Annotated in this window: 57 protein-coding genes (2 of these 57 cut by a window edge); 33 read left to right on the forward strand and 24 right to left on the reverse strand. The window is 69.2% G+C overall.

Translation table 11 applies throughout. The features are described 5' to 3' along the window. Nucleotides 1–23 carry the end of an aminoglycoside phosphotransferase family protein gene (locus tag GPX89_RS03860; protein ID WP_157355148.1) on the forward strand. It extends 919 nt beyond the left edge of the window, so the window shows 23 of its 942 coding nt (coding positions 920–942); its start codon lies beyond the left edge, outside the window; its stop codon occupies nt 21–23. Between the two features lie 94 nt (nt 24–117). On the opposite strand, the gene GPX89_RS03865 is transcribed toward GPX89_RS03860, so the two are convergent. Then, nucleotides 118–978, reverse strand: coding sequence for a LysR family transcriptional regulator (locus GPX89_RS03865; RefSeq protein WP_328601645.1), 861 nt, complete (start codon nt 976–978; stop codon nt 118–120). Between the two features lie 113 nt (nt 979–1091). Between GPX89_RS03865 and GPX89_RS03870 the strand changes: the two genes are divergently transcribed. The 8 genes from GPX89_RS03870 (at nt 1092) to GPX89_RS03905 (ending at nt 8917) form a co-directional block, all read left to right on the forward strand. Continuing rightward, entirely contained in the window at nt 1092–2387 is a 1296-nt protein-coding gene (locus tag GPX89_RS03870) for an NAD(P)/FAD-dependent oxidoreductase (protein ID WP_157355152.1), read from the forward strand. A gap of 92 nt (nt 2388–2479) precedes the next feature. Then, nucleotides 2480–3097: a PadR family transcriptional regulator gene (locus GPX89_RS03875; RefSeq protein ID WP_157355154.1), complete on the forward strand. Its 618-nt coding sequence runs from the start codon at nt 2480–2482 to the stop codon at nt 3095–3097. Between the two features lie 56 nt (nt 3098–3153). Then, the gene (locus GPX89_RS03880; RefSeq protein ID WP_328601481.1) at nt 3154–4176 is read left to right on the forward strand and encodes an ABC transporter ATP-binding protein; all 1023 of its coding nucleotides are present in this window, start codon (nt 3154–3156) and stop codon (nt 4174–4176) included. Next, nucleotides 4173–4934: an ABC transporter permease gene (locus GPX89_RS03885; protein ID WP_157355158.1), complete on the forward strand. Its 762-nt coding sequence runs from the start codon at nt 4173–4175 to the stop codon at nt 4932–4934. The genes GPX89_RS03880 and GPX89_RS03885 overlap by 4 nt, the downstream gene beginning before the upstream one ends. A gap of 62 nt (nt 4935–4996) precedes the next feature. Further along, nucleotides 4997–5686, forward strand: coding sequence for an SDR family NAD(P)-dependent oxidoreductase (locus tag GPX89_RS03890; protein ID WP_157355160.1), 690 nt, complete (start codon nt 4997–4999; stop codon nt 5684–5686). 64 nt (nt 5687–5750) lie between these two features. Further along, nucleotides 5751–6812, forward strand: coding sequence for an S-adenosylmethionine:tRNA ribosyltransferase-isomerase (locus GPX89_RS03895; RefSeq protein ID WP_157355162.1), 1062 nt, complete (start codon nt 5751–5753; stop codon nt 6810–6812). Nucleotides 6813–7123: 311 nt separating this feature from the next. After that, nucleotides 7124–7972, forward strand: coding sequence for a GNAT family N-acetyltransferase (locus GPX89_RS03900; protein WP_157355164.1), 849 nt, complete (start codon nt 7124–7126; stop codon nt 7970–7972). Between the two features lie 6 nt (nt 7973–7978). Further along, nucleotides 7979–8917 carry a lysophospholipid acyltransferase family protein gene (locus GPX89_RS03905; protein ID WP_235946652.1) on the forward strand — a complete coding sequence of 313 codons (939 nt, stop codon included), beginning with the start codon at nt 7979–7981 and terminating at the stop codon, nt 8915–8917. Nucleotides 8918–9103: 186 nt separating this feature from the next. Here the strand turns inward: GPX89_RS03905 and GPX89_RS03910 are convergent, their stop codons facing one another. Both GPX89_RS03910 and GPX89_RS03915 read right to left on the reverse strand, forming a co-directional pair. Then, the gene (locus GPX89_RS03910; RefSeq protein WP_157355166.1) at nt 9104–10630 is read right to left on the reverse strand and encodes a multicopper oxidase family protein; all 1527 of its coding nucleotides are present in this window, start codon (nt 10628–10630) and stop codon (nt 9104–9106) included. A gap of 48 nt (nt 10631–10678) precedes the next feature. Further along, nucleotides 10679–11086, reverse strand: a complete 408-nt coding sequence (locus GPX89_RS03915; protein ID WP_157355168.1) for a DUF6153 family protein — start codon at nt 11084–11086, stop codon at nt 10679–10681. Between the two features lie 141 nt (nt 11087–11227). Between GPX89_RS03915 and GPX89_RS03920 the strand changes: the two genes are divergently transcribed. The 4 genes from GPX89_RS03920 (at nt 11228) to GPX89_RS03935 (ending at nt 14258) form a co-directional block, all read left to right on the forward strand. Next, on the forward strand, nt 11228–11806 hold the full coding sequence (locus GPX89_RS03920; RefSeq protein WP_157355170.1) for an RBBP9/YdeN family alpha/beta hydrolase: 579 nt from the start codon (nt 11228–11230) through the stop codon (nt 11804–11806). 72 nt (nt 11807–11878) lie between these two features. Next, a complete protein-coding gene (locus GPX89_RS03925; RefSeq protein WP_157355172.1) occupies nt 11879–12505 on the forward strand; it encodes a VOC family protein in 627 nt (208 codons plus the stop codon). A 161-nt stretch (nt 12506–12666) separates the two neighbouring features. Then, nucleotides 12667–13656 (forward strand): hypothetical protein, encoded by a 990-nt coding sequence (locus GPX89_RS03930; RefSeq protein ID WP_157355174.1) that lies wholly within the window; start codon nt 12667–12669, stop codon nt 13654–13656. Beyond that, nucleotides 13653–14258: a class F sortase gene (locus GPX89_RS03935; protein ID WP_328601482.1), complete on the forward strand. Its 606-nt coding sequence runs from the start codon at nt 13653–13655 to the stop codon at nt 14256–14258. Before GPX89_RS03930 ends, GPX89_RS03935 begins: the two co-directional genes overlap by 4 nt. 79 nt (nt 14259–14337) lie before the next feature. Here the strand turns inward: GPX89_RS03935 and GPX89_RS03940 are convergent, their stop codons facing one another. Further along, a complete protein-coding gene (locus GPX89_RS03940) occupies nt 14338–15828 on the reverse strand; it encodes a helix-turn-helix domain-containing protein (RefSeq protein ID WP_157355176.1) in 1491 nt (496 codons plus the stop codon). Between the two features lie 187 nt (nt 15829–16015). On the opposite strand from GPX89_RS03940, the gene GPX89_RS03945 reads away from it, so the two are divergent. From GPX89_RS03945 to GPX89_RS03955, 3 genes are read left to right on the forward strand one after another with little or no spacing between them, the layout of a single operon-like run. Beyond that, nucleotides 16016–16825, forward strand: coding sequence for an FAD binding domain-containing protein (locus GPX89_RS03945; RefSeq protein WP_157355178.1), 810 nt, complete (start codon nt 16016–16018; stop codon nt 16823–16825). Further along, entirely contained in the window at nt 16816–19656 is a 2841-nt protein-coding gene (locus GPX89_RS03950; protein WP_157355180.1) for a molybdopterin-dependent oxidoreductase, read from the forward strand. Before GPX89_RS03945 ends, GPX89_RS03950 begins: the two co-directional genes overlap by 10 nt. 54 nt (nt 19657–19710) lie before the next feature. Next, nucleotides 19711–20790: an XdhC family protein gene (locus GPX89_RS03955; protein WP_157355182.1), complete on the forward strand. Its 1080-nt coding sequence runs from the start codon at nt 19711–19713 to the stop codon at nt 20788–20790. A gap of 62 nt (nt 20791–20852) precedes the next feature. Here GPX89_RS03955 and GPX89_RS03960 read toward each other — a convergent pair whose 3' ends face one another. Then, nucleotides 20853–21230, reverse strand: coding sequence for a hypothetical protein (locus tag GPX89_RS03960; protein ID WP_157355184.1), 378 nt, complete (start codon nt 21228–21230; stop codon nt 20853–20855). A 65-nt stretch (nt 21231–21295) separates the two neighbouring features. Next, nucleotides 21296–21565, reverse strand: coding sequence for a hypothetical protein (locus tag GPX89_RS03965; protein ID WP_157355186.1), 270 nt, complete (start codon nt 21563–21565; stop codon nt 21296–21298). A gap of 312 nt (nt 21566–21877) precedes the next feature. Between GPX89_RS03965 and GPX89_RS03970 the strand changes: the two genes are divergently transcribed. The 4 genes from GPX89_RS03970 (at nt 21878) to GPX89_RS03985 (ending at nt 26119) form a co-directional block, all read left to right on the forward strand. Next, nucleotides 21878–23098 carry a cysteine desulfurase family protein gene (locus GPX89_RS03970; RefSeq protein ID WP_157355188.1) on the forward strand — a complete coding sequence of 407 codons (1221 nt, stop codon included), beginning with the start codon at nt 21878–21880 and terminating at the stop codon, nt 23096–23098. After that, the gene (gene mnmA, locus GPX89_RS03975; protein WP_157355190.1) at nt 23099–24220 is read left to right on the forward strand and encodes a tRNA 2-thiouridine(34) synthase MnmA; all 1122 of its coding nucleotides are present in this window, start codon (nt 23099–23101) and stop codon (nt 24218–24220) included. After that, a complete protein-coding gene (locus GPX89_RS03980; RefSeq protein ID WP_157355192.1) occupies nt 24217–24711 on the forward strand; it encodes a hypothetical protein in 495 nt (164 codons plus the stop codon). The genes mnmA and GPX89_RS03980 overlap by 4 nt, the downstream gene beginning before the upstream one ends. A gap of 364 nt (nt 24712–25075) precedes the next feature. Next, entirely contained in the window at nt 25076–26119 is a 1044-nt protein-coding gene (locus GPX89_RS03985; RefSeq protein ID WP_157355194.1) for a methionine synthase, read from the forward strand. Nucleotides 26120–26156: 37 nt separating this feature from the next. On the opposite strand, the gene GPX89_RS03990 is transcribed toward GPX89_RS03985, so the two are convergent. Further along, complete coding sequence (locus GPX89_RS03990; protein ID WP_157355196.1) at nt 26157–26711, reverse strand: TetR/AcrR family transcriptional regulator; 555 nt, start codon at nt 26709–26711, stop codon at nt 26157–26159. A 121-nt stretch (nt 26712–26832) separates the two neighbouring features. Between GPX89_RS03990 and GPX89_RS03995 the strand changes: the two genes are divergently transcribed. Then, on the forward strand, nt 26833–27678 hold the full coding sequence (locus tag GPX89_RS03995) for an SAM-dependent methyltransferase (RefSeq protein WP_157355198.1): 846 nt from the start codon (nt 26833–26835) through the stop codon (nt 27676–27678). 15 nt (nt 27679–27693) lie between these two features. Here the strand turns inward: GPX89_RS03995 and GPX89_RS04000 are convergent, their stop codons facing one another. The 3 genes from GPX89_RS04000 to GPX89_RS04010 all read right to left on the reverse strand — a co-directional run bounded on the left by GPX89_RS04000 (nt 27694) and on the right by GPX89_RS04010 (nt 29947). Continuing rightward, the gene (locus tag GPX89_RS04000) at nt 27694–28107 is read right to left on the reverse strand and encodes a hypothetical protein (RefSeq protein WP_157355200.1); all 414 of its coding nucleotides are present in this window, start codon (nt 28105–28107) and stop codon (nt 27694–27696) included. A gap of 51 nt (nt 28108–28158) precedes the next feature. Next, the gene (locus tag GPX89_RS04005; RefSeq protein WP_407939316.1) at nt 28159–29400 is read right to left on the reverse strand and encodes an AAA family ATPase; all 1242 of its coding nucleotides are present in this window, start codon (nt 29398–29400) and stop codon (nt 28159–28161) included. A 127-nt stretch (nt 29401–29527) separates the two neighbouring features. Beyond that, nucleotides 29528–29947: a PPOX class F420-dependent oxidoreductase gene (locus tag GPX89_RS04010; RefSeq protein WP_157355204.1), complete on the reverse strand. Its 420-nt coding sequence runs from the start codon at nt 29945–29947 to the stop codon at nt 29528–29530. Nucleotides 29948–30079: 132 nt separating this feature from the next. Between GPX89_RS04010 and ligA the strand changes: the two genes are divergently transcribed. Next, nucleotides 30080–32158: an NAD-dependent DNA ligase LigA gene (gene ligA, locus GPX89_RS04015; RefSeq protein WP_407939317.1), complete on the forward strand. Its 2079-nt coding sequence runs from the start codon at nt 30080–30082 to the stop codon at nt 32156–32158. 152 nt (nt 32159–32310) lie between these two features. Next, entirely contained in the window at nt 32311–32826 is a 516-nt protein-coding gene (locus tag GPX89_RS04020) for a GNAT family N-acetyltransferase (RefSeq protein ID WP_157355205.1), read from the forward strand. 133 nt (nt 32827–32959) lie between these two features. Here the strand turns inward: GPX89_RS04020 and GPX89_RS04025 are convergent, their stop codons facing one another. The 3 genes from GPX89_RS04025 to GPX89_RS04035 all read right to left on the reverse strand — a co-directional run bounded on the left by GPX89_RS04025 (nt 32960) and on the right by GPX89_RS04035 (nt 34857). Beyond that, nucleotides 32960–33484, reverse strand: a complete 525-nt coding sequence (locus tag GPX89_RS04025; RefSeq protein ID WP_157355206.1) for a hypothetical protein — start codon at nt 33482–33484, stop codon at nt 32960–32962. Between the two features lie 24 nt (nt 33485–33508). Next, entirely contained in the window at nt 33509–33973 is a 465-nt protein-coding gene (locus GPX89_RS04030; RefSeq protein ID WP_157355207.1) for a hypothetical protein, read from the reverse strand. Nucleotides 33974–34206: 233 nt separating this feature from the next. Next, nucleotides 34207–34857 carry an ACT domain-containing protein gene (locus GPX89_RS04035; RefSeq protein ID WP_328601484.1) on the reverse strand — a complete coding sequence of 217 codons (651 nt, stop codon included), beginning with the start codon at nt 34855–34857 and terminating at the stop codon, nt 34207–34209. Nucleotides 34858–35100: 243 nt separating this feature from the next. On the opposite strand from GPX89_RS04035, the gene gatC reads away from it, so the two are divergent. From gatC to GPX89_RS04050, 3 genes are all read left to right on the forward strand, one after another. Next, entirely contained in the window at nt 35101–35400 is a 300-nt protein-coding gene (gene gatC, locus GPX89_RS04040) for an Asp-tRNA(Asn)/Glu-tRNA(Gln) amidotransferase subunit GatC (RefSeq protein WP_033087118.1), read from the forward strand. Then, complete coding sequence (gatA, locus tag GPX89_RS04045) at nt 35397–36866, forward strand: Asp-tRNA(Asn)/Glu-tRNA(Gln) amidotransferase subunit GatA (RefSeq protein WP_157355208.1); 1470 nt, start codon at nt 35397–35399, stop codon at nt 36864–36866. The genes gatC and gatA overlap by 4 nt, the downstream gene beginning before the upstream one ends. Before the next feature lie 262 nt (nt 36867–37128). After that, nucleotides 37129–39084 (forward strand): ADP-ribosylglycohydrolase family protein, encoded by a 1956-nt coding sequence (locus tag GPX89_RS04050; RefSeq protein ID WP_407939318.1) that lies wholly within the window; start codon nt 37129–37131, stop codon nt 39082–39084. Here GPX89_RS04050 and GPX89_RS04055 read toward each other — a convergent pair. Further along, nucleotides 39045–40355 carry an alpha/beta-hydrolase family protein gene (locus GPX89_RS04055; protein ID WP_328601485.1) on the reverse strand — a complete coding sequence of 437 codons (1311 nt, stop codon included), beginning with the start codon at nt 40353–40355 and terminating at the stop codon, nt 39045–39047. The two genes, GPX89_RS04050 and GPX89_RS04055, sit on opposite strands and share 40 nt — an antisense overlap. Nucleotides 40356–40642: 287 nt before the next feature. Then, complete coding sequence (locus GPX89_RS04060; protein ID WP_157355210.1) at nt 40643–41440, reverse strand: hypothetical protein; 798 nt, start codon at nt 41438–41440, stop codon at nt 40643–40645. Nucleotides 41441–41606: 166 nt separating this feature from the next. Between GPX89_RS04060 and GPX89_RS04065 the strand changes: the two genes are divergently transcribed. The 3 genes from GPX89_RS04065 (at nt 41607) to GPX89_RS44290 (ending at nt 46333) form a co-directional block, all read left to right on the forward strand. Continuing rightward, complete coding sequence (locus tag GPX89_RS04065) at nt 41607–42821, forward strand: sensor histidine kinase (protein WP_157355211.1); 1215 nt, start codon at nt 41607–41609, stop codon at nt 42819–42821. Nucleotides 42822–42913: 92 nt separating this feature from the next. Next, nucleotides 42914–43573 (forward strand): response regulator transcription factor, encoded by a 660-nt coding sequence (locus tag GPX89_RS04070; protein ID WP_328601486.1) that lies wholly within the window; start codon nt 42914–42916, stop codon nt 43571–43573. Between the two features lie 69 nt (nt 43574–43642). Then, nucleotides 43643–46333: a serine/threonine-protein kinase gene (locus GPX89_RS44290; protein ID WP_328601487.1), complete on the forward strand. Its 2691-nt coding sequence runs from the start codon at nt 43643–43645 to the stop codon at nt 46331–46333. A gap of 10 nt (nt 46334–46343) precedes the next feature. Here GPX89_RS44290 and GPX89_RS04080 read toward each other — a convergent pair whose 3' ends face one another. Then, entirely contained in the window at nt 46344–46538 is a 195-nt protein-coding gene (locus tag GPX89_RS04080) for a hypothetical protein (RefSeq protein WP_157355212.1), read from the reverse strand. Nucleotides 46539–46908: 370 nt separating this feature from the next. Here GPX89_RS04080 and GPX89_RS04085 point away from each other — a divergent pair, with 370 nt between their 5' ends. Next, entirely contained in the window at nt 46909–47790 is an 882-nt protein-coding gene (locus tag GPX89_RS04085; RefSeq protein ID WP_157355213.1) for a helix-turn-helix domain-containing protein, read from the forward strand. Then, the gene (locus GPX89_RS04090; RefSeq protein ID WP_328601488.1) at nt 47787–47984 is read left to right on the forward strand and encodes a DUF397 domain-containing protein; all 198 of its coding nucleotides are present in this window, start codon (nt 47787–47789) and stop codon (nt 47982–47984) included. Before GPX89_RS04085 ends, GPX89_RS04090 begins: the two co-directional genes overlap by 4 nt. Before the next feature lie 3 nt (nt 47985–47987). On the opposite strand, the gene GPX89_RS04095 is transcribed toward GPX89_RS04090, so the two are convergent. From GPX89_RS04095 to GPX89_RS04105, 3 genes are all read right to left on the reverse strand, one after another. Then, nucleotides 47988–48266, reverse strand: a complete 279-nt coding sequence (locus GPX89_RS04095; protein ID WP_157355214.1) for a hypothetical protein — start codon at nt 48264–48266, stop codon at nt 47988–47990. 111 nt (nt 48267–48377) lie between these two features. After that, the gene (locus GPX89_RS04100; protein ID WP_157355215.1) at nt 48378–48617 is read right to left on the reverse strand and encodes a hypothetical protein; all 240 of its coding nucleotides are present in this window, start codon (nt 48615–48617) and stop codon (nt 48378–48380) included. A 47-nt stretch (nt 48618–48664) separates the two neighbouring features. Further along, entirely contained in the window at nt 48665–49159 is a 495-nt protein-coding gene (locus GPX89_RS04105) for a carboxymuconolactone decarboxylase family protein (RefSeq protein ID WP_157355216.1), read from the reverse strand. 86 nt (nt 49160–49245) lie between these two features. Here GPX89_RS04105 and GPX89_RS04110 point away from each other — a divergent pair, with 86 nt between their 5' ends. Further along, nucleotides 49246–49827 (forward strand): CGNR zinc finger domain-containing protein, encoded by a 582-nt coding sequence (locus GPX89_RS04110; RefSeq protein WP_198347251.1) that lies wholly within the window; start codon nt 49246–49248, stop codon nt 49825–49827. Nucleotides 49828–49978: 151 nt separating this feature from the next. After that, nucleotides 49979–50224 carry a hypothetical protein gene (locus tag GPX89_RS04115; RefSeq protein ID WP_198347252.1) on the forward strand — a complete coding sequence of 82 codons (246 nt, stop codon included), beginning with the start codon at nt 49979–49981 and terminating at the stop codon, nt 50222–50224. Here GPX89_RS04115 and GPX89_RS04120 read toward each other — a convergent pair. The 5 genes from GPX89_RS04120 to GPX89_RS04140 all read right to left on the reverse strand — a co-directional run. After that, on the reverse strand, nt 50194–51225 hold the full coding sequence (locus GPX89_RS04120; protein WP_157355218.1) for an ATP-dependent 6-phosphofructokinase: 1032 nt from the start codon (nt 51223–51225) through the stop codon (nt 50194–50196). The two genes, GPX89_RS04115 and GPX89_RS04120, sit on opposite strands and share 31 nt — an antisense overlap. 65 nt (nt 51226–51290) lie before the next feature. Beyond that, on the reverse strand, nt 51291–52166 hold the full coding sequence (locus GPX89_RS04125) for a serine hydrolase (protein WP_328601489.1): 876 nt from the start codon (nt 52164–52166) through the stop codon (nt 51291–51293). A 194-nt stretch (nt 52167–52360) separates the two neighbouring features. After that, nucleotides 52361–53314, reverse strand: a complete 954-nt coding sequence (locus tag GPX89_RS04130; protein ID WP_157355220.1) for a serine hydrolase — start codon at nt 53312–53314, stop codon at nt 52361–52363. After that, entirely contained in the window at nt 53304–55118 is a 1815-nt protein-coding gene (locus tag GPX89_RS44295; protein ID WP_328601490.1) for a serine/threonine-protein kinase, read from the reverse strand. The genes GPX89_RS04130 and GPX89_RS44295 overlap by 11 nt, the downstream gene beginning before the upstream one ends. 57 nt (nt 55119–55175) lie before the next feature. Then, nucleotides 55176–55703: the 3' portion of a response regulator transcription factor gene (locus GPX89_RS04140; protein WP_328601491.1), read on the reverse strand. It continues 159 nt past the right edge of the window; the window shows 528 of its 687 coding nt (coding positions 160–687); its start codon lies off the right edge, out of view; it ends in the stop codon at nt 55176–55178.

The raw sequence follows: 55703 nt of genomic DNA on the forward strand, positions 1-55703 counted from the left end.
CGGTCGCCACCGCGCTGGCCTGATCCGGAAGTTATTGCGGCGGGAGTTGTTCGCGGGCGGCGCGGCGTCGATTCCCGTCGCGCTGCACGAGAATGCCGATCGTGGTGGGGATGAGGTTCAAGAGCTGTGCAGTGCCGCCAGCAGGGTGGTGACGATGGGGGATTGGCGGCCCTCGCTGCGGGTGACGGCGGAGACCGGGATGCGCAGGGGGTGGCCGGCGAGGCGCAGGGTGGCGATGCCCTCGGTCTGGCTGTCGGCGTAGAGGATGGTCCAGGCGTCGGGGCGGTTGATCAGTTCCATGGTGGCGGTGTGGTCCGGCGGGATGGGCGGGCCGAAGACCGGTCCGGTGGGCAGGTCGGCGAACGCGCCGCGGACGACGTTGTGCAGCAGGACCTGTTCGGACTCGGGTGGGAGCAGCAGGGGATAGGCCCCCAATTCCGCGAGGGTGACGTCGCCGCCGCGCTGGACGAGGGGGTGGGCGGTGGAGGTGGCGATGACCGGATCCTCGACCCAGAGTTGTTCGACGGACAGGCCGGGCTGGTCCACGCTGCCCCGGATGAGAGCAAGATCACAGTCGCCGTCGGCCACTGCCTGGATGCGCTGGCGGAAGGGCTTGATGACGAATTCGATCTCCGCGCCCGGGTGCGCCTCGCGCGCGCCCGCGATGGCCGAGAGTGATCTAGTTGCGAAGCTCATATTCGCTGCCAGGCGAATGCGCGGTCCGGAGGCCCGTACAGCTGCGCGAATGGCCGATTCCAGGCTCAGCATTTGCTTCGCAAGGGGAAGTAGCCGGGTGGTCGCGTCGGTGGGTACGACCGATCTTGTCGAGCGTTCGAAGAGGTGTACGCCAAGGTCGCGCTCCAGCCGGGCGATCTGGTGACTGATAGCCGACTGCGAGATGAAACAGCGGCTCGCGGCCCGGCTGAAGCTCAGCTCCTCGCAGACCGCCACGAAGTAGGCCAGTTGGCGCAGCTCCACGGCATCTCTCCAATTCATGATCAACGTAGATAAGAGTCATCTTGATTATGCGCCCTGACCCCTGGAACAACCGCGTTCCGAATCACGGTTAGTCATGACAGAAGGGAGCAGTCATGTACAACCTGGAGGCGGATATCGAAACCGCCGATGTCGTCATCGTCGGTTCGGGCTTCGGTGGTCTTGCCGCCGCGAAGCAGCTGAACAAGTCGGGAGTTCGCTACGTCCTCATCTCGGGTACCCCCGAGCATCTTTTCCAGCCGTTGCTCTACCAGGTAGCGACGGGTGTGCTGGCCTCCGATGAGATCGCGCCTCCGATTCAGAACATCCTCCGCAAGCACAAGAACGGCGAGGCGCGCCTGGGCAAGGTGACCGCCATCGACGCTCCGAACGCGATCCTCACCTATGAGACGCCCGAGGGCCCGCGCAAGATCCGCTACGGCAAGCTCATCGCCGCCACCGGCGCCAGCCAGTCCTACTTCGGCCGCGACGACTTCGCGGACAAGACGTTCTCGCTCAAGACCATCGACGACGCCCGCGCCCTGCGCGCGCAGATCGAGCGCGTCTTCGAGCAGGCCAAGACCGCCGACCCGGAGACCCGCCGCCGCCTGCTCAGCTTCGTGGTGGTCGGCGCGGGCGCGACCGGCGTCGAGGTCGCGGGGCAGCTGAAGGAACTCGCGAAAAGGTACTTCCACCTGGAGGATACGGTCACTCTCGTCGAGGGTGCGGGCGTCGTGCTGCCGCCCTTCGGCGGCCGGCTTTCGGAATATTCGAAGCAGTCGCTGGAGAAGAGCGGCGTCGAGGTCCTGGTCGACACCTTCGTGACCGATATCGAGGACGGCAAGGTCACCGTCAAGAGCAAGGACGGCGTGGAGCGCGGCATCGCCGCCGAGACCGTGGTGTGGTCGGCCGGTGTGGCCGCGGGCGCGTTCGCCCAGGTGCTGGCCGAGGCCACCGGCTGTGAAACCGACCGTGCCGGACGCCTTCTCATCAACCCGGACTGCACCGTCGGCGGCCACGCCGACATCTTCGCCATCGGCGACATGACCTTCCTCAACGGCTACCCCGGCCAGTCGCCGGTCGCCATGCAGGAGGGCCGCCACGTCGCCGACATCATCCGCGGCAAGAAGCCCGCGGCCACCCCGTTCAAGTACTGGGACAAGGGTTCGATGGCGGTCATCAGCCGCTTCGCCGCCGTCACCAAGATCAACGACAAGGTGAAGTTCACCGGCCTGCTGGCCTGGGTCACCTGGCTGGCCGTCCACCTGTTCTACCTCGTCGGCTTCCGCAACCGCTTCGCCGCCGTCGCCTCCTGGCTGATCGCCTTCATCGGCAGCGGCCGCCCCGGTTTCAACGAGGTCGAGAAGCCCCGCGCCGCAAAGACTCCCGACCGGGACCGACTAGCGGCCTGACCCGCACCCACTCCGCGACGGGCTCCCCACCTGATGGTGGGGAGCCCGTCGTCGTTGTCGGTGCTTCGAGGCCCGCGCGCTAACCTGCGACTATGTCTGTTCCAACAACCCGATTGCTGGTGCTCGCGGTGGTGCGGCTGCTGCAACCCGTGCACGGTTATGACGTTCGGCGGGAATTGTTGTCCTGGAACGCGGACAACTGGGCGAATGTGAAGCCGGGCTCGATCTACAGCGCATTGAACACGTTGGAGCGGGATGGGCTCATCTCGGTGGAGGGTGTGGGGCAGGAGGGGGCGCGGCCGGAGCGGCGGACGTATCGGCTGATGCCGGAGGGGGAGAAGGAGTTCGGGGCCATGCTGCGGGGCTCGCTGTTCGAGGCGGATCTGGTCAAGCATCCGTATTTCGCGGCGGTGGCGTTGTTTCCGCAGGTGCCCAAGGCGGAGGTGATGGCGGCGCTGCGGGCGCGGATTCTGAAGTTCGAGGCGGATCTGCTGCAGTTCGAGAACGAGATCGGTCGCATTCTGTCGGGTAGTGGGGATCCGCGAGAGTCGACGCCGCATCACGTGGTGTATTCGATTCGCTTGGCGGCGGCCCATGCTCGCGCCGATCTGGAGTGGTCGCGCCAGACGTTGAAGGGGATCGAGGACGGTGAGCTGGACGCCTGGTCGGGGTCGATGGGCGGCGTGCCGGTTCCGCCACCGATCGGATAATCAAGTTTTAATAGTCAAGCTTGACTAACTGGGTGGTCGTTCCTACCGTGGAAGACGTGGAAACGACATCACCCGTTCGTGGTGAACCCACCGATCCGGTGATCCGGGTGCGTGGGCTGGCCCGGACCTTCAAAACCAAGACCGGTGACGTGCAAGCGGTCACCGGTATCGACTTCGATGTGCGCTACGGGGAGATCATCGGTCTGCTCGGCCCCAACGGGGCGGGCAAGACCACCACGCTGCGCATGATCTCGACCCTGCTCGCGCCGACCGCCGGTGAGGCGACCGTGGTGGGCGCGGACCTGCGCACCCGGTCGCGGACCGTGCGCTCGCGCATCGGATACGTGCCGCAGGGCGGATCGACCAATGAGCACGAGCTGGTCGAGGACGAATTGATTCTGCAGGCCCGGCTTTTCGGGCTGTCCAAGGCCGAGGCCAGGCGCAATGCGGGCGAGCTGGCCAAGGCCCTGGAGTTCGACGGGCTGGAGCGGCGCAAGTGCTCGCAGCTCTCCGGCGGTCAGCGCCGCCGGGTGGATATCGGGCTCGGGCTGGTGCACCGGCCGACGCTCATCTACCTCGACGAGCCCACCACCGGGCTGGACCCGCAGAGCCGCGCCAACCTCTGGGACCACATCCGGCGACTGCGCGACGAGGGCACGACCATCGTGCTGACCACCCACTACCTGGAAGAGGCCGACGCGCTGTGCGACCGGATCCTGGTCATGGATCATGGCGCCATCGTCGCCGAGGGTACGCCCGACGAGCTCAAGCGGCGCATCTCGGGGGATGTGATCAGCCTCGAAATCGATTCCGGCAGCGCCGATCTGGCCATGGAGATCGCCGCGGACGTGCTCGAGCTGCGCTCCAGGCTGCGCACCGAGGGGCACGAGAACGGCCATGCCGGAAAGAGTCTCGTGCACCTGACCGTCGAACACGGTGACGCGGCGGTGGTTCCGCTGCTGGCCGCGCTCGGCGACAAGGGCATCACGCCCGGCGCGCTCACCGTCAAACGTCCCAGCCTCGACGACGTATTCCTCACGCTCACCGGGCGTTCGCTCCGGGAAGGAGACCGGTCATGACATTCCTGCGTGATACCGGACTGATCTATTGGTCTCAGATCCGCGCCAACCTGCGCAATCCGGTGTGGGTGATCATCGGCTTGATGCAGCCGATCATCTATCTGGTGTTGTTCGGTCCGTTGGTGAAAGGCGTCGCGCCTTCGCTGGGCGCCGGGGCCGATCCCTGGAACATCCTCACCCCGGCATTGGTCATTCAGACCGGTTTGTTCGGAGCCTTGTTCGTCGGCTTCGGCATCGTGGCCGAATGGCGTGCCGGCGTGATCGAGCGGCAGCGGGTCACCCCCGCCTCGCGCGGCGCGCTGCTGCTGGGTCGAGTGCTCAAGGACATGACGGTGCTGCTGGTGCAGGCGCTGGTCCTGGTCGGCGTGGCCACGGCCGTCTTCGGACTGCGGCCGAATCCGGGTGGACTGGTGCTCTCGCTGCTGCTGATCGCGGTCATGGGCGCGGGTCTGGCCTCCGCCTCCTATGCGCTGGGCCTGTGGGCGCGCTCGGAAGACACCCTTGCCTCGCTGCTGAACTCGGTCTCGGTGCCGATCATGCTGCTCTCGGGCATCCTGCTGCCGATGACGGTCGGCCCGAAGTGGCTGCAGAACATCGCGAAGGTGAATCCCTTCTCGCACACCGTGGATGCGGCCCGGGCGTTGTTCCGCGGCGACTTCGGCGCGCACGAGGTCTACGTCGGCACCGCCGTGACCGTGGTGGTGTCGCTGGCGCTGATCCTGATCGCCTCGCGCAGCTTCGCCCGGGAGAACGCCTGACCGCTTCGCTTCCGGCGAAAAGGCATTGACCTGAACAGAGGTTCAGGTTTCACGATGGCGTTATGCCTGAAAACAAGAAACGAGCCCTGATCACCGGGGCATCGGCGGGCTTCGGCCGGGCGGTCGCGCTCGCACTCGCCGAAAACGATTGGGAATTGCTCATTGTCGCGCGCGGCGCGGTCCGGCTCGAACAGGTCCGGGCCGCGACCGGCGCACACGCCATAGCGGGGGATGTAGCCGATCCGGCGGTCCGCGAGCAGCTCGCGCGGGCCGTCGGATCCGATCGCCTGGACCTGGTGCTCAACAACGCCAGCACCCTCGGACCCAGCCCGCTGCCCACGCTGGACCGGTATCCGCTCGAGGAACTGGCGGCCGTCCTCGACACCAATGTGATTGCGCCCCTGGCGATTCTGCAGGCCACCCTGCCCGCACTGCGCGCCTCGGGCGGGACCGTGGTGGACATCAGCTCCGATGCGGCCGTGGGCGGCTACGCGGGCTGGGGCGGCTACGGGGCCTCCAAGGCGGCACTGGACCAACTCACCAACGTGCTCGCCGCCGAGAACCCGGCCCTGCGGATCTACAGCTTCGACCCCGGCGACATGCGCACCGAGATGCACCAGGCCGCCTTCCCCGGCGAGGACATCTCCGACCGCCCCGAACCGGAATCCGTCGTGCCCGCCCTGCTGCACCTGCTCGCCTCGCGCCCGCCGAGCGGCAGATACCTCGCCTCGGAAGTGACGGTGGCCCCATGACCCCCGGCCTCGAATCGCCTCTGCTGAATGGCGGATGCAGTGCCTCGGAACGGCGGGTGGCGTCATGACCATCGGCGTGGAGGAACTCGCGTTCACACTGCCGGACGAGCTGTCGGCGACCCGCCCACCCGAGGCGCGCGGCCTGGCCCGCGACGAGGTGCGGCTCATGGTGTCCGACGCGGGGAGCCTGACCCATGCCCGGTTCCGCGAACTCCCCTCATTTCTCCGGCCGGGAGACCTGGTGGTGGTCAACAACTCCGCCATGCTCAACGCGGCCGTCAATGCCAAATACCACGGCGACCCGGCCGTACTGCACTTCTCGACCTGGCTGGACGACGGCGCCTGGGTGGTCGAACTGCGCGACCCGCACGGCGTACCCTGGCGCGGTCCCTTCGTGAAACCCGGTGCGCACGTCCATCTCCCGTCACAGCACCTGGCTGTGCTGCGCGGGCGCTGGCTGCCCGGCTCGGATCGTCTGTGGGTCGCGGATGTGACCGTCGAAGGCGCCGCCGCGGGCGGGGGTGCGGATGTGCGGGAGTTGCTCGCGCGGCACGGTCGGCCGGTCACGTACTCGTATCTCTCCGAGCGCTGGTCGGCCTCCTACTACCGGACGGTCTTCGGGATCCAGCCCGGTAGTGCCGAAATGCCCAGTGCAGGACGTCCTTTCACCGAGGCTCTGGTGACCGAGCTGGTGGCGGGCGGGGTGGGGTTCGCGCCGATCACGCTGCATACCGGGGTGTCGTCGCCGGAATCGGGGGAGCCGCCGAGTCCGGAGCGGTTCGAGGTGCCGGAGATGACGGCTCGGCTGGTGAATGCCACGCATGCGGCGGGCGGACGGGTGGTGGCGGTTGGGACGACGGTGACCAGGGCGCTCGAATCCGCTTATGGGGCAGATGGTCTGGTGCGACCGGTGAGCGGATGGACGGAATTGGTGCTGAGCGGTGAGCGTCCGGCGCGGGCCGTGGACGGCCTGATCACCGGGTGGCATGCGCCGGGAGCGTCGCATCTGCACCTGCTGGAGTCGGTGGCGGGCGCGGGGGTGGTGCGGGAGGCGTACCGGGTGGCGCTCGAGTCCGGTTATCTGTGGCACGAATTCGGGGATACCGCACTGCTGTTCCGGGAGTGAGGCGTCGCCGTTTCGCGAATCCGGGCCCGCCGGTGCAAGGTTCGGAATGGAGGCGTAGGCTAGCCTCTTCCGCTCGTTGCGGCGGGCTCGCCGGGGTCGGCGGCACCTCCCGGAGACGGGTCCGGGTGCGGCGCGCAGGGTCTTAGGGCCCGCCGGTACCCCGGCAGAATGCGAGCGTTTGTCCTGGTAGAGAACGTTCAGAGGCGCTCGGATGAACTCCGGGTGCGGTCTGTGTCGCGTTCACCGGACTGGCATCGGCAGGTAATCCGGCGGTCGCTCCAGCGCAGTCTGGGACTGGCTTGATCAAGCGTATGACCACCATGGCAGCGTCGAATTCCAGCCTGCTGGCAGCCGCGTCGAAGCCCGCCCCCGAAGCGCCCCGCACGTCCGGGCGGTCCCAGTACTCCCTGGTCGTCTCCTCCGATGCCGAGCATCGCGAGGCCGCGCAGCGCCTGCGCTACCAGGTGTTCGCCAATGAGCCCGGATTCACCATCCCCGACAACGGAACCGGCCTGGACGCCGACCGCTTCGACGAGCACTGCGACCACCTGCTGGTGCGCGACGAGCTCACCGAACAGTTCGTCGGCTGCTACCGCATGCTGCCGCCGGACAAGGTGTCCGCGGCCGGCGGGTACTACACCGCCACCGAATTCGATTTGGCCGCACTGGATCCCGTCGGCAACCGGATCGTGGAGATGGGCCGCGCCTGCGTGGTGCCCGACCACCGCAACGGCTCGGTGCTCACCCTGATGTGGGCGGGCATCCTGCACTACATCCAGCTCACCGGATACGACTGGGTCATGGGCTGCGTGTCGGTGCCGATGCAGAACGGTCCCGAGGACGCGCCCGGCGTGAACGTGCGCGGGGTGCGCGACCTGCTCCTGCGCAAGCACGCGCTGGACGCGGAACGCCATGTGCGCCCGTACAACCCGGTCGTGGTGGACGGCCGGACCCTCGACGAGCTCGAGCCCCCGGCCCGCCCCAAGCTGCCGCCGCTGCTCAGCGGCTACCTGCGCCTGGGCGCGGAGATCTGCGGCGAGCCCGCCCACGACCCGGACTTCGCGGTGGCCGACTTCGTCGCCCTGCTCGGTCTCGAGACCATCAACACCCGTTACCTGGAGCGCCTGCAGGGCGCGGCCAACAGCCTGGACGCCCGGTGATGCCCCATGATGCCCGCGCTGCTCTCCCCTGAAACCGGCGCCCTGTCGTGCCCGCCCGCCGAGGCGACCGCGCACGCCTGGATGCCGCACAGCCCTTGTGGCTCTTCGTGTGTCGACGCGCCCGCACAGGCGGGCTCCCTGCGGGTGGCGGCTCGCCTGGCCGGTGTCGCCGGGGTGCTGCTGAGCTTCCCCATCGCCCACTTCGCCACCCCGCGTCGCCGCCGGGCCGCGGTGCAGCGACGCTATGCGCGAGCCCTGCTGGCCTGCTGCGGGATTCGGGTCCGCATCGTGGACAATCGCGGTGATCAGCGTGTCGAGGGCGGCGTGCTGGTCGTGGCCCGCCACATCGGCTGGACCGACATCGTGGCGCTGACCGCCTTCGACAACATGAGTTTCGTCGCCCGCGCCGACCTGGTGGAGTGGCCGATGCTCGGCGATGTCGCCAAGCGCGTGCGTGTCATCCCCATCGAACGCGAACACCTGCGGCAGCTGCCGTCGGTCATCGAGACCATGACCGAGCGGGTCGCCGCCGGTGAGCGCGTCGCCTTCTTCCCCGAGGGCACCACCTGGTGCGGCCGCGCCCACGGCACCCTGCGGCCCGCGCTGTTCCAGGCCGCCGTCGACTCCGGCACCCCGATCCAGCCCATCCGCCTGCGCTACCTGAGCGCCGACGGTGAGCTGTCCACGATTCCCGGCTTCGTCGGCGTCGATTCCCTCGGCGATTCGATTCTCCGCGTGCTGCGCTCCAAGGGCGTCGTCGCCGAAATCGCCTTGCAGCCACTGGAATACCCCACCACCGACCGCCACGAGCTGGCCCGCCGGTGCGAGCGGGCACTCGAGGACGACACCGTGGCCCAGGCTTTCACCGATGTCATCCACGGCAGCGAGAACATCGCGGCCATCGGTGCGGGCGCAGTGCGTCAGGCCGCCGTTCAGCGCGCCTGAGCAGTCGAACGGACACGCGCACGTGCTGCCGGCTCGGCCCCGGTCGTGCCGGCCTGCTGGTTGGGCCGGAATCCACTGCCTATGAGTGGATTCCGGCCGACGGCGCGCGGGAATGACCCGGCGACCGCGGACCCGACCGGCGGCACGTCGAGGCCCGGTCCGGTGGCGCGCGGCGGCTCGCGCTTGCTAGCGCGTGTAGGACAGGATGCTCATCATGCCCGCCTCGCCGTGATAGGCGTTGTGGCAGTGGACCATCCACTGTCCGGGGTTGTTCGCGTCGAAGTCGGCTTCGACGGTCTGCATGGGCAGCACGATCGAGGTGTCCTTGCGTGCGCCGGTGCCCGCCGGGTTGACCACCTGGTAGGTGTGCCCGTGCAGGTGCATGGGATGGAACATCATGGTGTGGTTGACGAAGCGGAGCCGAATCCGTTCTCCCTGAGCCACATCCAGCATGGCGTGGTCCGGGTAGGACTTGCCGTTGATGGTCCAGGTGTAGTCGCCCTTGCCCATGCCGAGGGCCACTTCCAGGGTGCGGTCGGGCTTGCGGGCGGGCAGTCGCACCGATTCGGCCGCGACCAGCCGGTCGCCGGTGAGTGGCGGCGCGGACAGTTCGGCCGGGCGGACATCGGCGGCGGGCGCGGTGCCGCCGCCGGTCCGGATCAGGGCGAGGGCCCGGCCGTTCTTGCCTTCGGCGGAGGCGACCAGCGGGAAGACGCCGTCGGCCAGCTCGATGACCGCGTCGTAGCGTTCGCCCATGCTGAGCAGCAGATTGTCGGTGGTGACGGGCTGCACCGGGAAACCGTCGCTGTGGGTGACCCGCAGCCGGTGCCCGCCGACGGCCAGCCGGAAGGCGGTGTCGGAGGCCGCGTTGATGACGCGCAGCCGCAGCCGCTGTCCCGGGCGGCCGGTGAAAGTGACCGGGTCCGTGTCGATTCGGCCGTTGATCAGGTAGTACGGGTAGTCCTTCACGTCACCGGTGTCGGAGCCCAGCGGTGCGTTCGGGTCGGTCGACATGCTCATGCCGCCGTGGTCCATGCCGCCCATGCCCATCCCGCCCACGCCCTGCTGCCGGAGTTTGCGCAGCTCCTGATCGGGGTCGCGGCCGTCGACGCCGTCGAGCCAGTCGTCCAGCACGACAACGGCTTCCAGGTCGTAGTCCTTGCCGTCGGCGGGGTCCTCCACGATCAGCGGCGCGTACAGGCCGCGGTCGAGCTGCAGTCCGACGTGCGGGTGGAAGAAGTAGGTTCCGGCGTCGGGCACGGTGAACTCGTAGCGGAACGTGCCGCCCGGGCCGACCGCGGGCTGGGTCACCCCGGGCGCACCGTCCATGTCGTTGCGCAGGGCGAGCCCGTGCCAGTGCACCGTCGTCGAGGTGGGCAGGGCATTGGTCAGGTCCGCGCGCAGCACCTCACCCTTGGCGAGCCGGATCTCCTTGCCGGGCAGCGCGCCACCGTAGGCCCAGGTCCGGACCTGCACACCGCCGAGGTCGAGGGTGGTGGGCTCGGCACGCAACGTCACCTCGCGGGTGGCCGCCCCGGCGACGCGCCGGGCGTTCTCGGCGGCGCGGACCGGGTCGGAGTCGGGTTGGACCAGCTTCGGCGAGCCGGACGAGTCGTTCGTGCACGCCGCGAGCGCGGCGGCGGTGGCCAGGCCGGTGCCCAGCGCGAAGAAGCCACGCCGGTTCATGGGCATGGAAAGGCCGTGGGAGGGCATGCGAAATCTCCTTGATCGATGGATGAATTGCGTTGCGGCGCAAAACCATCAGATGCGGAGAATCGAGAGTTGTGCGAGGGCGGGGACGGTCCACGGCGGCGGGCGTTCCCGATGGTCGCCCGCGGTGGGGGCGGCGGCCGGATGATCGGAATCGGGGGTGCGGGTGATCCAGCCGAGCACGATCAGCCCGAGAACGAATGCGGCGGCCGCGAGGGTGAAGGCTTCACACGCGTGCTGCACGTGCGTCGGTGCGGGTTGGTCGGCGGGAGACGGGGCGTCGTGCATCGCGGCCATCGGTGCGGCGATCGCGGTCGCCGGTCCGGCCATGTCGTGTCCCGCGCCCGTGGCGACGGAGAACACCCCGGCATGCATGGCCGCGATTCCCAGCAGCAGCGCCAGCACTCCGAGCCACCGGACTACTCCGGTAGCTCGCCGTGAAACGCGCTGGTCGGCCACGTTCGCCAGCATAGCCGCCGACCGTGCGGGAACCCCTCGGGGGTATTCGTTGTCACATCGTCGCGAAGGAATCCTGCTGCCAGTGGAATGCCAGTTCGACATGCCACGTTCGGTTCTCATCAGTCGATCTAGGAGTGATTCATGAGCACCATCGTGGTTTCCCACGGCCTGCAGGCCCGCGAGGACAGCGTCTGGTTCCCCGCCTTCCGCGCCGAACTGACTCGCCTCGGCCGCGACGTCGTCATCCCCAACCTGCCCGGCACCGACGCCCCCGAGCGCGACGCGTGGCGAAAGGCGCTGTCCGAGGCCGTCGCCGCGACCCCGGAGGACACGGTGCTGGTCGGGCACAGCATCGGTGCGGTGAACGTGCTGCGCCTGCTCGAATCCCACGATCCCGAGGCGGGCGTCTTCGCCGGTGCCGTGCTGGTCTCGGCCTCGGCCCACGAGGTCGGCTACGACCTGCTCGCCTCGTTCTTCGAGGGCGGTTTCGACTGGCCGCGAATCCGGGCCGCCGCCAAGGGCTTCCGCGTCCTACAGGCCATCGACGATCCGGTCAACGCGCCCGACCCGCTCGAGCACGTCGGCATCCTGGTGCGGGAGCTGGGCGCGGTCGCGACCGTCCTGCCCGCGGGCGGTCACCTCGGCGCGTATCCCGAGGACCACATGGAGCTGCCCGAGGCGGTCGCCCTGGTGCGAGAGCTGCTGCCCGCGGCGGTGTGAGGCGGGGCCCGGCGGCGGACTGGTCAGGAATCGAGAAGCGCAGGTCGGTGGGCAAACCCTAGCGTTGCTGACATGACTTCCATTGAAAACATCACCCTCGATGTCGCTGATGCTCAGGCCGCCGCCGACTTCTATGCCACCGCCTTCGGGCTGGACGAGCGGTTGCGCCTGCGGACCGCGCAGGAACCCACCTCGGGCTTCCGGGGCTTCACCCTGTCGCTGACCGTCGCGCAGCCCGCCGATGCCGATGCCTACCTCGACGCGGCCCTGGCCGCCGGTGCGACCTCGCTCAAACCGGCGGCGAAGTCGATGTGGGGCTACGGCGGCGTGGTGCAGGCTCCGGACGGCGCGATCTGGAAGGTGGCGACCTCGTCGAAGAAGGACAGCGGACCGGCCGCCAAGCGCTTCGATTCCCTGGTGCTGTTGCTCGGGGTCACGAATGTGGGTGCGAGCAAACGCTTCTACGTCGAGCACGGGCTGACCGTGTCGAAGAGTTTCGGGCCCATGTACGTCGAGTTCGAGGCGGAGGGGCCGGTCAAGCTGGGGCTCTACAAGCGGCGGGCGCTGGCCAAGGACGCGGGCGTGTCCTCGGAGGGGACGGGGTCGCACCGGCTCGTCATCGGCGGTGGCGCCGCGGCTTTCACCGATCCGGACGGGTTCGCGTGGGCGGCGGCTTCGGTGGTCAGCGGGGCCAATTAGGGGATCGCGGCGTCGTCGATTAGGGAGTTTTGCAGGCGTCCAGTCTTGAATGCTCCTGCATTGCCGCTAACTTTCAGAATCCGGGCCGATACGGGGTAACACACCGGCCGGTCCGATCGACGGAAGAGCGTCGAACGTCATCTTCTGGAAGCGAATTCACAATGTCGGCAAGGACATTCACGGCGGCGATCTTCGCCGCGGCCGCTGTCGCGCTCTGCGCCTCGTCGGCCTCCGCGGACCCCACCACCACGACCGCCCCCGGCCCGGGCGCGGGTCTGGGTGTCGATGTGGGCGTCGGCGATGGGGGCGTCAAGGTGGGTGTCGATGTGCAGGCCGGAGTCGGCGGCAATGCCGGCGCCTCGGCCAGCCCGAGCCCTACTCCGGCGAACCCGGGGGTGCAGGTCGGCGGCGGCGTGCAAGCGGGTGGAAACACCGGCGGCGGCGTGCAGGTCGGTGGCGGCGTCCAGACCGGTGGCGATGCGCAGACCGGCGGGAATGTCGGGGGCGGGGTCCAGGTCGGCGGGGGTGTGCAGACCGGCGGGAACGTCGGTGGTGGCGTGCAGGCCGGTGGCGATGCGCAGACCGGCGGGAATGTGGGCGGTGGCGTGCAGACCGGTGGAGGCGTGCAAACGGGCGGCGATCTCGGTGGTGGTGCGCAGGTGGGTGGCGGTGTGCAGACCGGCGGGAATGTGGGCGGCGGTGTGCAGACCGGTGGAGGCGTGCAAACGGGCGGCGATCTCGGTGGTGGTGCGCAGGTGGGTGGCGGTGTGCAGACCGGCGGAAATATCGGCGGCGGCGTGCAGGTCGGCGGTGGCGTCCAGACGGGCGGCGATCTCGGTGGTGGTGCGCAGGTCGGTGGTGGCGTGCAGACCGGCGGGAACATCGGCGGCGGTGTGCAGGTCGGCGGGAACGCGAACACCGGCGGCGACGTCCAGGGCGGCGGCCTGGGCGGCATCGACCTGGTGACCGCCGGAGCCGGCGCGGCCGGCGCGGACACGGTGCAGGGCATGGCGATTCCGGTCGGCGCGACCACCGGCATCCCCGGTGGCACCGCGGTCACCGATCAGGTCCCGCCCGGCGGCTACGTGATCCCCAAGGGCGCACCGGAAACCGGCGCGGGCGGCATGGCGAAAGCGGTGAGCACCCAGTGATCGTCCGCCGTTCCCTACTCGGCGCGGTCGCCGCCCTGGCGATCGCTTCGTCGCTGATCACCGGTTGCTCGTCCGCCGGCAGCAGCACGGCATCCACGACCAAGGCCGCGGCGACGAGCACCGCTTCGGTGAAAACCGCTGCGGCGATTACCCGTTCGACTCCGGTCTCGTTCAACATCGCCTCGATCCAGACCTCCGGATCCCTGATCGCGGTGGGCCTCAACGACGACGGCTCGGTCCAGGTCCCCGCCGACTACAAGCAGGCGGGCTGGTACCAAAAGGGCCCCGCCCCAGGCGAACAGGGCTCCGCCGTCATCCTCGGCCACGTCGACTCCTACAAGGGCGAGGGCATCTTCTTCACCCTCAAGAAGGTCAAGCCCGGCGACCTCATCGACGTCACCCGCGCCGACGGCAAAACCGCCCACTTCAAAGTCACCGACGTCCGCATGTACAAGAAATCCGAATTCCCCGACCAACTCGTCTTCGGCCCCCGAGGCGGCGCCACCCTCCAAGTAGTCACTTGCGGCGGCAATTTCGACAAGGCCGCCAAAAGCTACGAATCCAACGTCGTGGTCTTCTCCTCCCTCGACTCGGTGACCTAGCCCGTCGTCCGGTCAGCGCGGTCGGTGCCCTGACAGCGCGGGTCGGCATCGTCTTCGGTGCGCCTGTTCGACTGATAGGTCAGGCGGCGCCGCGCTGGTGCAGGGTCAGGGCGGCGTACAGGTCCAGGCGGCCCTGTGGGTCCAGTACTCGGCGGCCGGTGAGGGCTTCGATGCGCTCGATGCGGTAGTGGATGGTGTTCACGTGTAGGTGCATGGCTGCGCTGGTGCGGGTCCAGGAGCCGTCGTTGTTCAAGAAGCTCTGCAATGTTTCCAGGAGCTGTGCGCCCTTTTCGGCGTCGTAATCGACGATCGGGCCGATGACGGCGGTCTGGAATGCCTGGGAGACCGCGGTGGGGAGGCCCTCGAGCAGTGCGCTCAGGTTCGTCATCTCCGAGGCTGTGCAGACCCGGGTGCTCGTCGGCGGCCGCTGTTCGGCCGCATCTGCCGCGTACTGTGCGCGGGCCAAAGCTGTTGTGAGCGTGCTCGTGTCGGCGCTCGGTCCGATGCCGACCGCGAGCGCGGGGTCTTCGGCGAGCAGGGTGCGTATGGTCGCCAGGCGTTGGGTGACCGTGTCGGTGAGTCGGTGGGTGGGGGCGGTGGTGAGGCCGATGGCTTCGCCGGATCTGTTCGCGCACACCACGAATCGGCCCGGGGTTCCCGCCAGCAGTTCGTGGACGGCGTCGACCGCCCAGGTGTCGGGTGCTCCGGGGATGCGCACGACCAGGGGCGTCAGCTTGTCGTCAGCGCCCAGGTCGAGTTCGTGCATGGTGGCCGAAATCGTCTGTGCGTCTTCGGCTTCCAGTGCGGCGAGCAATTCGGCTGTGGCAGTGGCCTGTTCGTCCAGCAGGGCCCGGTGCGTGGTGAACGCACGGGACAGCAGGGTGGCGAGTTCGTCGAGGACCGGCTGCTGCGCTCGGCTCACCACCCGGCCCGTGCGCAGGAACCAGCCGTCGAAGGGTGAGCGCGGGGCCGGACCGACCCCGAGCCGGGTCGGGTGGGTGGCGTCGGCCGCGCCGGGGCCGCTGGCGGCGATGACGCGCCCGCTCGCGGACGCCAACTCCAGCGGCGGCAGGCCGAGGCGTTCGACCGCGGTGGCGAGCAGCTCGTCGAGCGGGGCGGCGGAGGTGATGGCCTCCCACAGCTCGTCCATCACCGTCGAGGGCAGCGCCGGGCTGTCCGATGCCCGCATGTCGGACCACAACCGCAGGTAGATGCGATCGACGATGGCCCGGAAGGTCGTCCCGCAGGGCACCGAGAACAGTGGAAGTCCGTGCCGCCGACAGGCTTCGACCAATTCCTCCGGAATACGGCCGTGCACGCCCTCGCCCGCGATCAGCGCGACCGTCCCGGCCGCCCGCGCCGCCGCCACGAATCCGCCGACCGATTCGGCATGCTGCGGCTGCCACCAGGCCAATCCGGTGAGCACGATCTCCCCGGGGGAGAGGTAGCTCGCCGGGTTTCCCACATCGACCGTGGTCACTCCGGTCACGGTGCGCCGCAGCGCCCGCCTCGGCGCCCACATGGGGGCGACACCGAGATCGGAAAGCTCCAGCACCTGTTCGACCAGCACTCGCCTAGCAATACCAGATGCCCGATGCCCAGCCGGAAACGCTACCTGTCGGTTTGGTTGATCATCCAAGATCCGCTCGCAGGATTCGGATGCGGCGGCGGTGGTGGGCGCGACCGCCCCGGCGCTGTACTGGCAAACGTCTCACGCCGCCGACGCGGGCGGCCTGTTATGGAGGGCGGCACAGCGAATGGACCTGAACACGATCGACCGGTGGCGCGCGGCCCGGACCCGCGCCGACCTGGTCCTGGCGCCGGGGGAGGCGTTCCTGGGCGGCGGCACCTGGCTGTTCTCCGAGCCGCAGGTGTACACCACCGGCCTGGTCGACCTGAGCACCATGGGCTGGCCGTCGCTCGAGGAGACGCCCCAGGGTCTGCGCATCGCGGCCACCTGCACGGTCGCCGAGCTGTCCCGCATCCGCCGGCGCGCGGGGTGGACGGCGCATCCGATCTTCTTCCAGGCGGCCACCGCGCTGCTGGCCTCGTTCAAGATCTGGAACGTGATGACGGTGGGCGGCAATATCGCCCGCTCGTACGCCGCCGCGTCGATGGTGTCGCTGGCCGCCGCGCTCGACGCCACCGCGCTGGTGTGGACCGCGAGCGGCGGCCAGTACACGATGCCGGTCGCCGAACTTCCCACCGGGAACGGAACCAGCCTGCTGCGGCGCGGAGATGTGGTGCGCTGCATCGACATTCCCGCCCACGCGCTGCGCGCCCGCACCGGGTTCCGCAAGATCGCGCTCGCCGAGATCGGCCGCAGCGCGGCGGTTCTCACCGGTCGGGTGGACGAGTCCGGCGCCGCGGTGTTCACCATCACCGCCGCCACCGAGCGCCCGGCGGTGCTGCGCTACCGCACCCTGCCCTCGGCCGCGGAACTGCGCGCCGACAGCCGCGCCGCCGACGGCTACTACACCGACCCGCTGGGCACCGCCGACTGGCGGTGCGCCGTCAGCGGAGTGCTGCTCGAGGAAATCCGACAGGAACTGCTGCCATGGAACTGAACATCAACGGCGAGTCGTGCACCGCCGAACCCCGCGCGGGCCAGTGCCTGCGCACCTTCCTGCGCGACCAGGGACACTTCGAGGTCAAGAAGGGTTGCGACGCAGGCGATTGCGGCGCCTGCGCGGTGCTGGTCGACGGCAAGCCGGTGCATTCGTGTCTCTATCCGGCGCAGCGCATCGAGGGCCGCGAGGTCACCACGGTCTCGGGTCTGGGCACGATCGAGAACCTGCATCCGATGCAGCGGGCCTTCGTCGACAACTTCGCCTTCCAATGCGGCTTCTGCACGGCGGGAATGATCGTCACCGCGTCCACCCTGACCGAGGACCAGATCGGGGACATGCACCGTCTGATGAAGGGCAGCCTGTGCCGCTGCACCGGTTACCGCTCGATCCGGCAGGCGATCCGGCAGGGCGTCAGCGCCGGGCGCGCGGACGAAAACCACGCCGGCTGCGCCTCACCGGGCAACGGGGTGGTCGGCACCTCGGTGCACCCACCGGCGGCGAAACGGGTCGTCACCGGCACCGAACCGTACACCTTCGACGTGAATGTGCCCGGCGCACTGCATATTCGGGTGCTCTCGTCCCCGCATGCGCACGCCCGCATCACCGCCATCGACACCCGGCAGGCCGAACGGCTGCCCGGCGTCGCCCTGGTGCTCGATCACCGCAACGTCCCGACGGCCCGCTACTCCACCGGACAGCACGAACGCCGCACCGACGACCCGCACGACACCCGCATCTTCGACGAGGTCGTGCGCTTCAAGGGCCAGCGTGTCGCCGCGGTGGCGGCGACCACCGCGGCCGCCGCCGAGCAGGCGTGCCGGCTGATCAAGGTGAGCTACGACGTCCTGCCCTCGGTGCACGACCCCGAGGACGCCCGGACACCGGGCGCACCGCTGGTGCATCCGGAACTGGTCGACAGCGACCAACCGGCCGAGGAACTGCCACTGGATCCCGCGCGAAATGTGGTGGCCGCCATCCACGACGGCATGGGCGGCGACATCGAGCGGGCGCTCGCCGACTCCGAAGTCACGGTCTCGGGTGAATGGCGCACCCAGCGGGTGTCGCACATGCAGCTCGAAACCCACGGCAGCATCGGCTGGTTGGACGAGGACGGGCGACTCGAGATCCGCACCAGCTCCCAGGTGCCCTTCCTGACCCGGCGCACCCTGTGCCGGCTGCTCCGGCTGCCCGAGGACCGCGTGCGGGTGTTCACCAAACGGGTCGGCGGCGGATTCGGCGGCAAACAGGAGATGCTGACCGAGGACCTGGTCGCGCTCGTGGTGCTGCGCACCCGCAAACCCGCGATCTACGAGATGAGCCGCCCCGACGAATTCGCGCGCACCTCGGTGCGGCACCCCTTCCGGGTGCGGGTCCGGCTCGGGGCCGACCGCGACGGGCGGCTCACCGCGATCGCCCTGAACGTGCTCTCCGACACCGGCGCGTACGCCAATCACGGTCCCGGCGTGATGTTCCACGCCTGCGCGGAATCACTGAGCGTGTACCGCGCACCGGTGAAACGCGTCGACGCCGAGACGGTCTACACCAACAACCTGCCCTCGGGCGCGTTCCGCGGCTACGGCCTGGGCCAGGTGATCCTGGGCATCGAATCGGCCATGGACGAACTGGCGCTCGCGCTGGACATGGACCCGTTCGAGTTGCGGCGGATCAATGTGGTCGGCCGGGGCGACCCGCTGATCGAGGCGCATCCGGCGGACGCGGGATTGGTTTATGGCAGTTACGGTCTCGACCAATGCCTGGATCTGGTGCAGCGCGGCCTGGCCCGGGGCAACGGGGTGCCCGCGCCGGAAGGCCCGCACTGGCGGGTGGGTGAGGGCATGGCCATCGCCATGATCGCGACCATGGCCCCCTTCGGGCATGTCTCCAAATCCACGCTGTCGGTGTCGCCCGACGGCACCTACACCGCCGCCGTGGGCACCTGCGAATTCGGCAACGGCACCACCACCGTCCACACCCAGATCGTCGCCACCGACATGGCCACCGAACCGGGCCGGGTGGTGCTGACCAACGGCGACACCGACGGCGCGGTCTACGACACCGGAGCCTTCGCCTCGGCGGGCATCACGGTGGCGGGCAAGGCATTGCATGCCGCGGCGCTCGCGCTGCGGCGACTGCTGCTCGGCGTGGCGGCCGAGCTCACCGGCATCGATCCGGCCGACTGCGCGATGTGCGCCGACGGAGTCCGAACCCCGGCCCGGGAAGTCGGCTTCGCCGAGCTCATCGCCGCCTGCCCGGAGTCGAACCGCCATGGCGACAAGGTTTTCGCGCGCGGCGACGAACTGGGCGAGTTCCGCTCACTGGCCTGGAACGTGCACGGATTCCGCGTCGCGGTCGACATCCGCACCGGCGCGGTGCGCATCCTGCATTCGGTGCACGCCGCTGACGCGGGCACCGTGCTCAATCCCGAGCAGTGCCGCGGCCAGGTGGAAGGCGGCATCGCCCAGGCCCTGGGCACCGCGATGTACGAGGAGGTCATGGTCGACGACCAGGGCACCCTGCTCACCCCGGTCTTGCGCGCCTACCGGATTCCGCAGATGAACGACGTGCCCGAGACCGAGATCCACTTCACGACGACCTTCGACGAGCTCGGCCCGTTCGGGGCGAAATCGATGAGCGAGAGCCCCTACAACCCGGTACCGGCCGCCCTGGGCAACGCGATTCGCCGCGCGGTCGGCGAACGACCCTGCGAGACGCCGTTCTCACGCGACCGGATCTGGCGGCTGCTCAACGACTTCGAGGCCGTCCCGCAGTGGGCGCGGTCCGTGCGCGTGGCCACCCACGAGCCGGCGCGGCCGACCGTCGGCGTCTAGCGAACCTGGCATGGCGGTCGGCGGTAGCCGCACCGAACGAACAAGGAGGACGCGATGCGTGACATCGCCGACCAATTACTGGAGTGGCTGGACGCGGGGGAGCCGTTCGCCGTCGCCTCGGTGATCGGGGTGCGCGGCAGTGCGCCGCGCGGGCCCGGTGCAGCGCTCGCGGTGCGCGCCGACGGCACGGCGCTCGGCAGCGTCTCCGGCGGCTGCATCGAGAGTGCGCTGCACGAGAGCGCATTGGCGGTATTGCGCACCGGCGAGCCGATGCGCAGCTGCTTCGACCACGACCCGGATGATCCGTTCGCGGTCGGCCTGACCTGTGGCGGGGTGATCGAAGTCCATCTCCAGCGCATCGACCCAGGATTCGACAGCGCATTGCGGAACGCGTTGCGGGCCGCCCGCGACGGCAGGGCCGTGGCGGTGGCGCGGGTCCTGGACACCGGCGCGACACTGGCGGTGTATCCCACTCACCTCGACGGCGGCACCGGCGACGCCCAACTCGACCAACGCCTCGCCCGCACCGCACGCGCGATGCTGACCCGGGGCCGGACCGGCCTGCGCGACGTGCGGCTGCCGGGCGGCGACGACCGGCAGGTCTTCATCGAATGCTGGTCCGCGCCACCGCACATGCTGGTCTTCGGCGCGATCGACTACGCCTCCGCCCTGGCCCGGGTCGGCAAGCTCCTCGGCTACCACGTGACCGTCTGCGACGCCCGCGCCGTCTTCGCCACCCCGGCCCGCTTCCCGGACGCCGACCGGGTGGTCGTGCAATGGCCGCACCGCTATCTCGCCGAGCACGACATCGACGAGCACACGGTGATCTGCGTGCTCACCCACGACGCGAAATTCGACGTCCCCGTCCTCGAGTACGCCCTGCGCAGCAAGGCGGGTTACATCGGCGCGCTCGGCTCCCGCCGCACCCACCTCGATCGCATGCACCGCCTGCGCGCTGCCGGCGTGACCGAGCACGAGCTGTCCCGCCTGCACTCCCCGATCGGCCTCGACCTGGGCGCGGGCACCCCGGAGGAAACGGCGGTGGCCATCGCCGCCGAGATCATCGCGGCCCGTACCAGCGCCACCACGCTGCCCTTGGCGGTCTCCGACGGACCGATCCGCGCGATGGCCTGACCGAGCGGCACGGCCCGTCGAATACCGCCGCCGCGAAGACCGGTGAGCGCCGTGTGAAGCACCTACGCGCGGAGCAGCCACCGCAATCGTGGCAACTCCGCGCCCACGGTGACCAGCGCCAGCACACTCACGACCACGGCGGCCCACACCGGCAAGATCGCCCATGCCCCGAAGACGGCCGCGAGGAGTTCCAGGAAAACGAACCCGATCGTGACGTACCCCGGCACCGGCACCATCACGTCCTTCTTGTCGCCGGGAGTGGCGAAGACGGCGGGCACTCCGATGAGCACGATGAGCGAGGCGATCGCCAGCAGTACCGAATGGTGCGCCAACGCCCACGGCGCCGTCACCCACCCCACAAGTTCGGTACAGAACCGCAGCACAGCCGGAATGCGTCCGCGGTCAGTGAGATTCGGTGAAACGGTCGAGCGGTCGAGCATGCCCGCCAGCCTGTCACACCTTCGACATCCTCGCCCGGCCTCGAGGGTCGCCGAAGCCTCCGCTCTCAGCTCGCCTCGATCTCGGTCGGATCCGGGTCGATCGGTTCCAGAGCGGACTGGGGGATGCCGGGGGACACGCCGGTGAGACTCAATGACCCATCACCCTTGTCGGCATCCTGCAGTTGCAGTCCATAGCCGTCATCGGTTTTCACGGCGATCACCCATTGGGTGGAATTGACCGGCTTCCAATCATGGTCTTGCCATACCTGCTTGATGCGATCGAAGTAGCTCCGGGTCGCCCCGGCGGCGGCTCCGCTGTACGGATTCGCCGCCATATACGCGGCGAGTGGCAAGCCGCCCGGAACCAGGGACGCTCTCGAAGGCGCCGCGTAACTCGATGTACCGGCGGGGTCGGTCGATGGCGCGCGGCGCGCGGGTGTTGGCATGAGTCGTGTCACAGTCGAACTCTGGTGGGTGGGAGCTCGTGATAATCGGCGGGGCTCGTGTCATCGGGGTTGGTGGGGCGGCCTCGCCGCTGGAAGCGGAGGCGGAGTGTGGGGACTCGAGGGCGGGGTTGCGCTGCGGGGCGGCTGGTCCGGGTATGGCGGGAATATCGTCGCGACGGCGGCGGCTATCCTTGGACGGTCATGAAGTCGGCTTTCCCGGGTCCGGTCGGTGCCCAGACGGTCTACCTCGATCACGCGGCCACTACACCTATGTTCCCGGTCGCGGTCGAGGCGATGTGCGCTGCGCTGGGGACCACGGGGAACGCGTCGTCGTTGCACGGGTCGGGGCGCGCCGCGCGGCGGCTGCTCGAGGAGGCTCGGGAGTCGATCGCGGAGGGGCTGGGGGCCCGGCCCTCGGAGGTGATCTTCACCTCGGGCGGGACCGAGAGCGACAACCTCGCCGTCAAGGGGATCTATTGGGCGCGCCGCGACGCCGACCCGAAGCGGACCCGGATCCTGGTGAGCGCGATCGAGCATCACGCGGTGCTCGACACCGTGGAGTGGCTCGAACAGCACGAGGGCGCGCGCATTACGTGGCTGGAGTGCGATGCCGAGGGCATCGTCTCGCCGCGCACGCTGCGCGCCGCGCTGGCCGCGTACGCCCACGAGACGGCGCTGGTGAGCGTCATGTGGGCCAACAACGAGGTCGGCACCATCCAGCCGATTCAGGAATTGGCCGCGGTGGCACAGGAATTCGATGTGCCCATGCATTCCGACGCGGTGCAGGCGGCGGCGCAGCTGCCGATCGACTTCGCCCAATGCGGGCTGGCCGCGGCCTCCTTCGCGGGGCACAAGGTCGGCGGTCCGCACGGGGCCGGGGTCCTGCTGCTGGGCCGGCAGGTGCAGGCGGTGCCGCTGCTGCACGGCGGCGGGCACGAGCGGGACCTGCGGTCGGGCACCTCGGATGTGCCCGCGGCGGCGGGACTGGCGGCCGCGATCCGCGAGACCGTGGCCGGAATGCCGGTGCGCACGCTGGAATTGGAGCGGCTGCGGGACCGGCTCATCGAGGGCGTGCGCGCCGTCGTGCCGGACGCGATCCTCAACGGGGCGACCGGTGACCGGCGCATGCCGGGCAACGCCCACTTCACGTTCCCCGGCTGCGAGGGCGATTCGCTGCTCATGCTGCTCGACGCCGCCGGGATCGAATGCTCGACCGGATCCGCGTGCAATGCGGGTGTGGCCGGACCTTCCCATGTGCTGCTGGCCATGGGTATGGAACCGGCGCTCGCGCGCGGATCCCTGCGATTCTCATTGGGACACAATTCGACCGACGCCGATATCGATGCCCTGCTGGCCGCGCTGCCGCAGGTGGTGGAGCGGGCGAAGGCGGCCGGACTGGCCGGAGCGAAGGGAGGCTTCTAGATGCGAGTACTTGCCGCGATGAGTGGTGGCGTTGATTCCGCGGTGGCGGCCGCCCGCGCCGTGGATGCCGGACACGAGGTGGTCGGCGTGCATCTGGCGCTGTCGGCGAACCCGGGCACGCTACGCACCGGGTCGCGGGGCTGCTGCTCCAAGGAGGATTCCGGCGATGCCCGCCGGGCCGCCGACGTGCTCGGAATCCCTTTCTATGTCTGGGATTTCGCCGACCGGTTCAAGGAGGACGTGATCGACGACTTCGTCGCCGCGTACGCCGCCGGTGAGACCCCCAACCCGTGCCTGCGCTGCAACGAGAAGATCAAGTTCTCGGCGCTGGCCGACCGCGCGGTGGCGCTGGGCTTCGACGCCGTGGTCACCGGGCACTACGCGCGCCTCGAGGACGGCGTGCTGCGCCGGGCCGTGGACGCCGACAAGGATCAGTCCTACGTGCTGGCCGTGCTGACCCCCGAACAGCTTTCGCGCGCCATGTTCCCGGTCGGCGACACCCCCAAGCCGCAGATCCGCGCCGAGGCCGCCGAACGCGGGCTGGCCGTGGCGAACAAGCCCGACAGCCACGACATCTGCTTCATCCCCTCCGGCGACACCCAGGCGTTCCTGGGCGCGAAGATCGGCGTCCGGCCCGGCGCGGTGCTCGACGCCGACGGCACCAAGCTCGCCGATCACGAAGGCGTGCACGGGTTCACGATCGGTCAGCGCAAGGGCCTGGGCCTGCCCGGCCCGGCCGCCGACGGCAAGCCGCGCTATGTGACCGGCATCGACCCGGAGACCGGCAACGTGCACGTGGGTTCGGCCAAGGATCTGGAGGTGTGGACGGTGCTGGCCGACCGCGCCATCTGGACCTCCGGTGAAATCCCTTCCGGCCCTGTCGAATGCGTCGCCCAGGTGCGCGCGCACGGCGGCACCGCCCCGGCGGTCGCCGAGGCGGTGGACGGCGGCCTGGTGGTGCGGCTGCGCGAACCGCTGACCGGTGTGGCCCGCGGCCAGGCCGTGGTCCTCTACCGCCCCGACGAGGCGGGCGACGAGGTGCTCGGCAGCGGCACGATCAGCGGCACCGAACGCGAACCCCATTCGTACGCAAGCGAACTGGTCTCGGATAGCGCCCGGTGACCAGCCGTCATTCGCGCAGCGACGCGAAATCATATGTAGCGCCACGAGTCCGGGTGATCCTGCGCGGCCGCATCGTATGGCGCACCGGCCTGTCCCAGCCGGCGACCCTGCGCCCGCGCCGTGCCCCCGGCAAGGCCCGGCTCGGCAAGTGGGGCGTGGTGAACCGCCAGACCCCTGAGGCGTCCCAGCCCGCCCGCACCGACACCGGCGAGTTCCTGCCGGGCGAGGCGCAGCCGGGCCCGCAGGGTCCGCACGAGGCGACGAACGGCACACCCGCCGACCGTGGCACCGACCACGCGGGCCGCAAGCGCGCGGTCGTCCGCGTCGCCCCGTACGCCGAACGCGGAACCCGGTTCACGACCGGTTCGGGCGGGCCTGCCGAGGTGACCGAGCGCGCGGGCAAGACCTGGGACTGGTACGTCAACACGACTTGCTGGGACTGGTACACCAATTCGCCCGGCCGCACCGACCGCGGCGATGCCGACGAGTGACCGCGCCCGAGCGCGCCGCACCGATGATGACCGGTCGCCCGGTCGGCATGCCGGGCAGTGCCACGGGTGTCGGCGGCGCGGCACCGGCTTGGACGATCCGGTGACCCCGGACCGCCGGCAACGGGTCTCGGCAGCACTGCGCTCGGTGGGATTTCCCGGTTCGGCCCGGTCGGGGTGGTTCGGCTCGTCCTCCCGCTGGAATTTGGTGGAGCGCAGTGGAGTTCGGCCGCGCCACGGCGCAGTGGCCCTGCGTCGGGCGATGGCTCAGCACGGCGGCGTCGGCGTTGTCCTCGAGGGCCTCGATCTCGGCGTGTTGGAGGACCGTACCCGGTGATATCTGATCGAGTGATGCGGGATGGCTTGAATGACTGACGACGCGAGCGGGCAGGTGCTGGGCGGTGGTGTCGCGACCGGTGTCGGGTCGTGGCCGGGCACCGATGTGCGCGAGGCGGCGACGACCGTGCTGGGGGAGTTGGGGCGGCTGCCGCACCTGGTCGAGTTGCCTGCGCGGGGTGTCGGTGCGGATATGGTCGGGCGGGTTTCCGGGCTGCTGGTGGATATGCAGTTCGACAGCACTACGCGTGGGTATCGGCTGGCGGCGCGGCCCGGGGCCGTTGCGCGGCGGGCGCACGATTTGTTGCGGACAGATCTGGATGCGCTCGAAGAGGCTTGGGAGACAGGCGGTTTCGCCAGGTCCGGGCATCCGGTGAAGGTGCAGGTGGCCGGGCCGCTGACGGTGGCGGCGGAGGTCGAGTTGCCGGGTGGCCATCGGATTCTCACCGATTCCGGTGCGCTGCGGGATCTTTCGGAGTCGTTGGCCGAAGGTGTGGCGGCGCATGTGGCCGAGGTGGGTAAGCGGCTGGGCGCGCCGGTGCTGTTGCAGGTCGACGAGCCGCATCTGACCGCGGTGTTGAACGGGACCTTGAAGGGCGTGAGCGTGCTGAACACGGTGCGCGCCATGCCCGAACCCGAGGCGCTGCACGTGCTCGACACGCTGATCGGGAGTCAGTCGGTGCCGGTGCTGGTGCACAGCTGCGCGGACGAGCCCGCGCTGGGTTTCCTGCGCCGGAGCGCGGCGTCGGCGGTCGGTTTCGACATGGCGGCCATCGGCACCTCCGATCTCGACCGCATCGGTGAATTGCTGGACGGCGGAAAGCATCTGGTGCTCGGCCTGGTGCCGACTACCGCGCCCGCGACGCCGGTCACCTGGCGCGATATCGCCGAACCCGGTGTGCGCCTGATCGATCGGCTCGGCTTCCCGCGGCGGTTGCTGGCCGAGCAGGTGCTGGTCTCCCCGGCCTGTGGGCTGGCCGGAGCGCCGCTGTCGTGGGCGCGTCGCGCCCTGAGCCTGGCCGCCGAGACCGCGCGCGCCTACGCCGAGGACCCGGAGTCGCTCAGCTTCGAGTGAGGTTCGCCCGAGTGTGATTGGGCCGCAACGGGTTTGGTCACATGCGGGCGAGGATGTCCATGGCGATCGAGACCGACGCCGCGTTGCTCTCCTCGTCGGACAGCTCCAGATCACCCATCATGGACAGGCTCCAGCTGATCGTCAGCAGCGCCTGCCGCGCGTGGAAGAGGGTGATCGGCTCCCGGCTGGGCTCGGCCATCAGGTCGGCCAGTACCCGGAACTGATAGCGCAGGCTGGTGCCGAAGCCGAGATCGCGGAAGGCGGGCTGGTTCTCGGCCCAGAACCGGATCATGTCCTTGCCGAGACTGTGCAGCAGATCCCCGTAGCGCCGCACGATCTCCGCGGCCCGCTCGCGGCCCGGCGGCGTGGCCTCGGCCCACCGCACGATCTCGTCGATGCCGCCGCGCAGATCCTCCGACAGGCTCGCGACGATGTCCTCCTTGGTCCGAAAGTGGTAGTACAGCGCCGCTTTCGTGACCCCCAGGCGTTCGGCGATCTCGCGCAGCGAGGTCTTCTCGTACCCCCGTTCGGAGAACAGCTCCATCGCGACCGACCGAATCCGCTCCCGCGTATCGCTGCGACGCCCGTCCATCGGATCCCTTCACGCCTTTTCGGTGCATCTTGCTTGACGCCCGGCAAGGAGAGAGCCTACCGTCTTCCTCACCGGCAGATATCTAGCCGGGCGGCAAGTTAAATTGCATTGGGGGCAATCCATGGCCGAAACAGTGAAAGTGCCGGTCGACGGCGTAGCCGTGACCGCGATCGGGGTCGCCGTGATCAGAGCACGCGAGACCGAGCGCGAGGACCGGCTGTACAGCGACCCGCTCGCGCGGGAGTTCGTCACCGCCGCCGAGGCGGGATTCGACGCGGAACGCTGGGCGCGGATGGAAGCGCTGGCGGATCAGTTCTATCCCGGCCGGACCATCGGCGTCCGCCTGGTCGACGAGCGATTCGGCGAGGCGATCGAGGCGGGCTGCCGCCAAATCGTCCTGCTCGGAGCGGGTTTGGACACCCGCGCATACCGCATGGACCTACCGTCGGACGTCCACGTCTACGAGATCGACCTGCCCGAACTCTTCGCTTTCAAGGAGCCCGTCCTCGCGGCGGCTCACGCCACCCCGACCTGCCCGCGCCACGTCATCGTCGCGGACCTGGGCGGCGACTGGCGAAAAACCCTGCTGGACAGCGGATTCGATCCGAGCGTGCCGACCTACTGGGTCGACGAGGGGTCGCTCGGATACCTGAACAACGACTGGAATCAGCGCGTGGTCCGCACCCTCACCGAACTATCCGCTCCGGGAAGCCGTTTCGGCACGGGCCGCCTGCTCGTCGACCCCGACGCCCCGCAATACCGCGACCTGCGCACCTTCGTCGCCGGAGACTCCGCCACCGAGCCCCTCCCGCGACCCCGGCCCGACGACTTCGACGTCGAACGCTGGCTCGACGAACTCGGCTGGAACACCGAGTTCCGCAGCTGGAACGACATGACCGCTCACCTCGACCGCCCCTCCACCCCCCTCGACCCCCGCATCGGCAACATCGCCGCCGTCCGCCGCTGACCGTCGGCCGAAGGATCAATAGCCCTGATTCTTCGGCTTCTTCGAGCCGAAGTAGGGGCGGGCTCCGGGGTGGGCGAGCTGCCATTTGTCGGGCTTGCCCGCGGGGTAGAGGACCGGGATCTGGTCGCCGACGGCGGGCCACTGGAAGGTGTCCCAGGCGAAGCGGCCGTAGACCTCGTGGGCCACCACCGAAGGGCCGGAGATGCTGCCGGTGATGGTGACGTATTGCTCGCCGGGGACGTCGGGGCGGGGGCTCACGCCGGTCACGTGCAGCGTGCCGCTCTCCGGGCCCGCGAGGGAGTCGTTGCGACCGGCCCGCATCGGGTCGCCGGAGAAGGCGCGTCCGCCGCCGTTGCCGCGGCGGTAGTAGATCAGCGCGGCTGCCAGCGCGCCGCCGATCAGCAGCACGAACATCAGCTGAATGAGCATGAACCCCATGCTAGGCGTGCCGGAGTCCGAGCCCGCTCGACCAGGTGCGGGTTACTGGGCGGTGAGTTCGGAGACCCCTTCGTGGCGGCGGAGCTGCCAGACCGTGGTGCGTTTGGACTGGGAGCGCCCGTTGCCGCGGTCGATGAGGGTGCGGTTGGCGGTGGTGAAGATGAGTTGCGCGCCCTGGGTGTTGGTTTCGGGGTTCTGGAACAGCTGGATGAGGCTGTCGGCGGTCTCCGGGGTGAGGGCGGCGTCGATATCGTCCACGGCCAGCACGCCGCCGGTGTCGAGGGCGTCGAGCATGGGCGGGAGCAGGCGCAGCATGGCCAGGGTGGCGCTGGATTCGTCGGTGATGTCGAAGGCGGTCTCGATGCCCTCGTGGGACAGGCCCAGCCCGACGCCGCGGCGGGCCACCATGCGCGAGTAGAGGGCGTCGCGGGCGGCGTAGAGGTTGGCCAGCTCGCGCTGCAGCAGGGTGACGGTGATGCCGTGCTCGAGGAACATCTCCTCGGCGTAGTTCGCCGAGACGCTGCAGGACTCGATTTCCTTTGTGGTGGAGGCGATATCGGTGTCCAGGTCGCGCAGGTAGTCGGCGTACATGGGGTCGTCCGACGGCAGCAGCAGGTCGGTGATGCCCAGGTCGGCGGCGCGCAGCAGGGTGAGCAGGCGTACCGCGTGATCGGTGGAGCGCGAGATGTGCGACCCCACCCGGTGCGCGACCTCGGAGGTATCCGGTTGCCCGCACTGGACTTCCAGCAGCGACTGGAACCAGCGGTAGGCGGGCACCAGCGGTTCGGCGTACAGCTGCCCGGACAGGCTGAGTAGCAATGCGTTCGGGCGCACCAGCGGCACCACCGCACCCAGACCGTACCGGGCGGCCTCGAACATCGGCCCGATGCGGATATCGTCACCGGCCCGCTCGAACACCACCCGCTTGCGATTGTGCGGGTGCGAGTGCAGCCATTCCGCGGCCACGTCGGCATTGTCGAGCCGGAAGCCGTAGGTGTACGGGCAGCCCTCGGCGATGAAGTTCGCGACGAATTCCGAAGGGCGGTCCGCGAATCCGAGATGCGGGGTGCGCACCGGCCCGGAGTAGGGGTCCCATCCGGTGACCGAGTTCAGCACCGCGTCACGCATCTTCTCGAGTGCGTCGATGAGCCCGGTCTTGCCCGTGGCGGCCGCGCCGTACACGGCGGTGACCGGTGTGGCGACCGGCCCGCTACCCCGGGTCAGCCGCAGTTCCTGCGGCTCGGCGAGGGACCGATGATTCGTCACCTGAAAAGAACGCAACACCCTGGACATCCTGCCGGTAGCGGGTCGGAAATGCGACCCACCTTATTCGGGCGATTCCGCCGCCCGGCAGCCGGATGGCGACAGGTGCGTTTTCAGTATTTCCGAATGACCGTGTGCGCCAATCGGGTCAGCGGGACAGCCCGTACGCGCGGGTCGGAGTGAGGCGCAGGACCACGCGGCGGTCGGCGACCATGGCGCGGCGGTAATCGTCCCAGTCGGGATGCTCACCGGAGAGGGCGCGGTAGTAGGCGATCAACTCCTCGACGGTGGCGTCGTGGGGGTCGGCGGCGATGGGGGAGAGGTCGGCGGTCGCCTCGATGACCGCGTAGGACCAGAAGTCGTCACTGGAGATGTGCAGTGCGGCCCAGGGTTCGCGCAGCAGATTGTGGTACTTGGCACGGTCGGCGGTGATGGAGACGCGAATGATGCCGTCCGCACCGGTCCAATGCGTGACGTTCGACAGTTGCGGGCGGGTGTCGCGACGGATGGTGGTCAGTACCGAGTTGCGGTGGGAGCGCGCGAAATCGACTGCCTTGGCCAGGTCCATATGGAGTGGAACCCGGGCGGTTGCGGGACTGTTCCCGGACCGCCGACAAGGGTGTGATCGACCCGCATAACACGGCGCGACGTGCGGGAATGTTGATCAAAGCTGTCGGTGCGGCGGGATAGAGTGCCTGGTGTGAGCGAATCTGGCGTGGAGATCACCGCGGCGAGCGGAGACGAGCGGGTCGAGTGGCAGCGGCTGGCGGAGGAGGTCCGCGACCATCAGTTCCGCTACTACGTGCGGGACGCTCCGATCATCAGCGACGGTGAGTTCGACGAACTGTTCAACCGGCTGGTGGCGCTCGAGGAGGCGCATCCGGATCTGCGCACCCCGGATTCGCCGACCCAGCTGGTCGGGGGCGGGTTCACCACCGAGTTCGAACCGGTCGATCACCTGGAGCGGATGTACTCGCTCGACAATGTCTTCAACGAGGACGAGATGCGGCAGTGGATCGCCAAGGTGGAGGCCGACGCCGGCACGGACATCCATTACGTCTGCGAGGTGAAGATCGACGGTGTCGCGCTCAACCTCGTCTACGAGGACGGCAAGCTGGTGCGCGGCGCGACGCGCGGCGACGGGCGCACCGGCGAGGACGTCACCCTCAATGCCCGCACCATCGAGGACATTCCGCACGAGCTGATCCACAGCGACGACTTCCCGGTCCCGAAACTGCTGGAGGTGCGCGGCGAGGCGTTCATGACGCTGGCCGAGTTCGAGGCGCTCAATGCCAGCATTGTCGCGGAAGGCAAACCGCCGTACGCGAATCCGCGCAATACCGCCGCCGGTTCGCTGCGGCAGAAGGATCCGGCGGTGACGGCGCGGCGGCGGCTGCGCATGATCTGCCACGGATTCGGGCGCTTGGAAGGGTTCGCGCCGGAGTCGCAGTACGAGGCGTATCGGGCGCTGGCCGCCTGGGGCCTGCCGGTCTCCGCGCACACGATCCGGGTGCAGGGCGCGAACGCGGTGGTCGACCGCATCAACTACTGGGGCGAGCACCGCCACGACATCGAGCACGAGATCGACGGCCAGGTCATCAAGGTCGACGAGTTCAGCCTGCAGCGCCGACTGGGTTCGACCTCGCGCGCGCCGCGCTGGGCCATCGCCTACAAGTACCCGCCGGAGGAGGCCACCACCAAGCTGCTCGACATTCAGGTGAATGTCGGTCGCACGGGCCGGGTTACACCGTTCGCGGTCATGCAGCCGGTCACCGTCGCGGGTTCCACGGTGGCCATGGCGACGCTGCACAATGCGTCGGAGGTGCAGCGCAAGGGCGTGCTCATCGGCGACACCGTCACCATCCGCAAGGCCGGTGACGTGATCCCGGAGGTGCTCGGCCCGGTCGTGGACGCCCGCGACGGCAGCGAGCGCGCCTTCGTCATGCCGACCCACTGCCCCGAGTGCGGCACCGAACTCGCCCCCGCGAAAGAGGGCGACGCCGATATCCGCTGCCCGAATCAGCAGTATTGCCCGGCGCAGTTGCGGGAGCGCGTCTTCCACGTCGCCGGGCGCGGCGCGTTCGACATCGAGGCGCTGGGGTACGAGGCGGCCATCGATCTGCTGAAGTCGGGTGCGATCGCCGACGAGGGTGATCTGTTCGCTCTCGACGAGAACACATTGCTCACCACGACGCTGTTCACCAACAAGAACGGCACGCTGTCCGCGAACGGCAAACGGCTGCTGGAGAATCTGGACGCCGCCAAGGACCGTCCGCTGTGGCGCGTACTGGTCGCGCTGTCCATCCGTCACTGCGGCCCGACCGCGGCCCGCGCGCTGGCCACCGCCTTCGGCAGCATGGATAGCATCCGGGAGGCGTCGGCCGAGGAACTGGCCGCCACCGACGGCGTGGGGCCGACCATCGCCGCGGCGGTCACCGAATGGTTCACCGTGCCTTGGCATCTCGACATCGTCGACAAGTGGGCCGCCGCCGGGGTCCGCATGGAGGACGAGCGCGACGAATCCATCGAGCGCAATCTCGAGGGTCTGTCCATCGTGGTGACGGGTTCGCTGCAGAACTTCACCCGTGACGGCGCGAAGGAAGCCATCCTCATCCGAGGCGGCAAGGCGGCCGGATCCGTCTCGAAGAAGACGGCTTTCGTGGTCATCGGGGATTCTCCCGGCTCCAAGGCGGACAAGGCCGAGGAGTTGGGCGTTCCCATCCTCGACGAGGAAGGGTTCGTGAAGCTCCTCGAAGGCGGCCCGGACGCCGTGTCCTAGCGAGCGACAGACCTTGGCGCGGGTGGAGTCTCGCCAAGCCTCCGCGCCGCCGTCGTCCGCCGACATTGTCGGGGACGAGAGAGGCGTTGTGATGTCGGGCGCGGTGATGACGTCGAGACGGTGTCGATGTGGTGGAAGGCGGTAGCGGTGTGATGGTGGATGCGGTGGGACACGGTGGCGTGGTGATTCGAGATGCCGAGCCCGGGGACTTCGCGGCGGTCGGGGATCTGACGGTCGAGGTGTATGTCGGTGAGGGGCACGTGAATCCGCGGAGTCTTTATGTCGCGGAGCTTGCCGATACGGGTACTCGCGCGGAGTCGGCGGAGGTGCTGGTGGCGGTGCGCGGCGACGAGGTGCTCGGCTCGTTGACGATCGCCCGTCCGGGTACCCCGTTCGCCGATATCGCGCGGCCCGGGGAGCTGGAATTCCGGATGCTCGCGGTATCCAAGCGCGCGCGGGGGCTCGGGGTCGGGACCACGCTGGTCGAGCGGGTGATCGAGACCGCTCGGGTCGAGGGCTTCGAGGCTGTCGTCCTGACCACCATGCCGACCATGCAGGACGCTCGGCGGCTGTACGAACGGCTGGGCTTTGTCGAAGTGCCGGAACGGGGTTGGCACACCGATGCCGGGCTTCCGCTGACGGTCATGCGGCTGGGCATCGGTCGCTGACCGGCCAGAGCTGGGTTGTCGAGGCCGTCGGCATGTCCCGGCCTCGACCGGTCACGAGCTTGGGGCGGTGGACCGGCTCGGCCGGGTGGCCGAGTCGGCCAACCTCGGTGGCCCACTGGGGTTGTGAGCGAGGTCAGGTGAGGGTGCCGTCGATGCAGAGGGAGGCGGTGCGCCAGGTTGGTTCGGGGGGTGGGCCGTAGAAGGTCCACTGGGAGATGGGGTGGGCGGCTTTCCAGAGCAGGGTGCCGCCGGAGACTCGGACGACCTGGTAGACGTCATCCGTGCCGGGGATCAGTTGGTTGCCCACGCAGTAGTCGTTGTAGCTGGTGCCGGGTTGTCTTGCGCCGGGGCTGAATCGGCCGATGGGAGCGGTTGTCGCGCCGGGGATCGGGACGGTGTCGGGCTGGGTGGTGGGTGAACCCGGCGACCAGACGGGTCCGCTGGTGTCGGTGCCGCAGCGGAAGGTGGTGCCGCCTGCGGTCACCGTGGTGTTCTGCGGGTAACTCTTTCCGGCCCAGAGGCATCCGGTGGCCGCGCGGGTTTTGCGGGGGTCGGGTTCGGCCGCCTCGGCGGTGGCGGGGAGGGCGGCGACGGTCAGGGCGGCGATGGCGATCGGGGCGGCGGCCGCGCGGCGCATTCGGGTTGTGGTGGCGGGCATTTCGGCTCCCTGGATCGGCGTTGATCAGCAGTAGGTCGCGAGCGGGCGGCAGACGGTGTAGCCGGTGCCGTCGTCGTTCCAGGACGGGGTCCAGGCGGCGGGGTTGCCCGCGCGGGTGCTCAGTGGTTGAGGGTCGGGCTGGGCGGGGTCCTCGGACTGGCGCGGATGCTGGTTCTGCAGAACGGGATTCATGTCGGAGTGGTAGTAGCCGAAGGGATCGCTCGCGTGCAGGCCGGTGGGGTCGTCGCCGTGGGTGATGATGCCGCCGCCGGACCGGGTGCCGGGGGTTCCGCCGGAGGGGCCGTTACCGGTGAGGCCGCCGCCGCTGAGGGTTGCGGCCGAGTTCGAGTCGGCGGAACTCGTTCCGCTGGAAAGGGATTCCGCGGTGGCGGGTCCGGCGGCCACTATGGCGGCGGCCGCGCCCGCGAGCGGGGTCAGGAGGAGGCCCAGGCGTCTGAGGGTCGGGCGTGATCGATGGGCTTGCTGCATGGCTTCTTTGCCTCTCTGCTTGCCGGTTCAGGTCACGTCGGTGACTTATCTACTAAGTACGACCGTAGATCATCTACGTAGTTGAATAGTAGGTAAACCCTGTGAATCTACTGAGTTGAACCGTAGGAAGAGGGCGGTGAGCTCGGGCGGGTCGGTGCGGCATGACGCTCGTCACGCGACAACGCCCCCGCCGGAATCCGGCGAGGGCGTGAAACGCGGTGCGCGGGAAGGACTCAGCCGAGCACGGTGGCGATGATCCCGGCCAGGTAACCCAGCCGCGCGACCTCGGACGGCCGGAAGTCCGGCCCGCCGGGACGGCCCAGCAGCAGCACCTTGCCGGTATTGCCCAGCGGCGCGGCGGCGAGCTTGGTGTCCATGTCCTTCCACAGCTGCGGCACCCAGTCGCCTTCGCCGTCGAGGACCGTCGGCTTCTCCAGCGGCATCCAGGGTGCGGAGGCGGCCTGGGTCGAGGGTGCGCTCTGCGAGCCGACCACGCGGTAGGCGCCTTGCGGCCCCATATCGATCACGGTCGACCAGCCCACCCGCAGCACGCGCGGCGCACCGTCGACCAGCACCTGCAGTCGATCGTCGCGCGCGTTGGCGACTTGATCGATCAGTTCCAGTTCGCGATGGGTGTCGAGGATTCCGGAGTACGGCCGTAGCGAATCGACCTGCACGTCGTGCAGCGATTCGGCCGCGGTGATCAAGGTGTCGGGCAGCGCGCCCGGTGCCACCTCCACCACGATGTCGTCGATCGCGAAACCGTCGCCGCGCTCGACGACGTCCAGCGAAAGAATGTCCGCGCCGACCGAACCCAGCGCGAGGGCGAGCGATCCGAGACTTCCTGGGCGATCCGGAAGTTGCACGCGAAGCAGGTAGGACACGTGCCTTCCTTTCTTTCCTTTGCCACTGAAACTTTCGGACGGGTACCCGAGTCCCGCAATACTTACACCCTCGAGACCCGGTTATCGAATCGGAGGTTTGCTGTGAGGCGGGCCACTTACCCATCGGTTACACATTGATGTTGCCAGGTCTGGCGCACACCTGCGACCGGTGGCCGCAGGACACCCACTAGGCTGTGGGATGGCCAATCACCAAGCTCGAACCATGCCGAAAGGGGTCCCGCGGTGCCCGCCATCTCCAGGGACGAGGTCGCTCACCTCGCCCGGCTGTCCCGGCTCGCTTTGACGGACGACGAACTCGATCTGTACGCCGGTCAGCTGGATTCCATCCTGACCCACGTCGCGCAGATCTCGCAGGTCGCCGCCGCCGATGTGCCCGCCACCGCGTCCCCGAACCCGGAGACCAACGTCACCCGCCCGGATGTGGAGCAGCCCTGCCTGACTCCGGAGCAGGCCCTCGCCATGGCTCCGGCCGTCGAGGAGCAGCGGTTCATGGTTCCGCAGATTCTGGGAGAGGGCGAATGACAGACCTGACGAAACTGTCCGCGGCGGAGCTCGCGGGCAAGATCCACGCGCGTGAGGTGTCCTCGGTCGAGGTGACCGAGGCCCACATCCAGCGCATCGCCGAGGTCGACGGGGAGATCAACGCCTTCCTGCACGTCGCCGGCGAGCAGGCGCTGCTCACCGCCGCCGAGATCGACCGCCAGGTCGCCGGGGGCAAGGTCGTCTCCCCGCTGGCCGGTGTTCCCTTGGCGCTCAAGGACGTTTTCACCACCACCGACATGCCGACCACCTGCGGGTCGAAGATGCTCGAGGGCTGGGTCTCGCCGTACGACGCGACGCTGACCAGCAAGCTGCGCGAGGCGGGCATCCCGATCCTCGGCAAGACGAACATGGACGAGTTCGCCATGGGTTCGTCCACCGAGAACTCGGCCTACGGCCCGACCCGCAATCCCTGGGACACCGACCGGATTCCGGGCGGTTCGGGTGGTGGCTCGGCCGCCGCGCTCGCCTCCTACCAGGCTCCGCTGGCCATCGGCACCGACACCGGCGGCTCGATCCGCCAGCCCGCCGCGGTCACCGCGACCGTCGGCACCAAGCCGACCTACGGCACCGTGTCCCGCTACGGCCTGGTCGCCTGCGCGTCCTCGCTGGACCAGGGTGGCCCGTGCGGTCGCACCGTGCTGGACACCGCGCTGCTGCACGAGGTCATCGCGGGGTACGACCCGCGCGACTCCACCTCGCGCAATGTGCCGGTGCCGCCGGTGGTCGCCGCGGCCCGAGAGGGCGCGCAGGGCGATCTGAAGGGCGTGAAAGTCGGTGTGGTGAAGGAACTTCACTCCGACTCGTACCAGCCCGGCGTCATCTCCTCCTTCGATGCCGCGGTCGCGCAGCTGAAGGACCTGGGCGCGGAAGTGATCGAGGTGTCGTGTCCGCACTTCGAGTACGCGCTGCCCGCCTACTACCTGATCCTGCCGTCGGAGGTGTCCTCGAACCTCGCGCGCTTCGACGCCATGCGCTACGGCCTGCGCGTCGGTGACGACGGCACCCACTCCGCCGAGCAGGTCATGTCCATGACCCGTGAGGCCGGGCTGGGGCCGGAGGTCAAGCGCCGCATCATGATCGGCACCTACGCGCTGTCGGCCGGGTACTACGACGCCTACTACGGTCAGGCCAACAAGGTCCGCAACCTGATCGCGCAGGACTACGACAAGGCCTACGAGACCGTCGACGTGCTGGTCTCGCCGACCAGCCCGTTCACCGCGTGGAAGCTGGGCGAGAAGGTCAACGACCCGCTGGCCATGTACCTGTCGGACCTGTGCACGCTGCCCACCAACCTGGCCGGGCACTGCGCCATGTCGGTGCCGTCCGGGCTGAGCGCGGACGACGGCATGCCGGTCGGTCTGCAGATCATGGCCCCGGCGCTGGCCGACGACCGCCTGTACCGGGTCGGTGCGGCCTACGAGGCGGCTCGCGGCCCGATCGCCTGATCGGGAGCCGCTGAGACCGCCTGATCACGGCATCTCGCAAGCGAATTCGGCCCCCGCCGGTACGACCGGCGGGGGCCGTTCGCTGTCCGTCCGGCGTGTCCGTTTCCGACGGTGCGGCGTGTCCGGTTCCGGGCGGTCGACTTCCAAGCGATACCTCAATGCCTGCGGCGTGTCGGTCCAGACCGGTAGGCTGGCACAGGTTCGTCGTGTGTGAAGGGTTTCTTTGGGGATGTTGCGACGCGGCGAGGTCTTCGCTGGCTACGTGATCGAGCGCGAAGTGGGCCGTGGCGGAATGGGTTCGGTCTACGCTGCCCGCCACCCTCGGCTTCCGCGGCTGATCGCGCTCAAGCTGCTGCATCGGGAGATGTTCGGTGAGAACGAGACCCGCATGCGGTTCGAACGCGAGGCCGACGTGATCGCCCAGCTCGACCATCCCAACATCATCACCGTCTACGACCGGGGTGACGAGGACGAGCAGCTGTGGATCGCCATGCAGTACGTGGACGGGGTGGACTGCGCGTCCGTCGATCCGTACGACCTCACTCCGGACCGGGCGGTCGAGATCATCGTGCAGACCGCGGCCGCACTGGATTACGCACACGGCCGCGGCGTGCTGCACCGGGATGTGAAGCCCGCCAATATCCTGCTGTCGCGTTCGGGCGGCATCGGCACCGGATTCACCGAGCGGGCGCTGCTGTCCGACTTCGGCATCGCGCGGGTGCTCGACGACACCGCGCACCTGACCCGCACCGGCATGCTCAACGCCACCCTCGCCTACGCCTCGCCCGAACAGCTCACCTCCGCCCCGATGGGGCCGCGCTCGGATCAATACTCGCTGGCCTGCACGCTGTTCCGGATGCTCACCGGGCAAGGGCCGTTCGACGCGCCCAATATCGCGACCGTCATGCTCGGGCATCTGCAGTCTCCGCCGCCCGCCGCCCGCAAGCTGCGGCCCGAGCTACCCGCGGAATTGGATGCGGTGCTACGCAAGGCGCTGGCCAAGGATCCGCGCGACCGCTTCGAGAGCTGCTACGAATTCGCGCAGACCGCGTGGGAGACGGTGGCCGAACCGGTTTCGCTGGTGCGGCGGCCGCGCGCGCAGACCTCCGCGTGGGTTCCGCGCGAGGACAGCGTGCTCGGCTGCCTGTTCGGCGGCGCGATCGGGGACGCGCTGGGCGCGCCGATCGAGACGATGCTGCTGCCGAACATCCAGCAGCGCTTCGGGATCGCGGGCGTCACCGGGGAGGGCAGCGGCTACAAGGGGCGCATCTCCGATGAGACGCAGCTCGCGCTGTTCACCATGGAGGCGATCATCCGCGGCGCCCGCGCGCGCGAGCACGGGACGGCCGCCACCGTCGGCATGATCCAGGAGAACCTGCTGGTGTGGCTGCGCGGGCAGGGGCAGGCGGTGCCCGAGCAGCCGGTGCCGCTGCAGAGCGGGCTGACCGGGTACCCGGAACTGATGACCAATCGGGGGCCGACGCAGACCACCATCTCGGCCATGCGGCGGGTGGCGGCGCGACAGCGGCCGGATGTGCCGCTGGGCACCCGCGAACATCCGATCAACGACTCCAAGGGGTGTGCGGCCGTGGTCCGCTCCGCGCCCTGCGGATTGACGCCCTCGCTGGACTACGCCTTCGAATTGGCCTGCGACGCGGGCGCGCTCACACACGGCAATCCGAGCGGGTGGCTGCCGGCGGGCGCGCTGGCGGCCATGGTGTTCGGGCTGTGCCGGGGGCTGGACGTGCGCGGGGCGGCGGAACAGGCGCGGGCGCAACTGATCCGGCATCGCGATCACGAGGAGACCACGCAGGCGCTCGACGCGGCGGTCCGGCTGGCCGACACGGTGGCCTTCCGCGGGCGGCCGATGCCGTCACCGGAGATTCTGGAGCGGCTCGGCAGCGGTGTCATCGGCTCCGAGGCGCTGGCGCTGGGGGTCTGCGCGGCGGTGTGCGCCGAGAATGTCGGCGGCACACCGGAACAGGTCTTCCGCAACGGGGTGCTGCTGGCGGTCAACCATTCCGGGGACAGCGACTCGACCGGGGCCATCTGCGGCGCGATCCTGGGCACGCGGCTCGGTGTGCACGCCATTCCGCAAATCTGGCGCGCCCGGCTCGACGCGGCGGCCGCCATCGAACGCCTGGCCGCGGACTTCTCCCGCGAATTCCGCGGCGCCGCTCAGCAGCCCGGCAGCACCGTGCCCTGGTCGGTGCCGTAGCGGTGGCCGTGACCGGGCGGGGCATCGAGCGCGCCCAAGAGGTCGGCGGTGGTCTGCAGGAAGCTGATCACCGGAAACCAGTGCGGGACCGGGGCGTCCGGGCGGGTGCCGGTGAGATCCGGTGCGCGCCACAGCAGGGACGGGGACCAGCGCACCACCGGGTCGGAGGCATTGGCCAGCACCGCCGCGCGGCCGCGATGCACCTGCCCGGCGGGCGGGCCCGCCCACAGCGCGCCGCAGGTGCGCGCGTCCTGCTCGGCGTCGCTGCCGAAGATGGAACTGCCGCCGAGCGCGCCCAGGCTCTGACCGTAGACGTAAAGCTTCGGCGGATCGGGCAAGCGTGAAATCCGTTGCTCCACGGCCCGGAACAGCGCTCGCGCCGATTCCTCCGCGGCGCTGCGGCCGAACACGAAGGTGACCCAGCTCGGCGCGTCCGAGTACTGCAACCCGACCAGCGCCACATCGCCGCCGAAGCGCGCGTCCAGTCCCTTCGCGGCATCCCCGTCGATCCAGCCGGACCCGGTCGGCACGGTCACCACGAGATTGCGCCGCTGCAGCCCGCCGGTGCGCTCCAGCTCCCGAATCGCCAGCGCCACCCGGGAATCCAGATCGGGCGCGGAATTCAATCCGACATAGACGCGCACGGTCCGCGCCGGCGTGCCCGCCACGAAACGCCGCCCCTGCGCCCCGAGCGAGGGCCAGCTCGCCATCGACACCGGACTTCCCGACCGGGTCGGCGAATCCGGTTGCACCAGCCCCGGATCCACATACGAATTGGCCGCCGCGTACGCCGCCTGCCGCCACTCCACCACGCTCGGCACGATCACCACCTGCATGGCCACCACCAACGCCACCCCCGCCGCCACACCGCGCATCGGTCCCAACCGCCGCACCACCCAGCGCACCCCGCGCACGACGGCCACCACTACCGCGACGAGCGGCACCGTCCAGCCCAGCCATTGCGCCCAGTACCCCGGTCCTATTCCGCTCACTCCCATGGCGGCACGCAAGGTGTTCTGCCAGTGCTGGGCATAACCCAGCGCCGCTCCGGTCAGCGCCACCGCCACGACCAACGCCGGCACCCGGGCCCGCGTCAGGTGCACGATCCCGAACCGGGTCCACCGCAACACCATTCGAATGATCGCGGCCACCCCCAGCCCGATCAGCACCAGCAGCGCCGTCAGAATCGCCTGCGCCGACGGTGTACGCGGCAGCAGCCCGGGCGCCAGCGAAACGATCGTCCCGCCCGCCACCGCCACACTGGTCCCCACTCGAGGGACCCGCGGTGCGGCCCACCGCCACCGGAACCGGTCGTTCCCCGATCCGGCGGCAGCGCCGGGCAGCGCCGAACCGGCCGGATGTCCGCCATGGATTCCCGTCCGGCCGAACCGCATTCGTGATCGTGGCACGGGCACCCACGCCGGGTCCGTTGGATCCTGGTCGGGCCGTGGGCGGCCGATGGCCGAACCGGTGTTGGGCGCATCCGAGCCGGCCAGTTCGGCGGGATGTCCCGTATCGACGTGTCTCGCCTTCGTCAGGGAGATCTCGGGCGAGCGGGTCATAGTGCCACCGCCGCGTCGGCGGATGGGGCGAACCCGGTTGCGGGGAGCGTGATCTCCCGGTGGGAGCGGGTGCAGCGGACGAGAATCGTTGCCCCGATCGCCAATCCGACGGTGAGACCGATGCCGGACAGGGCCAGGGTGGCCGGGGAGGGCAGGTTGCCCGAGTGCTCGAAGAAGGGCTCGTAGATGGGGTTGCCGTAGTCCTGTCGGATGGAGTTGAGGTCTACGGCGGTGGTGGCGACGCTCGCCATGAATTGGCATCGGGCGCGGGAGACGGCGTTGTCGCGGGATTCGCAGGCCGCGTGCATGCGGCGTTCGAGACCGGCGTCGGCGACCTGGCGGGCCCAGGGGCCGAGGGGCTGACCGTGGGCGGCGGCGTAGCGGATCAGGTCGTAGCCGAGGTCGTGGGATTTGCAGGCCGGGTCGAACTCGGCGGGGAGGGGGACGGGGGAAGAGCAGTCACCGTTGGGGTTGACGAGCATGCCGTTCTCGACCACGGGGCGGTAGCCCGCCGTGGCGACGAAGTCCTCGGGGATGACCGTGGGATCCGGTTGCGCGGCAACCGATTCCAGGATTCCGGCCCGTGCCGCGGCATTCTCCGGCTGCACGGGGGCCGGAGCGGCCGCGCCCGCGTCCGGTGCGAAAGCCACCCCGGCCGAGCACGCGATGGCGGCGGCCACCGCGAGCGTGGCGTAGCGGGAGGGCCGGTCCCAGCGGGAGCGGGTCGGCTGCGCGGGGGTCGCGGCGCGGGGGGAACGGGGCGAAATCCGGCGGGAGATCGGGAACGCTCTCATGGCTTCGAAGTTAGGAATCGGGCCTCGACCTGGGCGTCAGCCTGCGGGGCCGTTCCCGGGTGGGCGAGGCGGGGGAGGGCGGGCCCGGTCTCGTACCCGGGTAGGGGGTACTAGATCACCCGGGGGTATGAGGTGCGGGCGGCGCGCGGTCTCTACCGTCGTAGCCATGGTCGGAAAGTTGTCTGGGCAGGCCCGTTCGGCACGGGCACGACAGGTGATCGACGGGTTGACGCTGCTGCTCGCGGTGATCTTCATCGCGGTGGCGTGGCCCACGTTGCATCTCACACACAAGGTGCCGGCGGCCGCCGCGCCGTTCATCGCCGGATTCGCCGCGTTCCCGATTCTCCTACTACGCGTGAACCCATTACTGGGATGGGCGGTTTCGGCCGGGTCGGCGCTGATGATCGCCCTGGCCGTCCCGAATCAGCCGGGGAACACCATCCCGTTCCAGGTCGTGCACATCCTGGTGCTGTTCGCGATGGTCTTCGCGGTCGCGGTGCGCGCGCCCATCCGGATGGTGGGCGTGGTGTGGATCGCGACCTCGCTGCTGTTCGCCACCACCATGGCGCAGACCGGCGACAGTTTCGCCGAATCCGGCTTCGGGTGGCCGCTGGCCATCACCGGGCTGGTGATCTTCGGGCTGCTCGTCCGCTGGGTCGCGGTGTCGAGGCAGGCGCTGCTCAAGTCGGAGGAGGAGACCGAACTCGAGCGGGCGCGCCGCGCGATCCTCGAGGAGAAGGCGCGCATCGCCCGCGACCTGCACGACGTGGTGGCCCACCACATGTCCATGGTGGTGGTGCAGGCGCAGACCGCGCCGTACCGGATCAGCGGGCTGTCCCCGGACGCCCGTGCGGAATTCGAGTCCATCGGCACCGGCGCGCGGGCCGCGCTCAATGAGATCCGCGGCATGCTCGGTGTTCTGCGCAGCGACGGCATGCTGCCCGAGCACGCGCCGCAACCCCGCGCCGCCGACGTCCCGGAACTGTTCGAAGGCGCGCTGCGCGCCGGCGTGCCGATCACCTGGACCGTGGACGGCGAACTCGAGGCGGTGCCCGAGACGACGGGCCTGGCCCTGTACCGAATCGTGCAGGAGTCCTTGGCCAATGCCTCGCGGCACGCGCCGGGCGCGGCCGTGCGGGTACGCATCGCCTGCGGGGCCGAGCTCACCCTCGAGGTGGCCAACGACCGTGCCATCGCGGTCCGCCCCGGCGACCACCCCGCCTCCTCCACCTCCGGTAGCGGTATCGCGGGCATGCAGACCCGTGCCGCGGCGGTCGGCGGCGTCCTGACCGCCACCCCCCGCCCCGACGGCGGCTTCGAGGTCCACGCCCAGCTACCCCTCACCCTCGCTCCCATCGCGACCGCCGCCGTCCCACACTGACCCGTCCGCGGGGCCGGGGGTGCGAAGTTGTCGTCGTGGCGGCCGTTCGCTTCCCGGCATGGCAAACTCGAGGGCGTGCGTGAGGTGGGATTGTGGCGATAACCGTGTTGATCGCCGACGACCAGGCGATGGTGCGGCAGGGGTTCGGGGCGCTGCTGGCGGCGCAGCCCGATATCAGCGTGGTCGGGGACGCGGCGGACGGGAAAATCGCTGTGGCCGAAGCGAAGCGGCTGCGCCCGGATGTGGTGCTGATGGATGTGCGCATGCCGGAGATGAACGGACTGGACGCGGCGCGCGCGATCCTGTCGGCCGGATTCGAGCCGCCGGTGCGGGTGCTCATGCTCACCACCTTCGATATCGACGACTACGTCTACGAGGCGCTCACCATCGGGGCCAGCGGGTTCATGCTCAAGGACGCGCCCGCCGAGGAGCTGGTGCGCGCGGTGCGGGTGGTCGCCGCCGGTGACGCGCTGCTCGCGCCGACCGTGACGCGGCGGCTCATCGCCGATGTGACCAGCCGCCGGACCCGGCGGGCGCCGACGCCGCAGCTGGAGGTGCTCACCCCGCGCGAGCGCGAGGTGCTGGAACTGGTGGCGCGCGGCATGTCCAATGCCGAGATCGCCGAAAGTCTTTTCGTGGCGGAACAAACCGTGAAGACGCACGTGTCGAAGGTCTTCACCAAACTGAACCTGCGCGATCGGGCGCAGGCGGTGGTGCTGGCCTACGAATCCGGACTGGTGACCCCGGGCTGACCTGCCCCGACGACGTTTCGACGGGTAGGCTCACGGACTTGTACGTCACCGGAAGGGGGTCGAAAGACAGTGCTGAATAGCGGTGACGTGTTCGCCGGGTTCACCGTCGAACGGCTGCTCGGTCAGGGTGGAATGGGCTCGGTGTATCTGGCCCGGCATCCGCGCCTGGGCAAGTTGACGGCACTGAAGCTGCTGAATCGGGAACTGTACGCGGACAGGGAGATCCGCGCCCGGTTCGAACGCGAGGCGGATCTGGTCGCGCGGCTGGACCACCCCAATATCGTCGAGGTGTACGACCGGGGCACCGAGAACGACATGCTCTGGATCTCCATGCAGTACGTGGACGGTATCGACGCCGCCAGCGTGAATGTCGGGACCCTGCCGCCCGAGCGCGCGGTCCAGATCATCGAAGGCGTCGCCGACGCACTGGATTACGCGCACGGCATGGGTGTCCTGCATCGGGATGTGAAGCCCGCCAATATCATTCTGGCCCGCGCCGTCGGCGGTCACGGTGAACGCGTCTTCCTCACCGACTTCGGTATCGCTCGCCTGCGCGAGGACTCCACTCACCTCACCCAGGCCGGCATGTTCACCGCGACCCTGGCCTACGCCTCCCCGGAACAGATGACCGGCGCCCCCATCGACCCCACCACCGACCAGTACTCCCTGGCCTGCGCCCTCTACTGGCTCCTCATCGGCGCGGGCCCCTACGACTCCCCCCACCCCGCCGAACTCATCCGCGGCCACCTCCAACTCCTCCCACCCCCCGTGAGCCTGCGCCGCCCCGGCCTCTCCCCGGCCATGGACGCGGTCCTCACCAAGGCCATGGCCAAACGCCCCACCGACCGCTTTCCCACCTGCACCGCCTTCGCCAAGGCCGCTCGCCAGGCCCTCTCGGGTCCCCCCGCCCAACACCCCGCCCTCCAACAACAACTCCGCCCCACCTACCCCAATCCCCACGCCCCCCAACCCAACTACCCTGCCGCCCAGCCCTACCCGTCCCCCGGCTACCCGTCCCCTCCCCAGGGCTACCCCGCTCCGGCCCCCCAGCAGCCCTCGAACTACCCCGCCCCACCGCAACCCTCGGCCCAGCCACCTCAACAGCCCATCCCGGCCCCCGCACCGAATTACCCTGCGCCACAGCCGCAACCGATCGCCCCGGCTCCCTCCGGCTACCCCGCACCCCCACAACAACCTGCCGCGCCACAGCCGCCCGCGCAGGACCCGGATCGGGCCGGCTCGGGCCCCACCGCGCGCCCGTATCCCCAGGGCACAGAGGGCGTTCCGCCCATCTACCCCACGCCGCCCCAGCCCCCGTCCGCCGGTACGCCGCTGTATCCCGTGCCCCCGCAGCCGACTTGGCTCCCGCAGCGGCCATCCGGCGACACCGAGCGCATCAATTCCGGACCGACCGCCCGGCCGTATCCATCCACCCAAGAACCCGCCGCCAACTACCCTGCGCCGCAACCCCAATCCCCGCCCCATCCACGGGCCGGCGGTACTGTCGGACCGCAATCCGCCACTCCGGCACAGCAACAGCCGAACCCGGAAGCCGGGCACGTCGGATCCGCGCCGACGTATCGCCCGCCCGCATCGGAGATGGAGCAGGCTGGATCCGGCCCGACATACCGTCCGCAGCCCGCGGGCGTGCCGGACGACCCGTCGCGGCGGCCGACCGACATCGTGCCGCAGCCGGTTGTCTCGGCAGGGCAGCAGGAGGATTCGGCCGAGGGGCGCGCTCAGGTTCTGCCGCAGCCGGGTGGTGCCGCGATCGGCCGGGGGGCCGCCGAGGACGCCGCGCCTGGTGGAGCGGCTCGCAGTGGATCCGGGCACACCGGTGCCGTCACGCCGGCGAGCGCGGGAACCGAAGCCACGATGGAGGATTCGTCGGGCACGTCGGACGGCACGTCATCGGTACGGTCGGATATCGGGGAAACGGACGAAGCGGACTCGGCGGTGGAGCGAGGTCAGGGTGGCATGGTTGGCTCGCCCGGCTTCGAGGAGATGATCTCCGAGCCGATGACCGTGCTGGCACAGCCGATTGCGCAGCATGGCGCAGCGTCCGATGTGCGGCCGCAAGCCGCTGAGGCGCGGTCGGGAGACGCCGGGGCGGGCGGAGAGTCGGCAGGGGCCGCACAGGATGAATTGTCCGGGGAGGCCGCGGACACCGGTGGCGGTGCGGATGCTCACGCGGCCATGGCGAAGCCGGGAGCCGTTGTGCGGGGCGGAGAGTCGGCCGAGGACGCACCGGGCGTGGCTGCCGTGGGCGGCGCGGGTGCGGATGTCGTGGGGAACGGTCCCGGCACGGCCGGTGGTGCCGGCGGCGACGGGGAATCGGGTGGGGCTTCGAGGCATCCGGACTCGGGTGCCTTCGTGCCCGCGGGGGCGGTCGAGGTCGGTGATGGTGCGACGTCGGCCGAGGGTGTGGCGGAGTCCGGTGAGTCCGAGTCGGTTTCAGGCGACGCGTCCGATTGGGCGGCGCCGGGTGAGTCGGGTGTGGCGCCCGGGTCTGGCCAGCCGGCAGGGATGGGGATACCGGGCGCGGGCGGGGAGCCGGGGTACGGAGGTTATGGCGGGATGCCCGGTGGGCCGGGGTATGGCGGGCCTGGGCAGTTCGGGCCGAATCCGGTGGGGCCGGGGTTGATTCCGACGTCGCAGCGGGCGGAGGCTTCGCAGGTGACCGCGCTGGTGGTGTTGGGGCTGGCGGTGGCGGTGCTGGTGTTGATGGTCGTTGTCGCGGTGGTGGTGGTTTCGGGGTAGGGCGGGGGCGTCAGGTGCGGGGGTAGGGGGCTCGGGTGCCCAGCACCATTTGGCCCTTGTCGACCAGGATTTGGCGCGCGCGGCGGCGGACGAGGCAGTTGTCCACGGTGCAGAACTTGTGGATCTGCATGGCCTGGTGGGCCTGGGGTAGGCCCAGGTCGCCGGGGTCCATCGTGCAGTCGAAGAGATACATCATGGTGTCCACCGGGGCAGCGCAGGGGGCTGAACAGTTCGCGGTCCGGTGCTGGTGCTCGGCATGCGGCGCACTCGCGCCGGGCCTCAGGTCAGCCTAGCGAGAATCCTCGCGCACCACGACGGTATCGACCGCGTTGTCACGCCTGGTCAGGTTTCGGGGGAGGGGAGAGTGGGTGCGCCCGGCTCGGGGACGAGTGGGTCCAGAGATATCAGGGCTCCGGTTCTCACCGGGCGCGACTCCAGTCCAGCACCGTTTCGGCGAACCGACAATCGAACCCTCGGTGCGGTGGGAAACTTTCCGAAAGCTCCAGGTCAGCATTCATATCGCGTGGGAGCATCATTCGCAGTGACCGAAAACAGCCTTCGTGGGGGAGGATTCGATGTCCGAGCATGATTCGACTTTGCCGCGTCGTCAGCTGGGGCGATATCTGCGCGAAGGCCGGATGCAGTGCAATATGACGATTGCCGAGGCCGCGGCGCTGATGGAGTGGAGCGAGTCCAAGCTGCAGCGACTCGAAACCGGCAACGCGGAGAAGATCCGGGTGCTCGACGTCCGGGAACTGTGCCGCATCTACGACTTCGACGACGAGTTCAGCTCCGCCCTGAGCGGTCTCGCGCAACAAGCCAGCGTCAAGTCCTGGTGGCACGAATACGACGATCTGATCCCCGAGGGTTTCAATGTGTATGTGGGCCTGGAGGCTTCGGCCCGCGCCCTCATCTCCTACCAGCCGGAGATCATTCCGGGCCTGCTGCAGACCGCCGATTACGCCCGGGTGTTGATCAACGATTACTGGCCGGATGCTGCAAGCGACCAACTGGACCGCAGAGTGCAGTTGAAGATGCGTCGTCAAAGCCTCTTGACGCGCAAGCGAAGTCCCGCCTCCTTCGATGTCGTGGTGCACGAAACCGCATTACGTCGCGTTGTCGGCGGACCGCGCGTGATGGCCGCGCAACTGCGGCGCCTCGCGGACCTGTCGACTCTCCCGACGATCGCTGTGCGTGTACTACCCTTTGCGGCGGGCGTGCCGATCGGTCACACCGTCGGCCCGTTCGTGATCCTGGAATTCGGCCGGGACGCCGGCAACCGGCCCGTCGAACCCACGGTCGTCTACCTGGAGAACTTCCTCGGCGACCTCTATCTCGAGAAGCAGGCCGCGGTCGACCGGTACCGCGAGGCATACCAAGCGATTCAGCGCGCCGCGCTGGACGAGACGACCAGCAGAGACCTCCTCCGGAGGGCAGCTAAGGAGTACGCGACGTGACCGTCGATCCCGGCGTCCGGTGGTTCAAGAGCGTTCGCAGCACCGGCGCGAAGGAGTGCGTGGAAGTCGCCTTCCTATCCGGCGGTGTCGGAGTCAGGGACAGCAAGAACCCGGGTGGCCCGGCGCTGGTCTTCGCGCCGGCGGTCTGGGATCGCTTCACCGACGCCCTCGCCGAGGGACAGTTCGACTACTGAGGTTCAGGCCGCGCGGGCGGACCGCGCGGAGCCGAGGGTGATCGCGGCGGCGTTGGAGATGGCGTACGCGCTGATAGCGAAGGGCACCCAGGGGGAGTGATGGATGGCGATGAGCACGACGGTCGCCGCGGCCGGGGCGACCGCGCGCAGGACCGTCCAGTTCCGGATCAGGCTGCGCAGTGCGGGGAATCGGCCGGTGGTCCCGGTTGTCGCGCAATCCCTTTCGAACTCTTCGAACTCGAGGTTCTCGGAGATCGGTGCCGATGCGCTCGGAGCGACCACGGGACCTTCAGCTTTCTAACGGATGCCTTCGTGTCCTCACAGTAGAACCTGCCGGTCTGTGGGTGCAATTCCGTGGAAAACTACGGTCCGGTGATCACTCCGGGGCGTTCGTCAGGCCGTGCGGGCGGCACGCGCGGCGCGCACCGAATTCAGGGTGACGGCGGCGGCGTTCCAGATGGCGTACAGGCTCACCGAGTAGGGCACCCAGGTCGGGTGGCGCAGGGCGATCAGGACGATGGTGGCCAGGGCCAGCGCCACCGCGCGGACGGCGATGCCGTTGTGCAGCAGGCTGTTCAGGACCTGGACGCCGGCGTTCGGGCGCAGCGGGGAAGCGGTCTGGACTGCGTACATGATGACGTACCTTCTTCGAGTTCAAAGGGCTGTTTCGGGGCGGTGGACTACGCGGCGGGCCAGTCGTTCTCGGTCTCACCGACCTTGTTGACGTAGTTGGTGAGGGTCTGCAGCGCGACCAGCGCCACGATTTCGAGGACCTGCTCCTCGGTCCAGCCGGCGGCCAGCGCCTCGGCCGGGTCGGCCTTGCCGCGGGATTCGGTCAGCTCGCGGGCGAAGGCCACGGCGGCCGCCTCTTTCGCGTCCTCGGAGGTGCCCGCCTTGGCGGCCTCCACCTCGGCGTCACTGAGCTTGGCGACCCGCTTGCCGGTGAAGGTGTGCGCCGCGACGCAGTAGCCGCAGTCGTTGGCCGCGCCGACGGTGAGCGCGATCCGCTCGGAGGTGGCGGCCGGCAGCGTGCCCTTCTTCAGCGCGCCGGACAGCCCGAGGTAACCCTCCAGTACCACGGGCGCGTTGGCCATCACCTTGGTCATGTTCGGCACCCGGCCCATGCGCTTGCGCACCTCGTCCAACAGGGGGTCGGTCTCGATCGGAGTGATCATCTCTCTCAACTTTCTAACGGAAGATCATGTGTCTTGACGTTAGAACATCATGGCTAAGAAGCGCAATACCCGTTAGAATCTGGGGCATGGTCGATCCCTTGGCTCTCCGATTGGCGAACACCATCCGCGCCACCAGCCGTGGCCTGACCGACGCGTTCGCCACCCCCGAGTCGACGCGGGACTGGTTGCGGGCCAATGCCGCACACCTTCGCGTCTATCTGGATCTCGATGACTACCTGCCGAGCGAGGCCGATCGCACCGCCCTGGTGGACCTGCGCCAGAACGTCCGCTCGCTGTTCGCCGAATACGTTGCACCCCAGCCGCCCAGCTCCGCCGACGCGGCCGTGCTGCCGCCCTTCCCCGAGGCCCTGGCCGCCATCAACAACGCCACCGCCCCCTCCCAGCGCCTGCTCGGCTGGGGCCGCAACGGACCCCGCGCGGACGAGCGGCTGCTGACCGCCGACGACCTCGACACCGTCATGGCCGGCCTGGCCGACGCCACCATCGAGTTCTTCACCGGTCCGGTGGCATCGCAGATCCGCGTCTGCCCCGCGCCCCGCTGCGTGCGCTACTTCCTGAAATCCCATCCCCGCCAGGAATGGTGCTCGGTCGCCTGCGGCAATCGCGCCCGCGCGGCTCGCCACTACGCTCAGCACCGCGAGGACTGACGGGGCATCGCCATCGAGGATGACCCGGTGTCATCCCCGGGCCTCGAAAGCGGCTGCGACGGCGTCGACTTCAGGCCGATGCGCCGACGGCCTCCCGCGCCGGAGACTGCTTCCGTAGGACAGGACGCATGACCGGGAACGGGAGGCCGCGGTGAAAATCAAGGACAGCGAACGATTGTGGTGGACGGTCGGGGCCATCCTGACCATTCAGGGCTTCGGCTCGGGGATCACCGAAATGCTCTGGGGACACTCGTTCGGAGTGGCGGGCCTGGTCATTCACTACGGCGCCCCGATCTGGACATCCTGGGTGGTCGGGGCGCTCGGTGTGGCCGGAATCGGGTGGGCGATTCGCCTGGGGCGACTCGCTCAGCCGAAGAACGCGGCGGCTTCGCGGTAACGGTCCGCCGGAACCAGCTTGAGCTGCTTGGTGGCTTCCGACAGCGGGACCAGTTCGATGTCGTTGCCGTGCAGGGAAACCATCTGACCGAACTGCCCGGCGTGTACCGCCTCCGCGGCGTGGACGCCGAAGCGGGTGGCCAGTACTCGGTCGTAAGGCGTCGGGGTGCCGCCGCGCTGGACGTGGCCCAGCACGGTGACGCGAACTTCCTTGCCGATGCGGCGTTCGATCTCCGGGGCCAATTGCTGTGCCACACCGGTGAATCGGACATGCCCGAATTCGTCGATGCCGCCGTCGCGCAGGGACATGGACTTGGGGTCGGGTTGCGCGCCCTCGGCGACCACGCAGATGAAGTGCGAATCACCGCGCTGGAAGCGGCGTTTCACCATGGCGCAGAGCTCGTCCAGATCGAACGGCACCTCGGGCACCAGGGTCAGGTGCGCGCCGGAGGCGATGCCGGAGTTGATGGCGATCCAGCCCGCATGCCGGCCCATGACCTCGACCAGCATGACGCGCTGATGCGATTCGGCGGTGGTGTGCAGCCGGTCGATGGCCTCGGTGGCGATGGAGACCGCGGTGTCGTGGCCGAAGGTGGTATCGGTGCAGTCGATGTCGTTGTCGATGGTCTTGGGCACGCCCACCACGGGCACGCCCTCGTCGGCCAGCCAGGAGGCCGCGGTCAGCGTGCCCTCGCCGCCGATAGGGATGAGCGCGTCGATGCCGTTGTCGTCGAGGGTCTGCTTGATGCGGGGGAGTCCGGCGCGCAGCACATCCGGATTGGTGCGCGCGGTGCCGAGAATGGTGCCGCCCTTGGTGAGCAGGCGGTCGGTGCGGTCATTGTTGAGGATCTGGATCTTGCGATCCTCCAGTAGCCCGCGCCAGCCGTCCTGGAAGCCGACGATCGCATCCCCCCAGCGGCCGTTCGCGGTACGAACGACAGCACGGATCACGGCATTCAGGCCTGGGCAGTCTCCGCCTCCGGTCAAGACTCCGATGCGCATGGCCCCCATCTTGCCCTGAGATCGGTCATCGGTGGGCCCCGCCCCCGTGAACCGCAGGTTACGAGTCACTTGCCGGTCGGGCAGGTGCCGCCCTTCAACTCGTCGAGGTGTTCGGAGATGAGGTTGGCGATCTTGCCGAGTATGGCGGTGCCGTCGTCGAAGGAGCCGGAATTGGGCTGGGTGGCAATGACGATGGCGATCTGACCGCCGTCGACCGGGATCAGGCCGAGCTGACGGACCAGGTAGTTGCCGCTGGGGTCGGGGCCCCAGCCGCCCTTGAAGACCGCGCCCTCGAGGGTGCCCAGGCCCCAGCGTTGAGTGGAACTGATCTTGCCCATCAGCGAGGTGACGGCGTCGGACTGCGGCAGGCAGGGCAGTTTGGCGGTGAATTTCAGCTGATCGGACAGCGACCAGTCGGCCTGGCCGAAGGCGGAGTAATCGGCCCGGGTGCGGGCGGCGGGCACGGTGGTGTCGGGGTCGCCGCCCTCGCGTAGCACGTCCTGGACGGTCTGTGCGGCGACCTCGGGGCTGCCCAGGGACTGCCAGAGCGTGTCGGCCGCGGAGTTGTCGGAGTATTCGATGGCATTCACCGCCGCCACCTGATTGCCGGAACTCTTGCGCAGCGCCGCCAGGGTGAGCGGGACCTTCATGGTCGACCAGCCCGGGCCCGAGCTCCAGTCCCCGATCGCCACCACCTTGTCACCGCCGACGGGCAGCAGCGCCAGGCCCACCTTGCCGGGCAGCGTCGGCTCCAGGGTATTGACGAAATCCCAGGCCAGCGTGCCGGGTAGCGACATCACGGTGGCGGGGATCGTCGGTGTCGGCGCGGCCGCGTTCACGGTTGTCTTGTCCGGCACCAGAACCGGCTTGCTGGTGCATCCGGTCAGAACGCCCACCAGCAGGGCCAGCGCGCCACATCCCCGCGCGAACCGAGCTTTCACCCTGACAACCTCCATCTGCTCCGGGCGCCCGGTGCGTTCCCTGTTCCTAGCGGACACACCAACACCCGTCAATCGCAAGGATTGTTGTGGGTGGCGGCAGCGGGGGTCAAATGCGGTGGGTATGGGCGATTTTCGCGGGGATGTGCCCGATTCGGGGTGTGCGCCGGGTGTTTTGGCTGGTCACACCCCGAATCTCAATGGGAGCAGAGCCCGCCGCGTAGGTCGGGCAGATGGTCGCCGACCAGCAGCGCCAGCTTGTCCATCATGTCGGTGGCGTCGTCGAAGCTGCCCGAGTTGGGCTCGGCGGCCAACGCCACCGCGATCGGGCCGTTCAGCGTTGGGATCAGACCGAATTGGCGCACGGTGTACTTGCCGGTGTCGTCGTCGGGACCCCAGCCGCCCTTGAATTCCGCGCCGATCAACCGGCCCAGACCCCAGCTCTGGCTGGGCGTGATCTCACTCATGAGCGAGACCACGGAATTGGCGCGCGGCAGACACGGCAGCCGGGAGGCGAAATGCACCTGGTCGGCCAGTGACCATTCGGTCGCACCGAAGGCGAGCAGATCATCCGATTCCAGGGCGGCCAGTTTGGTGTGGCGCGCGGCGACATCGGTGGTGACGTCTCCGGCCTCGCGCAGCACCGCCTCGACCGCGTCGGCGGCCTGGCTGCCATTGCCCAGGGAGATCCAGAGCTCCTGTGCCGCATCGTTGTCGGAGTAGGTGATGGCGGCCTCGGCGGTGGAGCGCATGCCCTGGGGATCGTGGCGCAGCGCGGCCAGGGCCAGTGGCACCTTGATGGTGGACCAGGCGATGCCGTCCTTCCAATCGCCCAGCTGCACCATGTCGCCGCCGCCGACGGGCATGACGGCGAGGCCGACGCGGCCGTCCAAGGTGTTCTGCAGATCGGTGAAATCCGCGGCGAACTCAACGGATTTCGGCAGCGCGAAGATCTGGGGCAACCCCGCCGCGATCGGGCTCGGGGTCGGCAGCGTCGAGCTGTCGCCGACAGGCTTGATCTCGTCGGCCTGTGACGAAGCATGGTGTCCGGCAGCGAGATTGGCACCACACACGGAGACGGCCAGGGCAGCCGCCAAGGCCAGCCCGCGCGCAAACCCTCTGCGACAGGCCGGAGTTGGATCAGTAGACATACACCACCGCTTTATCGCCGCCGGCGCAGGTCACCAATTTGCCTGCGGCCGTGCAGTTCATCGTGTAAGACCGGCCGGTCACCGGACTCACTGCCACCACACTAACTTCCGAACCCGGCCGACCAGAAGTCGCGTCGGCATAGGCCCGGCGAACCTCTTCCGCGAAAGGACAACTCGTTCCCGAGTTTCCGATCGCGGAATTGGCGAATCCGCCGAGCGCCGCATACACCTGTGGACACGGCGTCGAACCCGCCGGCAGTTGCACCGTAGTGGGAGCCGTGGTGGTTACCGTCGGGTTCGCCGATTGCGAACGCGACGTGGTGGTACCCGGAACACCCTGTGCCGCCGTCGTTATGGGTGTTTCGTTGCCGGAGCGGTCGAGGACTTGCCAGCCCACCGCACCGGCGATGGCGGCCGCCGCGATCACCAGCACGCCGATCGCCACCGGCAGCGCCACCGACTTGCGCCGGCGCTGGCGCGAACGCGGCGGATCGTCGTAGACGACCGCGTGCTCCGAGGTCGGATACAGCGAATCGTCGGGGGCGGGCGCGTACGGGAAGTCCTGCTGCTGTGCCTGCGCGTGCCCCCACACCGCGCGCTCCTGCGCGTCGGCGGGAAGCGGGGTGTAGTGGAAGTCGCTGACCCGCACCCGGGTCGGGTCCGAGGGACGGATGACCGGGAGGTCGCCGGAGGGTTCCTCGGCGACCGGGAAGGCTCCGGTGATGTAGGCCGGGATCGAGCCGGTGGGCGTCACCAGCTGTGGATTCGGTTGCCGCACGGTCGGATCGGAGTTCCGAGCGGTCGGTTCATTGCTGGGCGGTGCGGCCGGCGTCCCACCCGGAAGAACCGTCGTCGGCGGCCCGAACGGCTGCTGCGCGGGCGACATGACCGTGGTCGGCGCACCCACGGGCGGACCGGGCGGCACGGTCCGGCCGGGCCGCGGCGGCATGCCCGGCGGCGGCGCGGCCTGCCCGCCCGCGAGCGCCATCCGTGCGGCACGGGCGAATTCACCCGCGGTGAAGAAGCGGGCGTTGGGATCCTTCGCCAACGCCTTCGCCACCACCCCGTCCAGCTGCGGCGGAATTCCGGCGCGCAGCATGCTCGTCAGCGGCGGCGGCTCCGACAGGTGCGCGCGCACCAGCCCGCTCATGTTCTGCGTCGGGAACGGCTTGTCACCGGTCAGGCATTCGTGCAACACGCAGCCCAGCGAGTAGATGTCGGCGCGCCCGGAGACCGGTCCGGCGTCGAAACGCTCGGGGGCCATGTAGGCGTAGGAGCCGATGGCCGTGCCGGTCATGGTGATCGTCGAGTCGCCCTCGGCGCGCGCGATGCCGAAATCGGCGAGATATGCGAAATCCGCATCAGTGACAAGGATGTTCGCGGGTTTGACGTCGCGGTGCACCAGACCCGAGTAGTGGGCCGCGTCCAGCGCGGCCGCGACCTGCTCGATGATCCCCATGACCCGCAGCGGCGGCAGCGGACCCAAGCGGTCCAGCAGCGAGCGCAGATCCTCCCCGCGCACCAGCCGCATATCGATGTAGAGCACACCGTCGATCTCGCCCCAGTCGTGGATGGGGATGATGTGCGGTTCCGCCAGTCGCGCCGCCGCCTGCGATTCGCGGCGGAAACGTTCCTGGTAGGCGGGATCTTTCGCGAGCTCTTCCGGCAGCAGTTTGAGTGCGACGACCCGATCCTTGGAGGTGTCGTAGGCCTCGTAGACCTCTCCCATGCCGCCCCTGCCCAGCAGCGAGCGCAACTCGTACGGCCCGAACCTGCTTCCGGCCCGCGATGGCGGTGCATCCACCCCGTCAAACCTCCAACTCTCGGGAGGGAAGCAGACGAGGACCCGCGACCCACCCCTCTAAGGGGTGGATTCTCCCGGTGCCACTACGCCGTGGTCAAACGCAAAGACGATGGCCGCCGCGCGGTCGCGTAACCCAAGCTTCCCGAAGATATGTCCCACATGGCTCTTCACCGTTACCTCCGAGATGCCCAATGTGGCCGCGATCTCAGCGTTGAGCCGTCCGCGGCCGATGAGTTCGAGCACCTCGAGCTCGCGAACGGTCAGCTCGGACAGGCGATTGCCGGTGGTCGGCGGCGTGGGACGCGCCGATCGGTAGGTCGTGAGGACACGCGGAGTAACGGTCGGGTCCAGCCACGAGCCGCCGGTGGCCACCGTGCGCACCGCGCGGATCAGATCCTCGGCGGGGGAGTCCTTGAGAATGAATCCGGCCGCGCCCGCCCGCAGCGCGCCGGACAGCAACTGGTCGTCGTCGAAAGTGGTGAGCACCAGGACCGGTGGGGTGTCGGCGACGGTGCGCAGGGTGCGGGTCGCCTCGATGCCGCCGATCCGTTTCATGCGCAGGTCCATCAGGACCACGTCCGGCTG

It is taken from the genome of Nocardia terrae, assembly GCF_009760405.1.
Classification (GTDB): domain Bacteria; phylum Actinomycetota; class Actinomycetes; order Mycobacteriales; family Mycobacteriaceae; genus Nocardia; species Nocardia terrae.

Bases quoted from the DNA above. Each gene is read 5' to 3' on its own strand.
- GPX89_RS03870 (WP_157355152.1), top strand. From the start codon at position 1,092: ATGTACAACCTGGAGGCGGATATCGAAACCGCCGATGTCGTCATCGTC.
- GPX89_RS03875 (WP_157355154.1), top strand. From the start codon at position 2,480: ATGTCTGTTCCAACAACCCGATTGCTGGTGCTCGCGGTGGTGCGGCTG.
- GPX89_RS03885 (WP_157355158.1), top strand. From the start codon at position 4,173: ATGACATTCCTGCGTGATACCGGACTGATCTATTGGTCTCAGATCCGC.
- GPX89_RS03890 (WP_157355160.1), top strand. From the start codon at position 4,997: ATGCCTGAAAACAAGAAACGAGCCCTGATCACCGGGGCATCGGCGGGC.
- GPX89_RS03895 (WP_157355162.1), top strand. From the start codon at position 5,751: ATGACCATCGGCGTGGAGGAACTCGCGTTCACACTGCCGGACGAGCTG.
- GPX89_RS03900 (WP_157355164.1), top strand. From the start codon at position 7,124: ATGACCACCATGGCAGCGTCGAATTCCAGCCTGCTGGCAGCCGCGTCG.
- GPX89_RS03905 (WP_235946652.1), top strand. From the start codon at position 7,979: ATGATGCCCGCGCTGCTCTCCCCTGAAACCGGCGCCCTGTCGTGCCCG.
- GPX89_RS03910 (WP_157355166.1), bottom strand. From the start codon at position 10,630: ATGCCCTCCCACGGCCTTTCCATGCCCATGAACCGGCGTGGCTTCTTC.
- GPX89_RS03920 (WP_157355170.1), top strand. From the start codon at position 11,228: ATGAGCACCATCGTGGTTTCCCACGGCCTGCAGGCCCGCGAGGACAGC.
- GPX89_RS03925 (WP_157355172.1), top strand. From the start codon at position 11,879: ATGACTTCCATTGAAAACATCACCCTCGATGTCGCTGATGCTCAGGCC.
- GPX89_RS03930 (WP_157355174.1), top strand. From the start codon at position 12,667: ATGTCGGCAAGGACATTCACGGCGGCGATCTTCGCCGCGGCCGCTGTC.
- GPX89_RS03945 (WP_157355178.1), top strand. From the start codon at position 16,016: ATGGACCTGAACACGATCGACCGGTGGCGCGCGGCCCGGACCCGCGCC.
- GPX89_RS03950 (WP_157355180.1), top strand. From the start codon at position 16,816: ATGGAACTGAACATCAACGGCGAGTCGTGCACCGCCGAACCCCGCGCG.
- GPX89_RS03955 (WP_157355182.1), top strand. From the start codon at position 19,711: ATGCGTGACATCGCCGACCAATTACTGGAGTGGCTGGACGCGGGGGAG.
- GPX89_RS03960 (WP_157355184.1), bottom strand. From the start codon at position 21,230: ATGCTCGACCGCTCGACCGTTTCACCGAATCTCACTGACCGCGGACGC.
- GPX89_RS03965 (WP_157355186.1), bottom strand. From the start codon at position 21,565: ATGGCGGCGAATCCGTACAGCGGAGCCGCCGCCGGGGCGACCCGGAGC.
- GPX89_RS03970 (WP_157355188.1), top strand. From the start codon at position 21,878: ATGAAGTCGGCTTTCCCGGGTCCGGTCGGTGCCCAGACGGTCTACCTC.
- mnmA (WP_157355190.1), top strand. From the start codon at position 23,099: ATGCGAGTACTTGCCGCGATGAGTGGTGGCGTTGATTCCGCGGTGGCG.
- GPX89_RS03985 (WP_157355194.1), top strand. From the start codon at position 25,076: ATGACTGACGACGCGAGCGGGCAGGTGCTGGGCGGTGGTGTCGCGACC.
- GPX89_RS03990 (WP_157355196.1), bottom strand. From the start codon at position 26,711: ATGGACGGGCGTCGCAGCGATACGCGGGAGCGGATTCGGTCGGTCGCG.
- GPX89_RS03995 (WP_157355198.1), top strand. From the start codon at position 26,833: ATGGCCGAAACAGTGAAAGTGCCGGTCGACGGCGTAGCCGTGACCGCG.
- GPX89_RS04000 (WP_157355200.1), bottom strand. From the start codon at position 28,107: ATGCTCATTCAGCTGATGTTCGTGCTGCTGATCGGCGGCGCGCTGGCA.
- GPX89_RS04010 (WP_157355204.1), bottom strand. From the start codon at position 29,947: ATGGACCTGGCCAAGGCAGTCGATTTCGCGCGCTCCCACCGCAACTCG.
- GPX89_RS04020 (WP_157355205.1), top strand. From the start codon at position 32,311: ATGGTGGATGCGGTGGGACACGGTGGCGTGGTGATTCGAGATGCCGAG.
- GPX89_RS04025 (WP_157355206.1), bottom strand. From the start codon at position 33,484: ATGCCCGCCACCACAACCCGAATGCGCCGCGCGGCCGCCGCCCCGATC.
- GPX89_RS04030 (WP_157355207.1), bottom strand. From the start codon at position 33,973: ATGCAGCAAGCCCATCGATCACGCCCGACCCTCAGACGCCTGGGCCTC.
- gatA (WP_157355208.1), top strand. From the start codon at position 35,397: ATGACAGACCTGACGAAACTGTCCGCGGCGGAGCTCGCGGGCAAGATC.
- GPX89_RS04060 (WP_157355210.1), bottom strand. From the start codon at position 41,440: ATGAGAGCGTTCCCGATCTCCCGCCGGATTTCGCCCCGTTCCCCCCGC.
- GPX89_RS04065 (WP_157355211.1), top strand. From the start codon at position 41,607: ATGGTCGGAAAGTTGTCTGGGCAGGCCCGTTCGGCACGGGCACGACAG.
- GPX89_RS04085 (WP_157355213.1), top strand. From the start codon at position 46,909: ATGTCCGAGCATGATTCGACTTTGCCGCGTCGTCAGCTGGGGCGATAT.
- GPX89_RS04100 (WP_157355215.1), bottom strand. From the start codon at position 48,617: ATGTACGCAGTCCAGACCGCTTCCCCGCTGCGCCCGAACGCCGGCGTC.
- GPX89_RS04105 (WP_157355216.1), bottom strand. From the start codon at position 49,159: ATGATCACTCCGATCGAGACCGACCCCCTGTTGGACGAGGTGCGCAAG.
- GPX89_RS04110 (WP_198347251.1), top strand. From the start codon at position 49,246: ATGGTCGATCCCTTGGCTCTCCGATTGGCGAACACCATCCGCGCCACC.
- GPX89_RS04120 (WP_157355218.1), bottom strand. From the start codon at position 51,225: ATGCGCATCGGAGTCTTGACCGGAGGCGGAGACTGCCCAGGCCTGAAT.
- GPX89_RS04130 (WP_157355220.1), bottom strand. From the start codon at position 53,314: ATGTCTACTGATCCAACTCCGGCCTGTCGCAGAGGGTTTGCGCGCGGG.